This is a genomic window from Myxococcus sp. CA033 (assembly GCF_013336625.1).
GTDB lineage: Bacteria > Myxococcota > Myxococcia > Myxococcales > Myxococcaceae > Myxococcus > Myxococcus llanfairpwllgwyngyllgogerychwyrndrobwllllantysiliogogogochensis.
The window spans coordinates 56858-111481 of the sequence record NZ_JABUMU010000033.1 but is presented as its reverse complement, the minus strand read 5'-3'; the positions used below and the strand labels follow the sequence as shown (position 1 = coordinate 111481).

The window sequence follows — 54624 nt, the reverse complement described above, 5'->3', positions numbered from 1 at the left end:
CTCATGGTGCGGGTACATGCCTACCTCAACGCGCGGAATGCACAGCGCTCTGCCTGTCCATCCCTGCGCCGAGCCGACCTCAGGCGTGCCTCCTGACGTCGTGCGAGAATCGAGATCGTTGGTTTAGATGCTCTCGCAGCCCGTACCAGTGCAGCAGCTCCTGCAACGCGCTGCCCAGCATTCCTATGAGGATGATTTGAATCGCGCTCATGTCGGCCCTCCCGAGGTTCGGTTCCACGAGGCAGGAGTCCGCTCCGTCGCGATGTGACGCGGAGCGACCGGGCTCACGGCCACCCCTTCGTTCGTCCGCGCTGGCGGGCACATCCGATGGCACACCTGGCACACCTGTGCCAGATGCCGACGGCCCCGTGTGACTCAGTCCTTTCGGATGTTTGGCTTTGAGCGACCTGGGCGAAACGCACGGCATTCGCGTTGCACATGCGGTCCTGGGCACCAAGACGGTGCTTCTTGTGAAGAAAAGGACCCGCTGAACATGAAGAAGACCTCGCTTCGCGCGTTGTTCTCCGCGCTGCTGCCCGCGCTCCTGCTGGCCCCCGTGGCCCCGGCCGTCGCCGCCGAGCGCCTGACCTCCGCCTTCGCCTGCTTCCAGAGCACCGAGGACCGGCCCGAGGCCGACTTCGACGCGACGACGCACGGCGTGCGCAACCGCTCGGAGGGCATCAACTGGCAGTGGATCGACCTGCGCTGCCCCGTCGTGGTGGACACGGCGTTTCCGCTGAGCAGCATCTCCCAGGTCAACGTCCATGGATACGACGGCCACAGCGGTCACGACATCTATGCGATGGCCTGCGTCGCCTGGCGCTGGGCCACGGGCGGCCGGTGCGGCGGCGCGGTGCGCAGCGCGAACACGGGCACCTATGACGTGCCGATGTACCACACGGGTGTGGACTCGCTTTACTACTGGAGGACGGCGCATTGGGACTACCCCTATGTCCTCATCCAGCTCCCGGGCCGTGGCGACGCCGGGTTCAGCTCGGCGGTGGGCTACACCCTCTACAAGCCGTGATGTGAGGGACCGGCCATGAAGAATCGCACCGTCCCCTTCCTTTCCGGACGCGTGCTCCTCGCGCTGGCGGCATGTGCCGTCGGCGCGGCGGGAGCCACGCTCACCCTCCGCGCCCCTTCCGCGGTGAGCCTCTCCGACGCGGCACCGCCCGCGGTCCCCGAGGAAGCCACCGTGCGACCTTCTCCGCCGGCCCCGGTGGACCCCGCCGAGGAGCAGCGGCGGGTGCTCGCCGAATACGCGGGCGAGCTTCAGCGCCACGACCAGGAGCCCATTCAACCCGGCTGGGCCGTGCCCACCGAGACGGGACTCCGCGCCGACCTGGACACGTTGCGCACGCGTCGGCCGTTCTCCGTGCTGGGCGTCGATTGCAGGACGCGCACCTGTGTCATGACCCTGGAGTGGCCCGACTACGAGCGGGCCACGGAGACGGCGGACGCCTTGCTGCACCATCGCTACGTCGTGCCGTGCGCTCGCACCGTCTTGATGCCGGAGCCACCTCGGCGGAACCAGCCCTACCGCACGCAGGTCTTGCTCGACTGCATGCGCGGGTGAGGACGGCCAGGGAGTCCGGAGCGAGCTGCACGCACCGGACTCCCTACCGATGCGCGCCAGGTACGAACTCCACCAAGCGTGTCACGCCGTTCCGAGTCGCTCACGCCTTCGTCGGGTTTCGGGCCTGGTACTCCGAGTAGAGCGTCCGCTCCTCGCGAAACGCCTGCGCGATGCTCGGCCGCTCCCGGAGACGCGAGACGTAGGAGACCAACGCGGGCCACTTCTTCAGGTCCACGGGGGTCGCCACGCACCACCCCAGCACCGCGAACAGGTAGGCGTCGGCGACGCTGAATTCCTGCAACAAGAACTCGCGACCGCTCAGGTGCTTCTCCAGCAGGTCCAGCCGTGAGGTCGCCTTCCCCAGGGCATAGGCCTTCGCCCCCTCGGGAGCCGCGGGGTCCAGCAGCGGCGTGAAGACCGCCTTGTGCAACTCCGTGCCGATGAAACACAGCCATTGCTGGAGCCGCTCACGCTCCTTGCGCTCCGTCGGCGCGAGCCTCGCCTCCGGCCAACGCTCCGCCACGTGCTGGAGGATGGCCGCGTTCTCCGAGAGGATGTCTCCGTCATCCGTCCGGATGGTCGGCACGAAGCCCAGCGGGTTGATCTCCCGATAATCCTGGCCGTCCTGCGTGCGCTTCGTCTTCGGGTCCACCTCCACGAACGTGGCCTTCGCGCCAGTCTCGTAGAGTGCGATACGGGTCGCCAGCGAGCAGGCCAGCGGAGAGAAGTAGAGCTGCATGGTCATTCCTCCAGGACGTCGAACACGTTCCCCTCTGGGAACGCCGACGACTCTGGCCCCCGCCGACCTATGCGTCCAACGCATCCTTCGCATAGGCTCGATGCATGAGTGACATCGCCAGCCCCCCCAACACCCGCCTCGACATCAAGGACCTGCGCGTTGTCGTGGCCCTCGCTTCGGCGCGTACGACGGCGCAGGCCGCCTCCGTGCTCCACCTCACGCAGCCCGCGGTCAGCCGCGCCCTGCTGCTCGCGGAGGACAAGCTCGGCACCCGCCTCTTCGACCGCACCCACCGCGGCCTCGTCCCCACCGAAGCAGGGAGACAGCTCGTCGCCGGCGCCTCGCGACTGCTCGTCGAGCTGGGTGACCTGGAGCGCTGTGTCCTCACACCCGCCGCCCCACCCCTCCGCCTGCGCCTCGTGTGCGAGTGCTACACCGCCTACCACTGGCTCCCCTCCCTGCTCGTGGACCTGCGCAGGAGCATGCCGGGGCTGGAGGTCACCCTCGCCGTGGAACACACGCGCGACCCCATCCCGGCCCTCGAAGCGGGAGACATCGACGTCGCGCTCCTCACCCAGGCAACCATCCCTCGCGCCACGCTCGGGGCCCGCAAGCTCTTCTCCGATGAGATTGTCTTCGTCGTGTCCTCATCGCACCCGCTCGCGGGACGAAAGACACTCACGCGGGATGACCTGCGTGAGCACACCCTGCTCACGTCCCAGACACCTCCGGCGGAGTCCCACTGGTTCCTCACCCAGGTCTTCGGCCGGGAGCGCCCCCGCCTCCGCTTCGAGCGACTCCCCCTGACGGAGGCGATGTTCGACCTCGCGCGCGCCGGCCTGGGCGTCGCCGTCATCTCGGAGTGGATCGCCGGACCGCATCTCGGAAAGGGAGACCTGGTCGCGAAGCGGCTCGCCTCGGGGCCGCTGCAGCGCTCCTGGCGCATCGCCTGGAGACGCGAGGCCAGTGAGGCCGCGCACCGCCTGGCGACCGCCCTGGAGGGCCTCGCGCCCCGCCGTCTCGCCGCGGGGTGAGCCACGGCACTGCGCTGAAGCTCAAGCTCACCCTGCTCGAAGTCCTCGTAGCCCGGGCGGTGTTCAATACCGTACTGCTCGCGCAGCGCCTCACGCCTCGTCCGGTCCGAACACCTCCAACCCGGGCGCCCGCACGACAGGCCGCTCGCGGCATTTGAGGGAAGAAATGGGGGGAGTGCCGTTCAGCCAGCGCGGGCCTTGGAATCGCAGTCACCGCCGCGTCGCAACTCCTACCCCTGGACGACCCATGCTTGAAACTCCGCGGTTGACCCTTCTCATCACCGTCGTGACAGCGATGAGTCTCATTGGCTGCCAGAGCGCCGAGCCCCCGGCGGACGAGCGCGTCATCACCTATGGCCACGGCGCCTTCCTCGGGGAGGGCGGCAAGGTCATCACCGCTGACCTTGGAATGGTGCAGCGCACGCAGAAGGACTTCCTGGAGACCCTGCGGCGTCAGTCCCTGGAGAAAGGCGGCCTCGACATCGACGGCCCGCGCAAGGTCATCACCAGTCAGGTGGAGGACGAGGTGCTCGCCAACGCGCTGTACATCGACTGGTTGAACGACACGCTGCGCCCCGAGGACTTCACTCGCATCCGCTCCCTCAACGGCGCTATGCGCATGCACTACCTCAAGCGCCTGAGCACGTCGAAGGTGGGACGAGACGAGCAGCACGAGACGAAGGGCGTGGGCGCCGACGTCGCGAGGAAGCTGGAGGCCCAGGGCATCAAGACCTTCTCCATCACGGAGAACAGCGGCGAAGCCTACATCCGCGAGTGCGCCGCGGCCGGGGTGCCCATTCCTCCGCCCATGTTCTCCGCGGGCTGGGTCAACCGAGGCGTCATCGAAGACGAGTTCATCAGCACCACCGAGAAGGCGGAGTTGATGCACTACACCAGCGACAAGCCGCCGGGTGTCTGCCTCGCCCTGCCCCGCTACCTGCGCGACGACAAGTCCATCGACCTGCTCGGCATCATCTGCCTCGGCACGCTCAGCAACAAGGCGTGCTTCTGGGACAACCCCGCGAGCAAGACCTTCATCCGAGGCGTGCAGGTGGACATCAAGGACTTCGTGGGTGGCTATGCCCTCGAAGCCAACGACCAGGGCACCTGCTCGGACTGCCACGCGGGCGAGAACCCCTTCGTCGTCCACCCGGAGAAGCCCCCCTTCATCGGCTTGGACCTGTTCGGGACGGGCTGGTACGAGCCCATCGTCCATCAGGACTGGCCGCAGAACCCGGGCCCCTCGTATCTGCTGGAGGCCGTGTCCTCCGAGGGTCGCTGCGACAGCTGCCACCGCGCGGGCGGCTCCGGTCGCCGATTCCCCGCGCTCTCCAAGGAGCTGCCCGGCTACTGCGCCATCGTCCTGGAGACCGCCGTCAGCCCTCCGCTGCCTGGAACGATGCCGCCCTACGGCGCGGACCGCTCACAGTTCACCGCGCACGTCGACGCCCTGCGCAAGGCCTGCAAGGCGCCGAAGCCGACGGGGACCACGGTGCCCGGCAACATCCCGGATGACACGGGCTATCTCTCGCCGCCCGTGGTCATCGACCCGCTGTATGGCTGCGCGACGCAGGTCGCGGTGCGCGGCGCGGTGCTCGACGCGAAGGTGACGCTGACCATCAACGGCACCGACGTGGGCTCGCTCATCGCCCGCAGTCCCAACCACGAGGTGTTCAACGTGCCGGCGCTGGTCGCCGGTGACAAGGTCTCCGCCCGGCAGGAGAGTGGTGCGGCGGTGTCCGGCCCTTCACCGGAGATCAAGGTCCGCGACCACAAGGTCGACTTCCCCACGGGACTGCCCGCGCCCGCCATCGACCCGACGCTCATCTACGAGTGCGCGGAGGTCATCTCCGTGCGCCACGTCCCGGGCGCGAAGCTCACCGTCACGGTGAACGGAGGCTCGGCCGTCTCGTCGTCGACCAGCACGGACTGGACGGCCATCCGCCCGGGCAAGACGCCCTTCGTCGTGGGCGACGAGTACAAGGCGGTCATCAGCCTGTGCGGCGACAAGAGCCCGGAGTCCGCGCCCCAGAAGGCCGTGAAGGCGCCCGCGAGCATCCCCGCGCCCTCGTTCGACCCGCCGCAGACCTTCGCGGGTCAGCAGTTGGTCAGCCTGGGCTCGCTGACGAACGGCGCCCGGACGAGCATCGACGTGTTGGGTGTGGGCTCCGCGGGTGGCTTCTCCACGCCCATCTCCTGGTTCCCGGACTACGACTTCGCCACGCCCCTGGGCCGCGCCCTGAACTCCGGAGAGGTCCTGGTCGCCCAGCAGAAGCTGTGTGATGCGGGCCCAACGAACCAGACGCCGCCGGCGGGGAGCTGCAAGGAACTGCCGGCGCCGCGCATCCTCCAGCCGCTCGCGGGCACCAACTTCGTCATCGTGTCGCAGGCTGTCCCCGGCGCACGCATCCGCGTCTATGACAGCACCAACAAGGAGATTGGCGACGGCAGCGGCAACGTCATCCTCTTGAGCCGCGACCTGGTGGCGACGGACATCCTCACGGTGGTCCAGCAGGTCGGCAAGTGCACCAGCGGCACCGCGTACCGCATCAGCGTGCGCGGCGGGTAGCCACGCGCACGTGGGCAGGAGGCTCGGCCGGCGCCAGGCGACTGGCGTGGAGCCGAGCCTCCCTGCGTCCCCGCTGAATGCAGCGGGCAAGACTCCTCTCCCCGGCAGGGCGTTCGTACCCTAGCCAGGACCGGCACGAAGGAGAGAGAGCCAATGAGTGAGCAAGCCCAGGCCAGGGCGGCCGTCGTGTGGAAGAAGGGCGGCCCCTTCCAGCTCGAGGACGTCACCGTCGAAGCCCCTCGGGCGGACGAGGTGCTCGTCCGGATGGTCGCCACGGGCATGTGTCACACCGACATGATTGTCCGCGACCAGTTCTACCCGTTGCCGCTGCCCATCGTCCTGGGGCACGAGGGCGCGGGTGTCGTCGAGCGCGTGGGCGACCGGGTGACGAAGGTAGCCCCGGGCGACCACGTCGTGATGGCCTTCACCTTCTGCGGAAAGTGCGACCTGTGCCAGTCAGGGCATCCTGCGTACTGCCGGGAGTTCTACGCGCGGAACATGGGCGGTGGGCGGATGGACGGGTCCACCGCGATTCAAAAGGAGGGCAAGCCCCTCCATGACCACTTCTTCGGCCAGTCCTCGTTCAGCACCTTCGCCATCGCGACGGAGCGCAACATCGTCAAGGTGCGCAAGGATGTGCCGCTGGAGCTGCTCGGGCCCCTGGGCTGCGGCATCTCCACGGGAGCGGGCGCGGTCCTCAACTCCCTGGGAGTCAAGGCCGGGCGTAGCTTCGCGGCCTTCGGCTCCGGCGCGGTGGGGCTCAGCGCCATCATGGCCGCGCGGCTCGCGGGGGCCACCACCATCATCACCGTGGACACCAAACCCAACCGCCTGCAACTGGCGCAGGAGTTGGGCGCGACGCATGCGGTGAATGGTCAGACCGAGGACGCGGTGGAGTTCATCAAGCGTGTCACCGGAGGCCGGGGCGTGGACTACACCCTCGAGTCCACGGGGAACCCGAAGGTGCTTCGGCAGGCCATCGACTCGCTCGACATCCTGGGGACGTGCGGTGTCGTCGGCGCGCCTCCCGTCGGCACCGAGGCGAGCTTCGACGTGAATGACCTCATGATTCCCGGCAGGAGCGTGCGCGGCATCGTCGAGGGCGACAGCGTCCCGGACGTCTTCATCCCCCAGCTCATCGACCTCTACGCCCAGGGTAGATTCCCGTTCGACAAGCTGGTGAGGTTCTACCCCATGGAGCAGATCAACCAGGCAGCCAAGGACTCGGAGAAGGGTGACACGCTCAAGCCCATCATCCGGATGACGCGGCCCACCTGAGGGCCTCGCTCCCCAGCCACGGAGGAGACGACATGGCGGACACACCGATTGCCGTCACCGGCTGCACGGGTCGCCTCGGGGGACGCATCGCGCGGCGGCTCTCGGCCCAGGGAGTCGCTCAGCGACTCATCGTTCGCGACGCGAAGCGGGCCCCTTCGCTGCCGGGTGCAGAGGTCCACGTCGCGACCTATCGAAATCGCGACGCGCTCGCCCGCGCGCTCGAGGGCGTACGGACCGCGCTCTTCGTGTCCGCGAAGGAGGCGCCGACCCGACTGGAGGAGCACTTCGCGTTCATCGAGACCGCGGCGGCCGTGGGCGTGGAGACGCTCGTCTACACGTCGTTCTACGGCGCGGCCCCGAATGCCACCTTCACCTTCGCGAGGGACCACTGGGCCACCGAGCAGCGCTTGCGGGAGCAGCGCTTCTCCTCGGTGATGTTGCGAGACAACCTCTACCTGGACTTCCTCCCCATGATGGCGGGAGAGGACGGCGTGCTCCGAGGCCCCGCGGGTCATGGACGGGTCGCGGCCGTTGCGCAGGACGACATCGCCGATGTCGCCACCGCCGTGCTGCTGAATCCCCGCGAGCACCGGGGCCGGACGTACTCGCTGACCGGACCGGAGTCGCTGACACTCGACGAGGTCGCCGCCGTGCTCAGTCGGAAGCTGGGGCGTCCCATCCGCTACCAGGCGGAGAGCATCGAAGAGGCGTATCGCTCGCGGGCCCGCTACGGAGCCGAGCAGTGGCAGGTGGACGCGTGGGTGAGCACGTACACTGCCATCGCCGCGGGTGAGCTGGCGGACGTCACGACCGACGTCGAGCGCGTGGCAAGACATGCGCCCATGAGCCTGGAGACCCTGCCCCTGACGTGAGCCTAGGGCGCCGGCTTGTGGGCCTTCAGCACCCTCTTGAGTTCCTCCGCGATGAGGTCGAGCTTCCGCTCCGTGTCGAAGCCGTCGCAGGTCGCGCGGTACTCGGCCTCCTTCGAGTTCCAACTCGGGATGACCCAGAGCTTCTCGCAGTCACACCGCAGCCTGGCGAGCAGCTTGCGACCCTTCTTCGCGCGCAGCTCCGCGACCCAGCAGGAGTCCGCGCAGCCACACGAGCGGTACTCCAGGACCTGCGACTTGTCCTCCCAGGGAATCGTGTAGAGGGGATGTTGCGCCGGCGCGAGCCCTGGCAGCGCGAGCACCGCGACGCCCGCAAGCCACAGCCACGACCTGGCACTCCGCTGCGACATGGTCAGCCCCTCGGCCTTTCAGCGCATACCCAGGAGCGGGCCCGCGCGATGAGGGGAGCATAGCCGCTCGCGCTGTGTCCACTGAGTCCTGGCTGTAGGCTTCACGCACTGCTGAACATGACCGACGCCCAGCGCGAGGACGTGCTGCGCCGGATCGCCACAGTCATCAACACCCAGGCGATGTAGGTCCAGACCTGTGCCTACCCAAAATTCAGTCGCTGCGTCATGAGTGCGTCAAGGCTGCGTCAAAACGCGCGTCATGACGTGAGCGATTCGCATGACGAACCGCTGGGTCCCCCCTTCCGTTTGCCAGAGGTCGGAATTGCGCACGGCTCAGACGCCCAACACCTCTCTCTGCTTGCATGTGGACACTCCCCTCCCTTCCTGCGAACGCAGGTAGGCTGGTGCAGCACGCGCGGGTCTACGAGGGTGTTGTTGGAAGGACCGAGACTCTACCCAGCGCGGCGCTCATATCGGTGGTGGAGCCCGAAGACTTCGCGTAGCTCTATCACCTTGGCACCGCGCTCTGAGCCCTGCACCTCACGCGCCTCGGGCGCATCTTTCCCGAGCGACAGGTGCGTCCGGCTCGCGTTGTAGTAGCGCTGGTACTCGCGCAGCAGGCGCCGAGCGTGGGCTTCGTTCAGGACGACGACATGGTCCAGCAGCTCCCTACGAATCGAGCTGATGACTCTCTCCGCATAGGGATTCTGCCACGGACACCGTGCTGCACTCGGCACCTCGCGAATCCCCAAATGGGAAAGCGTGGCGCGAACGCCCTCGGAGTAGAGCTTGTCCCTATCTCGGAGCACTGGTCCAAGGAAAGGCATCTCGCAACTGACGCTTCGTCCATTCTTCCCTCGGGTGCGCTGTCACATTGAGGTGGAGGAATCGCCTATCTCGGTGACTCACAACCACAAATCCCAACAGCACGCCAAACGTCTCAGTCGGAATGACGAAGAAGTCCATCTCCGCGGACTCCGCCAGATGCAAGCGCAAGAAGGTCCGCCATGTTGGTGACGGTTTCGGCGCTCCCTTTTCCGGTCTGGGCATGTACCGAGCGACCGTTGTCTGACCAACCTCCATCCCCAGCTTTAGTAACTCCCGTGAATGCGCGGAGCACTCCGTGTCGGATTGGCTTCGGCCATGCGCCGAATCAACGCGCGCAGTTCCGGCGTTGCCCGAGGCCGCCCCAGCCGACTCCGGGACTTCCAGCGCAAGAAGAGCCGGAAGCCCATCCGATGCCACTTCACCACTGTCGCCGGCTGCACAAAGCACAGTGGCCTCCACCACCCCTGCAAGAAGCGTTGGAGAACGACCCAGAAGAGGCCGTCGCCCCGAGCAGTTTTCGGGGATGGGCGCTTCTCACCGAAGACTGCGAGTTGCTGGCGAAGAGTCAGGTTCTCCAGCCCCAGCTCCGAACGGCTCCGCAAGGCCGAGCGCAACGTTTGAGCAAGCACCTTTACGATGGCCCGCATCCTGCCATTCTTGCCGGCCGTATTCAGCAAGCCAGAATTCTGCCGTGCCCCATGACGGACCGCGTGGCATCACAGAGGCACCTGCGCACACCCGCCTACCTCCACCTCATCATGCCCCAGCATTCTTCGGGCCCGCATCCCCAGGACTGTGCACGCAATGACGCGCTCGCTGGCGCGCGCTTCTCGCCGGACCCGAATATTCGGTAGCCATAGGGGCAAACCACCCCGACACTCGAACCGGCACATAAGCCCCGCCGCCGCGAATCGCTTGCGAAATTAGGCGATTCGCCAGAACCTGTCTGTCTTCCCTGCCATGGCGAAGAATCCTCCCACGAAGACCACGCGTAAGAAGGTAGCGCTCCGCCAAGCGACGTCACGCTCCATCTCTCGCGCGCGGCGGGCTGTAGTGGTTGAGAACGACTCGCGATTCACGGAGGTCATCGCACACATCGAGGCCGCCCGGCGTCGCGCGTACCAAGCGGTGAACGTAGAGGTGGTCTCGCTCTACTGGCAGCTCGGCGAGTACATCAGCCGAAAGCTCGCGAGCGCCGATTGGGGTGCTGGCGTCGTCGAGGAGGTTGCGTCTTCCCTCGCACGACACTTCCCGAGCCTTCGGGGATTCACCCGTCCGAACCTGTTTCGGATGCGCGAGTTCTACGAAACCTACCGATCAAATCGAAAAGTCTCAGCACTACTGAGACAATTGCCGTGGCCCCACCACCTCATCATCCTCACGGCCAACACTGAGTTCTGGTCCTACCGAGAGTTCGAACGCCAGATTCGCTCCGGCGCAGTCCTTCGTGACGCGCAAGTTGCCAAGAGATTCTCATCAGTGCTGAGACAACTTCAGCCCTACGCCCTCTACGAACTGAAGACTACCTACAACCTTGAGTTCCTCCCCCTTCCCGAGGGGCACTTGGAGGCTGCCATCCACAGTGCTCTGCTCTGCTATCTTGGCCGATTCTTCACTGAACGGTGCCGCGACTTTTGCTTCGTCGCCGCGCAGTCTCCCCGTGCAGGTCGGCAAGCAGGACTTCGTGATGCTCTGCGCCCCCAAGGATGGAAGGCGTCGCCTAGTACGCGCTCACCCGAACGACATCGCCCGCGCTCGTCGCCAAGTACCAGACATTTCTTTCGTGGAAGAAGCCACTACCCGCGAAGCTCCACGAATTCTACCAGCAGTTCACCATCAGGAGGTCGTTGCCACTTCATGAATATTATCTCATTCAATCCCGGACATGACGGCGCTATTGCATACCTTCGAAACGGCCGATTGGCGTTCTCAATAGAGGCTGAGAAAAACTCGAACTACCGATACTCACCGGTGGCTAGCCACGACGTGTTCAACGCTCTCGGTGAACTTGAAGATCGTCCAGACGTCATCTGCACTGGTGGGTGGTGGCCGCGCGAAGCGCAGCCAACCGGCGCACCACTCCATGCAGGATACCGCGGCGTTGCGAAGAGCGAGATCATCGTGACTGAGCGCCGCCTTCTGGGCCAGCCGGTCCGCCATTTTTCTTCCTCACATGAACGGTCTCACCTGTTCTGCGCATTCGGAATGTCGCCTCTACCGAAGGGGACGCCATGCTACGCATTGATCTGGGAAGGCGCGATTGGGGCCTTCTACGAAATCGACTCCGAAATGAACATCACCCTGATTTCCAACGTAATGAACCAGCCGGGAAACCGCTACGCCTCGATCTATGGACTGGCAGATCCGTCATTCCCCAAGAACGCGCCTTTTTCTCGTTTTACGGATGCAGGGAAACTGATGGCGTTGGCTTCTTTCTCCACTCGAAGTACAGCTTCGGCTGAAGAGGAAGAACTGATTTCGCTTCTGTTGTCCACTTTGGATGTCCGACTCGATCTATACGATCGCCTTAAGGCTTCTCGGTACTACAACGTAGGAATAGATGATGCTGAGTTTCGCAATTTCGCAGGAATATTCAGCCACAGAATATTTGACACATTCTATCGCTTCGCAAGCTCGCACATGCGCAAAGGGCTACCGCTGGTCATAGCCGGAGGCTGCGGCCTGAACTGTGATTGGAACACCAAATGGAAAGAGACAGGCCTCTTTCCCCAAGTATTTGTACCACCCGTCGCGAACGACTCCGGGTCCGCCATCGGCACGGCAATCGATGCCCAGTTTTATTTCACACAAGATCCGAAGATCGAATGGGACGTCTACTCCGGATTAGAGTTCCGCGCAGACGGCAAATTCGACTCCGAACGATACAACGTCTACGATACGAATCACAATGAGGTCGCCGACATGCTGGCGAATGACCTCATCCTCGGCTGGGTGAGCGGCAGATACGAGATCGGCCCGCGCGCACTTGGCAACAGGTCGATTCTCGCCGCTCCGTTCCGAGCTAGCACTAGAGTGCGACTAAACGAGATCAAGCAGCGCGAACAGTTCCGTCCAATCGCGCCCATCTGCCTTTTGGATGATGCCAAACAATGGTTCGGCTGCGATCACGAAAGTCCATACATGTTATTCACACATCGCACGACCACAGATGCACTGGCAGCCGTCACACATGTAAACAGCACTGCACGCATACAGACCGTCACTTCTGCAACCAACAGAAACCTGAATGCGCTTCTCGTCGCGTTCAAGGCGCGCACGGGATATGGAGTTCTGTGCAACACCTCGCTGAACTTCAACGGCAAGGGCTTCATTAACAACATTAGCGATCTTGACACCTATGCCGTCAATCACGGCCTAGACGGATTCGTGGTTGAAGGACGGGCATACCTTCTGAAGGATTCCGAGCGTTATCAGGCATACCTGAACACCTGCGACATCTCAGTCGCGCCGCGAGCTTCCCTCAAGACGCTCTAGAAGCGTACGCCTGGAGAAGAGTGTACGACCAAGTGAACAGCCAGCAGGCTAGGCTGCAGCAAGGACCCATCCCAAATGGATGCATACCTACCGGGCTTTGAAGAGAATGATTGCCTACGATCCTCTTTCATCCGCGACCTCACGTTGGAGCAAATTGACCGCACAGCAACTCCGAGTGCCAGCGGACTAACTCAGCTTGAGGTCGTGCCCAGGACACTGATAAGATATTGGCACGACCCGTGCGACATGCCTGATGATGTACGAGCTTGCCTCGATAGCTGGGAATCTCTTCGCAAGGAGGGATTCGAATTCCGGATGTTCGACGACATATCGGCTGCGACGTATATCGCCGAGAGGTACGGCAAATTGGAGTGTGCTGCCTTTGCGCGCTGCCGACACCCGGCGATGCGTAGCGACTATCTGAGGATGTGTTTCGTGCTTGCGGAAGGGGGACTTTACGTCGATGCTGACGACGTGCTGCTGGGCAACGGATGGGAAGACATCTTTCGGAGCGGCGGACTGAAGGTGCAGCCACTTTGCTACGACATCCGGACAGGAGGGATGGTGCCAGCGGCCGAGATCTGGCGAACCGACCTGCCGACAGATGGACGGATTTTTTATGTCAATAATGATCCGATTGCGGCACCAGCCGGCCATCCTGTTTTGCGACGAGCGCTCGCTCGCGCGACCGAGAGACTGCTCGGCAAAGATCCGTTCCCTGAGATTCAGTCGACGACTGGCCCTGGCAATTTCACCGCTGCCTTGGCTGCACACGCGCAAGCCTCGAAGGTTGCCGGCATTCCCCTCGATTTCGAACTACTGCACGATTGGGAGGCCATCGCCGAAACGCGCTGGGAACTCTCTTACCGCAACGACGCCCGAAACTGGCGCAACATGGATCCTGGCTAAGTCCGCAAACCGGAGTGGTGGAACGGTTCAATGAATCTACGAGAAGCATCAGGCTCGCTGCGCAACCTTGTATTTCGCCTCGTGCGTGCCATAGCGAGTATTTTCCCCGGCGGTCGGATATCGGCCTTCGGCGCGGGCGACAACATGATTGGGTCGATCTTGGTCGTAAACCTCGACCGACAACCGCGGCGATGGCGCCGCGTGCTCCGAGAACTCAGTCGCTTCCGAACGTCCGAAGGAACTCCGCTGACGTTGATCGCGCGGCGACTGGCCGCAGTGGACGCTCGTGACGGTCGTGCTGTGGCGGCGACGGCCGACGTAGACTCGACGTATTGCATAGGTGACCAACTATACGTCCAGCCAGATGCGAGGCTTGCAGAGTGCTTCGGCGTCAACGAGCCGATTAGAATGACTCGACAGGAAGTGGCGGTCGCGAGGTCGCATGTAGAGGTCTGGAAGACCGTGGCGACCGGAACTGACGACCACGTGCTCGTACTTGAGGACGACGTCTGGTTCAGACGCGGAGCAGCAGCAGCGATAGACCATGGCTGGACCGCTGCGCTCCGACGCTGCCGCAATGATGGCGGACCTCATCTACTCTACCTCTCCTACGAGGACGCCGGTGCAGAACGCATAGATGTCTGCGACGCATTGTTCCGACCGGTGCGAGGACTCTGGTTCCTCTCCGGCTACGTGCTGTCGCGCAAGGGCGCGGCAACGCTCCTCCGAGCAATGCCCGTGATCGGCCCCGTCGACATGTGGATCAACTATCGCCTCAAGGAACTCGGCGCGCTCGCACTCACCTCACCGGCGATTCTGCAGAGACAGGACGGCATCTCCGACAACTCCTATTCCATCCTGCCGTTCTTAGCGCGAGCCGGAATCGTCGATGCAGGGTCGCGACCAAAGCCGCCTGACCGAACCCGCGTCGGGCCGATCATGGCATGGACCGCAAGGGGGGAGCGGGAAAGCCTCGCTATGGCCCTGTCGATGCTGGGACTTCGCGTCCGTGTGTTCGACGCAGACGAGCAGGCGATCCAGGCAACCGCCCTCCGAGACCTTTTCGAAGTGTTCGACGCTCTCGTCGACGCCCCGCTTGCGTCGGGCGCGTTATCGTCAGCGATTGCGATGCCGGACACCAAGTTTCTACTCGAGGCGAACGCCCTACTCCGCTCCGACACAGAGTCGGAGCGCCTGCCGCCCTCACGGACCTCAGTTCTACCAGAGGCCAGACCGGAAACTGGAGCGTGGCAACCGCTTTGTGCCGTTCTCGGCCTCTCCGAACCCGTTCAAAGCTATCCCTTGGGAGCTCCGCGACGCATGCGACTCTTCCGGGATGATCGCCCGGACGTATCGAGTCGGTCTGCCGTCCTCTCTCTACGGAAGGCTTATCCGTTGGACGACTCCCCCTGGGTCCTGCCGCCATGGAGTGGTTGGCAGCCGATGCCGCCTACAGGTCGACCTGTGCCGTTCGCAGGAGAACGCCTCGTCCACGCGGCGATGACAACGGCAACGCCCTTGTTCCCTCGGCTCGTCGAGACCTTTCCCGGTAATCTGTCATCGTTCGCGCAAGAAGGCCTCGTGCACGACAAGGACGGCGCACATCTCGTCCTTAGCAAGGCTGGGGCTACTGCTAGGCCGTACCGTTCAGGTGCCTTCGCGTCCGTGCGCTCGTTCGAGTACGGACGCTTCGAGGCAGAGATCAGGGCAGCGTCAGGTTCTGGACTCATCACAGGCTTCTTCCTCCACCGCGATGCACCACGGCAAGAGATCGATGTTGAACTAGCTGGCAACGCCCCGCGATATATGCTGATCAACGTCTACTTCAACCCTGGAGACGACGGGGCAGCAATAGGCTTTGGCTATCGGGGCTCCCCCTGTCGTATCGACCTTGGATTCGACTCAACCTTAGACTTCCATCTCTACACGATTGACTGGAGACCAGGCCGCATTGCGTGGTTGGTGGACGGGAAGACTATCCACGAACGTGTGAATTGGGACCCCACTCCACTTCCGCATCTTCCCATGCGCCTGCACGCAAACCTGTGGGCTCCTCGCTCCGAAGAACTCGTCGGACGAATCGAGGACAATGCATTGCCAGCAACCGCCACCTTCAGGAATGTATCGGTTTGGGCGTGATCCGATTCAGTGGCTCTCCCGCACTTCGTGTGGTTCCCCTCTGGGGAGTAGGCAGACGCGGCAAGCTGCCAGCGGGGCGAATACACCCTAGGAATGGAAACGCTGTACCGATTTCCTGGGTGTCAAGTGGACCGGGTGGGCCACGGTAGCGCGGCGGGTGTCGTCCTCGGGGTGCGCATGGAGGGAACGGGAGCACGATGTCCCTCCTGCCAGACGCCCAGTACCGCGGCGCATGGCAGCTACGTCCGACGCCCGGCGGACCTGCCCGCAGCAGGGCGCGTCGTGCAACTCGAGCTGCGTGTGCGGCGCTTCTGCTGCCGAAACCCGGAATGCTCCCGCCGCACGTTCGCGGAGCGGCCGGTGCGCCTGCTGGCCGCACAGGCTCGGCGGACACGGCGGCTGGCCACCGCGCAGTGTGCCGTTGCAATCACAGCCGGAGCAAAGGCTGGGGCAGGCTGCTCAAGCCCTTGGCCATGCCCACCAGTCCCGATACCCTCCTGCCGCTGATTCGCCGCGCTCCGCTGCCTCCTCCCAGCCCCGCTCGCGTCCTGGGCCTCGACGACTGGGCGCTGCGCAAGGGACGCACCTACGGCTCCATCCTCGTCGACCCGGAAGCGCACTGCGTGCGGGACGTGTTGCCAGACCGCTCGACTCCCACGGTGAGCGTATGGCTGCGCCAGCACCCCGGCGTGGAAGTCATCGCCAGAGACCGGTCGACCGAGTACGCACGAGCGGCGGTGCTGGGCGATCCAGAAGCCCAGCAGGTGGCGAACCGCTGGCACTTGCTGCTGAATGGACGGCAAATGATGGAACGATGGATGATCAGCGATCACCCCCGCCTTCGAGCGCTACCATCCGTTTCGAGCGGAGACACTCCTCCTGCACACCGGCACACCAGCTTCTCGCGAACTCACGCCGAAGCTCACGGCCGGGAGGAGAGCCGCTCCCGACGTGTCGCTGCATACGAAGCCGTAGGGCGGCGTCATGGCCGCTACCCTATTCGACGTGCGCAACCACTGCGACAACGTCGGGTGGGACACTCCCACCTGCCGCGCCAGTGTCGAGGTATTCACCGCGCTCGGGCCCATCATCCGCTTCACCATCTGCACATTGAAAGCGTCTGCGTACGGCACTTCAACCACCTGCACTCGCCCCCATCGGGTGGTCAGCTCGGCACGTCAGCCGAGGCGACTTCTTCCCTGACACAGGGGGCTACCCTCAACAGGGCCCCATGCGTCCTTCTGTGAAGCGGCGCACCGAGTCGAGCACCTGCGTGTGTCCGTTTACGTCGTCTTGCGGCAACACGTCGCCCTGGCCTCCGCGGGCGCACCTGCGCGCGGAGCTGGACACGCTGATGCGGGTGAAGTGGCCGCGCTGAGTCCTCGCTCCCGGGCGGGTTCGGTCGTAACCTCCGTGGCCGCACCCCAGGCCACGTGCCACCGGAGGGCTCATGCATTCGACCGAAGGTCGCGCGGGCAGGGCAACTCGTTTCGACCTGATGCTTGCGTACGGACAATGGCAGGGTTCGGGTCGCCACCGGAATCTGCCGCGCGGCGCGGCGGCGGCGGCGGAGATCTGCGCGCGCTACGCGCCGCGCGTGGACGTTCCGCTCAGCGACGCGACGGGCGATGACTTCGATGTGATCGCCTGGCCCGCATTGTTCGAGCAGTTCCGTTCGGCGCGCGAACTCCTGCGGCGGCACGCTCCCGAGCGCGTGCTCACAGCAGGCGGCGATTGCGCGGTGGACATCGCGGTGATCGGCTATCTGGCACAGCGGCACCCCGGGCTCACCGTCGTCTGGATCGACGCGCATTACGACGCCAACACGCCCGAGACGTCGCCGAGCAGGAACCTGCACGGCATGCCGGTCAGCGCCATCATGGGCTACGCGCCCGGCCCGATGAGGGAGCTGCTGACGGCCCCCATCTCCGCGGACCGGTTCTTCTATTACGGCGTGCGAGTGGGGGACGAGGGCGACCTGGAATTCCAGAGGCAGCATGGACTCGCGCTGCTCGACGAAGCACGCGTGTCCGGCCGGAAACTCCACATCCATTTCGACCTGGACGTCCTGGATCCAGACGAATTCCCCCACCTCGCCTACCGCGAGCCCGGCGGGCCTTCAGTGGCCGATGCGGTGTCGCTGGTCGAACGGCTGGCCGCCACCAACGATGTCGTCGGCCTGACGATCACCGAGTTCGCGCCCGACAGCGACGTCGCCGCCGCGAATGGGGGCATGGTCATCGCGCGCCTGTGCGATGCCGCGCTGAAGGGGACGGAGCGGGCGCGCGGTTCGGGAGGCGGTGCCTAGCCGTTCGTACCGGTCGACGGCTCGAAGCCGTCCGTCCGCCCGCCGTCAGCGCCGCCCTGCAGCGGGCGGAAAACCGTGGCGCTTCGCCCCCCAGGCGACGAGCAGCGTCGGCACCAGCAGGATGACGAGCATCCACGGGAAGGAAACGACTCCCAGCGTCTCGAGGAGCACGCCGCCCGCGATGCCGCCCCCCGCGATGGCGATGTTCCAGGCCGTGACAATCATCGACTGGGCGACGTCCGCCGCCTCTCCCGCCGCCTTCGCGGATGCCGTCTGGAAGAGCGTGGCGGCTCCGCCATAGGCCAGCCCCCAGACCGCGACGCCCGCGTAGACGACAGCGGGAACACTCCCCCACAGACCGAGCGCGAACGACACCAACACGAGGAGCGCCGTGCTGACGAGCACCAGCTCTCGCAGCCAGCGATCAATCAAGACGCCGATGACCCAGATGGAGACGAGCGCGAAGACACCAAAGACAAGCAGGACGATGTCGATGTTCTTCGCCATGCCCGCCGGAGCGAGGAAGGGCGCGATGTACGTATAGAGAACGTTGTGCGAGAGCACGAAGGCGAGCGTGACGAACAACACGGACCGGATCCCCGGCAGCATGAACACCTTCCGGATGGACATGCGACGGTCCCCCGTCTGGCCCGGGAAGTCTGGGAGCCTGACGAACACCCAGCCGACCAGGATGACGGTGAGGATGCTCATGATGCCAAAGGTGACGCGCCAGCCGACGGCGGCACCCAGGAAGGTCCCGGCAGGGATTCCGAGCGAGAGCGCGAGCGGGATGCCCACCATGGCGATGGCCATCGCCCTGCCCTGCTGGTGCTCCGGCACCATGCGCGCCGCGTAGCCGGCGACAAGCGCCCACAACAATCCCGCGAACACCCCGGCGAAGAACCGCGCGCCGAGCGTCAGCACGAAGTTCGTCGACACCGCCGTCACCGTGTTGACGACAACGAAGCCCAGGAGGGCGAGGATCAACAACGGGCGACGTCGCCAGCCCTGCGTCGCGGCCGTCAGGGGAATCGCCGTCACCAGCGTGCCGATGGCGTAGAGCGTGACCAGTTGGCCGACCAGTGCCTCGGAGACACCAAGGTCCGCGCTCATCCGAGGCAGCAGCCCCGCGGGCAGCGCCTCGGTCAGCACGGTGATGAACGCGGCCATGGCCAGGGCAAGCAGCCCGGCGATGGGAAGCCGCTCCTCCCGCTCGGCCGTGCCGTCAGCGTGTCGGAGTCCGGGAGCAGGCGCGGCCTGGGCGCGGGGCGTGGTCGTCGAAGTCATGGTGTCGCCAGTCAGAGGAGAGGGAGGACGTCGGCCGACGGCGAAGCCACCACCCACGGGGCGAGGCGACCTCCGTCGACGTCGATGGCTGAAACAATAGATTCGAGGTGCGGTCACGACCACCGCGCTACAGTTCCGAGCACATCGGACAGAAATGTCCGCAATCGAGGTTTGGCGCATGGACAGTCTCGGCTCACTCAATGCCTTCGTGCAGGCCGCGGATGCGCGCAGCTTCACGCTCGCCGGACGGCAGTTGGGGGTGTCGTCATCGGCCATCGGCAAGGCCGTGGCTCGACTGGAGGAACGGCTAGGCGTGCGGCTCTTCCACCGCTCCACCCGCACCATCACCCTGACGCCAGAGGGTGCGCTCTTCCTCGAGCGCTGCCGCCGCATCTTCTGCGAGGTTGAAGCCGCGGAGCTGGAGCTCGCGCAGACGCAGGGTGCGCCGCGCGGCAAACTGCGCGTCAGCATGCCCCTGGCCGGCATGTTGATGATGCCGACGCTGAGCGCATTCATGCGCGCGTATCCCGAAATCGAGCTCGACCTCGACTTCTCAGACCGGCTCGTCGACGTGATTGATGAAGGCTTCGACGGGGTGGTGCGCGCGGGCGAGGTGAGCGACTCCCGGTTGATGACGCGGGTGCTGGGCACCTTCCGCCTCACGCTCGTCGCCTCGCCCGACTATCTCTCGCGAAGAGGGACGCCCCGGAAGCCCGAGGACCTCAAGTCCCATGCGTGCCTGCATCACCGCTTCGCGACCAACGGCAAGCTGGAGCGCTGGCCCCTGCGACGCGGGCGCAAGGAGCTGGAGCTGCCGACGACGGCGGTCGTGAGCACCATCGAACCGCTCATCTTCATGGCCGAGCAGGGCCTCGGCATCACCTGCCTGCCGGACTTCGCCATCCGCCGCCAGCTCGCGGACGGCACCCTGGCGACGGTGCTCGAACACCACACGCAGCACGAAGGCACGTTCCGGATGCTGTGGCCGTCCAGCCGCTACCTGTCTCCCAAGCTGCGCGTCTTCGTGGACTTCATGGCGAAGCACCTCTTCAGCCAGAGTCGCTAGACTGGCGCGACACCATGACCGCCCTGCTCACTGAAGGGACCGTGCTGCGGCAGCTCCGCCATCGACTCCAGTCGAGCACCTGGCGCCACATCGTGGTGCTCACGGGCGCGGGCATCTCCGTGGCCTCGGGCCTGCCCACCTACCGTGGTCCCGGTGGACTGTGGACGCGTCCTGGCATGGAAGAGGTCCCAGACGTGGAGCTCCTCGCACGCGACCCCTCTCGCGTCTGGAAGCTCTTCGGCTCGCTGCGAGGACTGGTGGGGGACGCCCAGCCGAACGCGGCGCACCTCGCACTCGCGGAATGGGCGGGGCGGCTCGGGAAGGGCTCGACCTTCACCCTCCTGACGCAGAACGTGGATGGGCTCCACACCCGCGCGGGCAGCCCGGAGGTCGTCGAGTTGCACGGCTCCCTGCTGCGCACCTGCTGCTCCAATCCAGCGTGTACGCAGAGCCCCTTCGCGGACACTTCACAGCCCGATGCGGCCCCGACGTGCCCCGCGTGCGGTCACTTCCTCCGCCCCGCCATCACCTTGTTCGGTGAACCCCTCCCCGTGGACGCGGAGTGGGCGGCCAAGAAGGCCCTGCGCGACTGTGACCTCTTCATCGCCATCGGAACGTCCGGGACGGTGGCACCCGCAGCCAACTTCGTCCGGGGCGCGAAGTACGCGGGGGCGTGGACGCTCCTCGTCAATCTCACCCCCATGGAGCCCCGCCATCCGGACTTCGACGTCGAGGTCCTGGGGCCCGCGGAGCAGGTTCTTCCCGTGCTGCTCTCGACGGCGTCGACCTTGGCCTGAAGTGACGCATGTCAGGGATTCCGCCAGGCAATGCACCGCGTCAGGCAATTCCAGGGAGACTGTTCTTTTGGCCCGTTGAGGAAATCAGACATGGGATGCCCCTAGAATGGCAGCCATGAACTGTCTGAGTCTTCGCGCGGCGCTTCCATGGATGGCCACCGCCCTGTTCCTCACCGCTTGTGGCGGTGGCCGGGACGCAACGGGAGAATGTCGAGGCACCTATCTGGGAGAGGCCGTGGTCTGGCCCATCGATGGCGTGGCCTCCCGGTTGATGGACGAGGCCTACGATTCCAACTGGGTGAACTTGACCTATCTCCCGCGCGGTCAGGCGGGACTGACGGGCTTTGGCGTGGACATCCTCCTGGATAAGGACAGGCGCATCGATGAGGGCAGTGGCTCGCGGACGGTGCTGCTCATCAACAAGGAGACCGAGTTCGCCCCGGAGGTGAATCTGCTGGTGCACGGCTGGTATGGCACCCTGAGAAAATCGTCGGGCTCCGGGAGGGGCTACCACGAGGCGTCCGGACTGCCGAGGGGAGGCTCCGTGACGTTCGATGTGGTGGACGACAAGCGCGCCGCGGGTCACTTCATCTACCGCTATGAGAATGGCGACGAGCTGACCTGCACGTTCGACGCGCCGACCCCGGCGGAGGCGGAAGGCATCTTCGGCGGCGCGGGTGACGGCGACGACGATGACGACTGAGCTGTCCTCAAGGACGCGGAGAGCAACCCGCGTGAGCCATGCTTCGACAACCGCGAGTGAGGCCGCCGTCCCCTACCATGCACACACGGGGGCACCTCACCTGGGGCCCTGAGCTCACGTCGAGGCCGCGTCTGGAGTAGATTCACGGATCGTCCATGCTTCCCCTCCTCTTGTCACTCCTTGTCGCCGCTGGGGCCATGCCCTCCCCAGAGATTTCGTCGGCGAATCTCAAGAAGACTTCCGCCTTCCAGGACTGGCGTCGCGGACGATTCCTCGTCGAGGAGCAATGGGTCGAACTCCCAGAGGTCGGACTTCGCGTGGGCTACTTCGTCGTCCCCAGTCCATGGACCCGCGACCGCGTGGAACCGCCCCTCTTCCATGACGCTTTCTTCGTGGTGGACCCACGCACGGGGCAGCCCGTTGCCCCGGCTCTGGTGCGAACGAGCCTGCCGCTCAATGGCTGTCCGACAATGGGCGAGGTGGCGCGGCTCGTCCCCGAGCCCGAGAGTGCGACCTCCGCCGCCATCCGCTTCGGCAATGGTCCTCAGCGATGTCTGGTCCGGCTCCAGCGCAAGCAGAAGGTATGGGGCGTCTCCCACTTCCCGGATGAAGGACGCTCCCCCGAGGAGGCCTTTCCGGAGGCAGCGGTCGCCCTGGAGAAGGCACTGGGTCCCAGGGACGGAGGGGCCCGCGACCTCACGTGGGCCTACCTGCCCAACTCCCGCTGGCTGCTCGCCGCGCCTCGGGATGGGTGCTCCCTGTGGGTCATCGACAGCGTCAGCTCGAAGGTGGATGCCATGGCCAGCGAGGCCATGACACGGAAGATCTGCGCGTGTGTCGAGGAGATCCTCCCCGACGCCGACGAGTCCATCTCCTTGTCCCGCGTCGCGGACAGCTTGAGCTGGTCGGGCGGGGGCACCGCGCTTCCTACCTGTGATTGCACGTTCGCGCAGAAGGGCGAGGCAGACGTCACGTGCGAGGCATACATGGGGCGCACATACTCCCTTCCGCAGGTCGAGGAGATGCAAGAGAGCGGATGGACGACAGAGAGTAGCGCCGACAGAGACCTGAAGGAGTTGGAGGGCCTCCATCGCATCCGCCAAGACCTGCTTGCCGTGAGCGAAAGTGCGCTCACTCAGTGGAGCACGGGGCAGCAAGAGGCGGCGCTCAGTGAGTGGACCACAATCTACCGGACATGGCTCGCGGAAGGCCGGCTCATCGCCGGGGCGCCCCTGGACCTGCGCAATGGATTCCGGGTGGTGAGCGACATCCTGAGGCCACAGGTGGACCAACAGAGGGAGGCGATCATCGACCTCTGGGCCGAGATCCTCAACAACCTCGGCTTCGCGCTGTGGTCCCACAAGGAGTGGTTCCAGGCCCAGGCCGTCCTCGACGACTGCCTGGCGCTGCTCACCGCGACGGGCCACGAGCGCGACGTGCTCTATTTGAATCGGGGAGACCTGTTTCGGGACATGGGGAAGGGACCTGAGGCCATCAATGCCTATCGGTCCTTCCTGTTGCGAAAGAGCACTGCGGCTCAACGCAAGTATGTGGAGAGAGAATTGCGGAAGCTTGAGCAGCGCTCGAAGTGACGGTCTGCCTCAGGGACAGCGGCGCCTGCTGACAGGGCTGCTGCACCGCGGCGGGCGGCAGGGCGTGCCGCAGGGCTCCTGCTGTCTGCTGAAGGGCAGCGCGAGGAGGGTGTCCAGGCCTTGGAGGCTCGTGGGCACCCCGGCCAGCCTTCCCGTCTGACGCCTGCGGCCTGAGCGCTGCTGCTCAAGGACGTGGAGAGCAACCCGCGTGATCAATGCTCCAGCCCGACCTGGCTGTATGACCCACTGGCTTTCGGGGCGTGCATCTCGGCCTGATTTGCCGTGACACAGACGAGGGCGCCTGGCGCGCGGCCCGAGGTCACTCCCACGTCGACATGGGGCCGAGGTTGAGGATCTGCTGGAAGCCCTGCTCCTTCAGCAGCTTCTCGGCGCGAGCGCTGCGTCCACCGCTGCGGCAGTAGATGACCAGGGGCTTCTCCGGCGAGCCGAGCTCCTGGAGTCGCTGGGACAGGTCGTCCACGGGGATGTTCACCGCACCGGGCAGGTGACCGGCGGCGAACTCCTCCGGGGTGCGGACATCCACCAGGGTGGCGCCCGCGTCGACCCAGCGGTGGGCCTCGTCGCGGACCGGCCGTTGCCGGCTGGCACAAGCACCGAGGAGGAGACTCGCGAGCACGGTCGCGACGACGAGAGAGGACTTCATGGTGAGGCTCCGGAGGCAGGCAGGTGCGCCAGCGCACCTTCGATGGAAGACAGGGTGAGCTTGCACGCGGGGACACTGGCGGCAAGCCCTCATGCGCGGGGAGCGGGCCCCTCGTCACTCGACTGTCCACTCCTGCCCCCGCGGGTCGCACTCTGAGGATGAGGGGCCCGAGACCTTTCCCCCTCGAGTCACAGGGACACGAGGCTTCGACATGATCTTCCGCCAGCTCTTCGATTCCGAGTCCTCGACCTACACCTATCTCCTCGGAGATGAGTCGACGGGTCAGGCGGTCCTCATCGACGCCGTGCTGGAGCAGGTCGACCGAGATCTTCAGCTGGTGCGCGAGCTGGACCTCACGCTGACGCATGTCTTCGACACCCACGTACATGCCGACCACGTCACAGCATCTGGTGCCTTGAGGGCGAGGACTCGGTGCACGGTGGTGGGGGGCGTGAGAGGTGCCGCATGCGCCGACGTCCAGGTCCACCACGGGGATCACCTGCGGATTGGCCAGCTCGACTTCCAGGTGCTCGCGACACCGGGCCACACGGACGACAGCGTCAGCTACCTCCTCGGGGACCGTGTCTTCACCGGGGATGCCCTGCTGGTGCGCGGCAACGGGCGCACCGACTTCCAGAACGGGGACGCGAGCCAACTCTACGACAGCGTCACGCGGGTCCTCTTCGGGCTCCCGGACACGACGCTCGTCTACCCCGCGCACGACTACAAGGGCCGCACCGTCACGAGCATCGCCGAGGAGAAGCGGCACAACCCCCGCGTGGCGGGGAAGAGTCGGGAGGAGTTCATCCGCATCATGGAGCACCTCGACCTGCCCAAGCCGAAGAAGCTCGACGTGGCCGTTCCCGCCAACCGGGCGTGCGGACTCACGGCGTCCTCGCCCTCTTCGACACCTGCACACTGATGGCAGGGGATGAGTTGGGCCTCGTGTCAGTTGCGCGGAGTCCGTCGATCTTGGCGTAGACTCTCCGCATCCGAGGATGGAACGTGACGACGCGAAGCCTGGCGATTCCATCCTGGGCTTCAGGAGTCGCATGAGCAGTCTCAGGATGAGCGCCGCGAAGTTCTGGTTGGGCCTCCGAAAGAAGTACCGCTCGGACCCCGAGGCATTCCGGCGGACCGCGAGGACTCGCGCGTATCCCACCGTTCCTGCGCTACCGCGCGCACTGCACGCGCTCACGAACGTGGAGGAACGAAAGGTCGCCGGACGCGCGGTGTTCAAATTGACGCCACGCCAGCGTGCCAGCGGATGGCACCTCATCTACGCGCACGGCGGCGCGTACGTGAACGAGTTCATCCTCCCTCACTGGCGCATCATCGAGTCACTCATCCGGCACACCGGTGCGAGTGTCACCGTCCCCATCTATCCGCTGGCGCCCGAATTCACGCATCGCGACGCCTATCCCTTTCTCACCGAGGTGTACCGGCAGGTCCTCGCCACGACCCCCGCGACACAGGTGGCACTGTGCGGGGACTCCGCGGGCGGTGGACTGGCACTCGGGCAGACGTTTCATTTCCGAGACCTCGGCCTGCCACTCCCGGGACGACTCATCCTGTTCTCGCCCTGGTTGGATCTCGCCATGACGAACCCAGGCATCCCCGCCATCGAGCCACGCGACGTCATGCTGAGCACCGCGCGCCTGCTGGAGGCGGGGCAGTGGTGGGCGGGGGGCGATGACCTCTCGCTTCCCACCCTCAGCCCGATTCACGGCGACCTGCGCGGATTGCCGCCCATCGACGTGTTCCAGGGCACCGATGACTTGTTCATCCTGGACGCCCGCGAGCTCCGCGGGAAAGTGGAGGCCGTGGGCGGAAGCATCCGGCTGTACGAGTACCCCGGCGCATTCCATGTGTTCGTGGGCGCGACCTTCACGCCGGAAGCGCGCGATGCGTTCCGGAAGGTGGCCCACGGACTGGGCTCGTCACATCGGGAATGAACGGAGCCAACCCGGAGTCACGACCGCGCGACTGGTGGCGCCCTTCCGTGTCCGTCTTGCATCAGAGCAAGGCAACTAGAGCGAGACAGGCTGATGGCGAAGTGACTTGCGTCGGCGGGCGCTCATCAGAGCAGGGCGGCATCTGGAGCGACGTGTCGCCCCAGGTGTTCGCCCTCCATGCAACCGCGCCCGGCGAGAAGCGCGCCCGGCGAGAAGCGCGCCCGAGTCACTCAGGCGCCGACGAGGCCCTGTCCACAAACACGCAAGGTATTGCCCGTCACCCCGTATGCCCCGGGACTGGCGAAGAAGGTGATGAGTTCCGCCACGTCGCGCGGCTGGCCGCCCTGTGACAGGGAGTTGAGCCGGCGGCCCACCTCGCGCGTCATGAGAGGCATCTTCGCCACCATGGCCGTCTCGATGAAGCCCGGAGCCACCGCGTTGGCGCAGATGCCACGCGGCGCGAGCGTCGGCGCGAGCGCCGCCACGTAGCCGATGAGAGCGGCCTTCGTCGCCGCGTAGTTCGTCTGCCCGAAGTTGCCCGACACGCCACTGATGGAGGAGAGGTACACGAGGCGCCCTTCGTCCCGCAGCGCACCGGAGGCAAGCAGCGCTTCGTCGGCGGCGATGATGGCGGCGAGGTTGACGGACAGCACCTGGTCCCACGCCTCGGGCGTCATCTTGGCGATCGTGCGGTCACGGGTGATTCCCGCGTTGTGCACCACCACGTCCACGCCGCCGTGGCGCCCTTGCAGCTCCGCCACGAGGCGTGCGGGCGCATCGGGGGCCGTGATGTCGAGCGCCAGGGCCTCTCCGCCCACACGGGCGGCTGTGGCCTCCAGGGCATCCTGGAGCGCGGGCACGTCCAGGAGAACCACACGAGCCCCCTCCTGCGCGAGGCGCTCGGCCGTGGCCGCGCCGATGCCTCGCGCGGCCCCGGTGACCAACGCCACCTTCCCTTTCAGCGCGGCCACCATGGGCGCCGAAACCACGGGGCGCACGGAGGACGTCACTCGGGCCGCCTGTCCGGAGACATAGGTGGCCTGCACCCCGCAGAAGAAGCGCACGGGCCCAGCGAGCCGGTCTTCGGCACCCCGCGCGACGTAAGCGAGGTTGGCCGTGGCACCGCGCCGTCCCACTTCCTTGCCCAGGCTGCGCACAAAGCCCTCGGCACCACGCGCCACGGCGGCCGCCGCGGGCCCCCGGGCCTCCTCGGGAAGCCCCACGAGCACCAGCACACGCGAGTTGCGCGCCAGTCGCGGCACCGTCGCGTGGAAGAAATCGTAGAGGGAGCGCAAGTCAGCCGGGGTGGAGAGCCCCGTGGCGTCGAAGAGCGCCACATCCACACCTCGGCCCTCCTGCTCCGGCAACACGTCCAGCACGCGCGCGCCCCCGCCCGCGAGCGCGCTCCGGGCAGCCTCCGTCGCGAAGCCACCGGGCGCCGTGCCCAGCAACACCACACGGTCCACGAAGGGCTGCGCGACCCAGCCTTCCTTGGCCCGTGCCAGCGGAGGCGGGGTCGGCAGCCCCAGCGCCCTCACGAGCCCTCCCGTCACGGGGTTGTTCGCCAGCGTCATCAGCTTGTCGGCCATGAGGTCGTCGCTCCCTAGGTTTCGAGGATGGCGGTGACGGCCTGACCGCCCGCCGCGCAGATGGAGATGAGGCCCTTCTTGCCGGAGCCCGCCTCGGACAATGCCTTGGCCAGCGTACCCACGATGCGACCGCCCGTGGCGGCGAAGGGATGTCCGGCAGCGATGGAGCTGCCCTTCACGTTGAGCCGGTCACGCTTGATGGCCCCCAAGGCCCCCGGAAGCCCGAGTCGCTCGCGACAGAAGGCGTCCGACTCCCAGGCAGCCAGCGTGCACAGCACCACGGAGGCGAAGGCCTCGTGAATCTCGTAGAAGTCGAAGTCCCCCAGCGCGAGCCCGCGCTTCTGGAGCATGCGGGGGACGGCGTAAGCGCCGCCCATCAAAAGCCCCTCGCGCTCGTCGACGAAGTCGACCGCGGCCACCTCGCCCGCCGACAGATACGCGAGCACGGGCAGTCCGCGCGCACGCGCCCACTCCTCACTGGCGAGCAACACGGCCGAGGCGCCATCGGTCAACGGGGAGGAGTTGGCCGCGGTGATGGTGCCCTTCTCGCGGTCGAAGGCGCCCGGCAGCTTCGCCATCTTCTCCAGGGTGGTGTCCGGCCGCAGGTTGTTGTCGCGCGCGAGGCCCTGGTACTGCATCACCAGGTCGGAGAAAAAGCCCGCGTCGTAGGCACGCGAGAGGTGCTGGTGGCTCGCCAGCGAGAGGGCGTCCTGGGCCTCGCGGGTAATGCCATACCGGTCGGCCGTGCGCTGGGCATGCTGGCCCATGGACATGCCCGTGCGAGGCTCGGCGTTGACGGGAATCTCCGGCACGAACGCGCGCGGGTCGAGCAACTTCAGGGCCGCCGCGATCTTCGCCCCCTGCGTCTTCGCGCCGTTGATGGCCATCAGCGCGCGCTGCATCCGTCGGCTCACCGCGACCGGAGCGTCCGACGTGGTGTCGGTGCCGCAGGCGATGCCCGCGTCGATCTGCCCGAGGGCGATCTTGTTCGCCACGAGGATGCAGGCCTCCAGGCCGGTGCCGCACGCCTGCTGTACGTCATAGGCGGGCGTGGCGGCGTCCAGCCCGCTGGACAGCGTGCACTCCCGCACCAGGTTCCAGTCGCGCGAGTGCTTCATCACCGCGCCGCCGACCACCTCCCCCAGCCGGACGCCGCCCAGGCCCGTGCGCTCCACGAGACCCCGCAGGACGTCCGTCAGCATGTCCTTGTTGGAGAGGCGTGCGTACGCGGTGTTGCTGCGGGCGAAGGGAGTACGGAGGGCCGCGACGATGGCGACCCGGCGGGGAGGACCGTGGTTCATGGGGCGTTCCTATCAGCCGACGCTCGGCGAGGACACACCCGCGCGCAGCCAAGCCACGAGCGAAACCTCGAAATCCAAGAGGGCCGACTGCCTCGCGGCAACCGACCCAGCATGCCTGGCCCGTCCACCAGCGTGGTGGCGCACAGCCCAGGCCCCGTCAGCGATCTCCATCAGCGCCTGCCTCAGCCCCGAGACAGCCTCTCTCCGTCTCATGCGTTTGGAACCGTCTATCGCAGAACACTTTCCACATCCCAGACATCGCGGCGCCGCTCAATGGCGTGCCATATGAGTCCGTGCAAATTCGCACAGAGCATCCGAGACAATGCATGACAGCGAAGACCTTCATTGGTGGCGCACTCATGATGATTGGGACGCTTTGCCTGGGATGCGGAGTCGGCCCTGAAGAGGAGTTGGAAAGCCTCGATCAGGCCGAACAGGCGATAGCGGCCTGCGCGGCTGGCTACACACCCAGCGTCCTTTGGTACTGTGAGCCTGGATGCACCTGGACCGTCAACGTTGGGTATTTGATCTGCACGAGAAACTCCCCACCGTATGACAGCTATGAGGCTGGAGAGACCGCACGACAGTGTGGCGCGTGCTTTTGAGGGAATCATGACCCTGTGAAATAGCAGTACGGGTCGGTCAGTTCCGCCACGCTTCGAGAGGCCCCTCTCATCGGAGTTCATCATCAACCGTCAGAACGACTCGGGCGTTCCGGCCACGCGCTTCGAACGTCTTCACAACAAACACACCCCCCCCTGCCACCTGATTGTGATAAAAATCGGGACAGATACCCTGGAACCGCGCCCTGTTAACAGCGCCTTGACACTTTCAACTCCTGTCACATCGGCATCTGTCTTGACTTCCCTCTCCAAGACGTTGGCACCCGGGCACTGGCGCCAACTCCTTCGGAGGGGTGGAGGCACGCGACTGCACACCGGCGCGCACCTCCTGCCCACTGGACTCCTGAACGAGGGAGCGCCAATAGACTCGCCCCATGACCTCCTACAATGCCGTCAAGCTCTTCAATGAGATTGAGCGCGTCGTGAAGTCGGAGCTCTCCGTCACGGAAGGACTCCTGCGCATCATCCAGTTCTGCGAGACAACACGCACTCATCCGGATTGGTCTGCCCTACGCACCCTCGATGTGGAGAGCGATCTCCGGCGGCTCCAGCAATGGCTCGAAACCATCATGCGGTCCACGCCACCGCCAGCGCCCATCACCGGCCTATGGTTCGGCCTCTTCAACCCGACGGTGCAGGGTCGCGCGACAGCGGACATCCATCTCATCGGGGCCCCCTATGACGCGACCGACCCCGACTGGCTGTTCCGGGAGCGGTGGGGCAATGACACGCCCGACTCGGGCTCCACCGTCCTCGATTCCATCTACCAGCTCGCCTATGGGCACGAAGACGGGCTCGGCAACGACGCCGAATATCCCCTGGCACTGGCGTACGCCGCGCTCGCTGTCCGGCATCTCGCACGGCTCATGGGTCCGACGCTCCTCGGGGATGCCACCCAGCGAGTCCTCAACGTCGGCTTCGATTCCGGCGACTTCCTGTGCATCGGCGCAATCCAGAAGGACGGCCTCATCTTCTCTGAAAGTAGCGAGGTGATGGCCCCCTGGAAGGAAGGATGACCCCGAAAGCAGAAAGGGCCGGTTGCCTCGCGGCAACCGACCCTTTTCACTGCATGGAGCCGACACCCAGGCTTGAACTGGGGACCTACTGATTACGAATCAGTTGCTCTACCACTGAGCTATGTCGGCGGAAGGCGGCGCGCTGAGTACCATCGCGTTCGAAGTGGGGCAAGGAGAAATGATGTGCCCCTTCTTTTTGATTCTGAACACCCTGCTTCGAACACCAACGAACGGCGCTGGCACCGCGACAACGATGACACGGTGCATCCGCCGTGGGTGACACAGCGCGTTGCCATAAGTACCCGTCATCGCTCCGTTTTTCGGGACGGGAGGTGGGCGCCACGGCGGTTGACCCCCTGTGTCGCATATGCGCATAAGGGCCCCGCTATCCCCGCGTCCCCGGCCCCATGTGGCTGGGACCACAAGGAGCCACTTTCATCATGGCCAGCGAAGAGAACTTCATGCGCGCTCCCGCGCCCACGCCGAAGCGCACCGTCTACACCGAGGCGATGGAGATCTTCCATCGGGCGGCGGACCTCATCAAGCTGGACAAGCGCGTCCGCCTGGAGCTGGAAGAGCCCGACTACGAGCACATCTTCTACGTCACGGCGAAGCTGAAGGACCGCCTCGTCCCCCTCATCCCCGAGCGGGCCAAGACGTTCGCCGACCTGCCCGAGACGCAGGTGCGCAACAAGGAAGGCCTGGAGCTGCTCGCCAACGGCAGCATCATCCTCAACGGCCGCGCCCTCCTGGGCTCCGACGTCGCCATCCGCCAGGGCCACCTGCGCCTGCCGGACGGCAAGGTCTACCAGCTGGTCCCCGGTGAGTCCCAGCGCTTCAAGGCCTACCGCGTCCAGCACAACCAGGCCCGTGGCCCCTACAAGGGCGGCCTGCGCTACCACCGCGAGGTGTCCCTGGACCTCTTCAAGGCCCTGGCCGCGGAGATGACCTGGAAGACCGCCATCGCGGAAGTGCCCTTCGGCGGCGGCAAGGGCGGCATCCAGATTGACCCGCGCGAGTACGGCCGCGAGGAGCTGGAGGCCATCACCCTGCGCTTCATGTACCGGCTCAAGAGCCTCATCGGGCCGAACATCGACATCCCCGCCCCGGACGTGGGCACCAACCCGGAGATCATGGCCCTGCTGTACCGCCAGTTCTCCGACGGTGAGCGCGAGCGCCACAACCTGCGCGGCATCGTCACCGGCAAGGACGTCCGCATCGGCGGCTCCGAGGGCCGCGGCAAGGCCACCGGCCAGGGCGTCGCGTTCTGCATCGAGGACTACTACGCCGACCGTGGCGAGAGCGTGAAGGGCAAGACCTTCGTCCTCCAGGGCTTCGGCAACGTGGGCAGCCACGCCGCCATCATCCTGGGCGGCATGGGCGCGCGCCTCCTGGCCGTCAATGACTCCGACGGCACCATCTACAACGGGGACGGCATCGACGTGCAGGCGCTCACCGCCTACGTCCAGGACCCGAAGAACCTCAAGCGCAGCGTGCTGGGCTTCCCCGGCGCCCAGAAGATTGAAAAGAAGGACCTCTGGGAAGTGCAGGCGGACATCCTCCTGCCCGCCGCGCTGGGTGGTGAAATCACCGCCGAAATCGCCGAGCGCCTCAAGGTCAAGCTCATCGCCGAGGGCGCCAACGGCCCCACCACCCCGGAAGCCGACCGCGTCCTCCAGAAGCGCGGCATCGAGATGATCCCGGACATCATCGCCAACGCCGGCGGCGTGACGGTGAGCTACTACGAGTGGATCCAGAACAAGCGCATGGAGCGCTGGAGCGAGGCCGAGGTCGACCAGCGCCTGGAGCGCGCGATGAAGCGCAACTACCGCATCATCCGCGACATCTCCCGCAACCAGCCGCGCAAGACGGACATGCACGACAGCCGCGGCTACTGCGCCGGCGAGGCCGTGGACTCCCGCTGCGCCGCGATGATCCTCGCGCTCAAGCGCATCGAGGCCCACTACCTCCTCGAGGGTTTCTCGCAGTAATCCGGGCGCGCTTTCCGCCCCCCTGAAACACCAAGGGCACGGCTCCTCTCCTCGAGGACCGTGCCCTTGTCATGCGTGGTGGGTGCCTCGGAAGTCGCCCCGTCGTGGCCCCCTGTCACGGGAGCGTCGGGCCACCCGGGCCCTTCCGGGCCCCCACACGTCACCTCAGTGCATCACCCGCTCGCGGTCCACCAGGAGCAGGGGCGCGTCGTCGTGCGTCTCGTACGCCACGATTCGCAGGCCCACGCCGCGGCTGCTGCCCTCGCGCCCGTCCTTGCGGCCAAACGCCAGCGCCACCTGGTAGCGGACCTCGCACAGGCACGTCATCTCCGTGCCGTCCTCGCCGGCGAAGGTGACCTTGAGCTTTTCTCCAAGCCCCACCTGGTCCCGGACTTCCACGAACATGCCGCGAGCGCTGATGTTGCGACCGACGCCCCTCATCATCCCGTCCTGGGTGGTGAGGTAGACGGTGAAGACCTTGTCGAAGCGCAGGTGAGTACGACGCTCTTGCGGACGCTCGAACACTGGGGGTGCCTCCCGGCAACAGGTGGTGACAGGCACACCCTACATGGTAGCCATATGTAGGCAATTTATTTACCTACATCCACCCCTGCCCACCTACGAGAAGGCATCCCCGGGATTTCGCGGGACATGGCACCATTCCCCTCCCCCCAAAGCCCTGGAGTTCTCCGTCTTGAGCCGCCTTCTGGTCGCCGTCGCCGCCCTCCTCCTGCCCACCCTGGCCCTGGCCGACGTGGACGCGCGCTTCGCCAAGCTGCGCGACGAGTCCGAGCCCCTGGGCGGCCTGGGGGCCTTCCTGGAGAAGTACATTGGCGCGTGTGAAGGGGCGCTGGTGGACCCGCAGTGCAAGTCCCAGGCGGAGGCGTTCCGCAAGAAGTACCAGGGCAAGCAGCTGTACATGATTGTGGTGGAGGACGACGCCAGCATGCTGTCGCCGGGCCCGTACTCTCCGGTGACGGGCGAGTACACCATCAACATCACCCCGTTCTTCCCCGGTGGCCGCTACGCGATGACTCACGGCGCCCCGAAGAAGTCGGACGGCAATGGCAATCCCGTGCTGCCCTACCTCACCGTCACCGGCACGCTGCCGGACGGGTGGAACGGACAGATTTTCTCCCGCATGTTCTCCATGCGCGGGGTGCGCGCCCAGGTCGTCTTCACGCCGCAGGGCGTGTGGTCGCTGCCGAAGAAGGGCGGCGGGAAGAACTACGGCGTGACGGCCCGCATCGAGGGGCTCATCGTCACCGAGGGCCGCACCGGCACGCAGCTCGGCCTGTGGCTCAACGGCAAGGACGCCAACGCGAGCCGCTAGGCCCGCGTCACGGACTGACTCCCTCTAGCGGGCGATGGCCACGTACTGGAGGGAGTCGCCCCGCTTCACCCGGAGCAGGATGCTCGCCCCGGAGCTGCCCCTGGACAGCGCCGCGCGCACCCCGGCCGCGTCCTTCACCCGCTTGCGGTTGACCTCCGTTACCACGTCCCCCGCGCGAAGGCCCGCCTCGTCCGCGGGGCTGCGCGGCGTCACCGCCGACACGAGCGCCCCCGCCCAGGCCTCCTGCCCCAGCGGCGCGGCCACGTCCGGCGTCAAATCCCGCAGCGCCAGCCCCAGGTCCTCGTCGCTGGACGTGCGTTGGACCAGCCCCTCCGTGGCCTCCTGGGCGGGGCGCTCCACCAGCCGCACGGTCACCTCCTCCTGCTTCGCCCCCGGGCGCAACAGCGTCAGCCGCGCCTCCGAACCCGGCGCCAGCAGCGCCACCTTGCGAAGCAGTTGGAGATAGGAGCCGATGGTCCGCCCGTTCACCGCGACCAACCTGTCGCCGGAGCGGATGCCCGCGGCGTGAGCGGGACTGCCCCGGAAGACGTCCTTCACCAGGGGCGCGCGCCGCTCGCCGCTCTCCCGGTCATCGTTGACGACCACGCCCAGCCAGCCGCGCTCCAGCTTCCCGTTCTCCCGCAGGTTGGGCAGCAAATCCTTCACCAGGTTGATGGGCACCGCGAAGCCAATGCCCTGCCCCTGGCTGATGATGGCCGTGTTCACCCCCACCACCTCGCCCTTCATGTTGAAGAGCGGCCCGCCGGAGTTGCCCGGGTTGATGAGCGCGTCGGTCTGGATGAAGTCGTCGAACTGGCCCACGCCCAGCACGCGCTCCTTGGCGGAAATCATGCCGTGCGCCACCGAGTGGTCCAGGCCAAAGGGGTTGCCGATGGCCACCACCCAGTCCCCCACCTCCAGCCGGTCCGAGTCTCCCAGGAACAACGCCGGCAAATCCCCCATGTCGGAGCCGCTCAGCCGCAGGAGCGCCACGTCCGTGGACGCATCCCGACCGACGACCTCCGCGGAGAACTCGCGGCCGTCCGACAGGCGCACGGCGATCTTGTTCGCCCCGGACACCACGTGGCTGTTGGTGACGACCAGCCCGTCCGCCGTCAGCACGAAGCCCGAGCCCGTGGAGCGCTTCATCCCCGCGAGCCCGCTCTCCCGGGGGCTCACCGTGGTGATGTTGACGACGCCCGCCTCCACCGCGCGAATCAGCGGCGCCAGCGACGTGGGTGGCACGAAGTTGGGAAGGCCCGGCTCACCGGCCGGGCGCTCGCGCCACAGCCCCATGGCGCCCGCACGGCCCTCGCCATTGCCTTGATAGGTGAACCAGGCGGCGTGCTCACGCACACGCGCCTGGAGCCAGGGCCCCACCGGACCCTCCTCTTCGGCACCCGCCGTCAGAGGAGTCACCGCCAGGACGAGCAGAACGGACAGCAGTCGAGAAGACACGGAGTGGCAGCTTATACGGCGACGCATGGCGAGCGGCGGGAACAACCCACGCCGCCGCCGTCTTCCGCGTTTTTCGAGCAACCGCCCGTCACGCCTGGGCGGGGGCCACGTACTTGGCCACCTTCACCCGGGCGGGGCGGATGACCCTGTCCTTCAGCCGGTAGGCCGCTCGGAACTCCGCCACCACCTTCTGGTCCTCGTCCGGGGAGGTGGTGATTTCCATGTCCGTGGCTTCCGCCACGTTGGGGTCATACGGCTGCCCCACGACAGTGACGCGCTCGATGCCCATCCCCTGGGCCTTGGCCAGGAGCGAGTCGCGGATCATCCGCACCCCCTGGGCCAACGCGGAGGAGTCCTGCGCGCTCATCGAGAGGGCGCGGTCCAGCTCGTCGATGGCCTCCAGCAGCGACACGGCCACGTTGCCGCGCTCCACGTCCATCATCCGCTCACGTTCGCGGGTGAGACGCTGCTTGAACTCCTCGCGGTCCTTGTTCACCGCCTGGTAGGCGCGCGCCAGTTCGTCCACTCGACGGCGGGAGGCTTCCAGGTCCGCTCGCAGACGCTCCTTCTCCGCGTCGGCGGCCTCGGACACGACGTCATCGGCGGGGGCCCGAGCCTCGGCTTCCTCGGAGCGGGCAGCGGCCTCCCCGGCGTCTGGGCCCGGCGGACCTCCGCCGTTGGCGTGCTGGGCTTCCTGGGATGCGTCGGTGTGGGAATTGCCGGACATGTCGAACCTGAAGTCGAGGTGTGAAGGCGCTCGTGCGCGGGTAGGCTTTCCTGGCCGCAACCTAACCGCGCGCGAGGGCGTGTCAACGCGAGGGGGAGCTAGTGCTCCTGGGGCGCGGGCGTCTCGGCCATGAACCCATGGTCGATCTGCCCCGTCACCTCGTCGATGATCTCCACCTGAGCGGCCCGCAGCGAGTAGTAGAGGAGCCAGCGCTCCGCCGCCGTCAACGTCCCGGCTGGCAGTGCCTCCTCGATTTCCTGAACCGTGAGCCGCCCTTCCTTGAGCCCCTTCGCGAAGAGAGCCTTCCGGGCCAGATAGCTCTTGCCGATCCTGTTCTCCACGGCGTCGCCTCCTTTAGGTCTCAAGATAATTTCGCCCCCCGGACACCGCAGGAATGTGCGGTGGCGGGGGGCGTGGGCCAGGCCGGAGGGCAGGCGCCCGGACGTCCGTTACGAGTCCAGGGGCTTCTCCGCGTGCTGCGTGGGCGGAGCCTCCTCGTTGGTGTTCACCGGATGCGCGGAGATGACCTGGCGGGCCTCGGGGTGCAAGAGCCCTCGCTGGGCCAGCACCTTGGGGCCGAGGATGCCCGTCATCGTGTCCTCCTCCACCACCTCCACGGCGAGCAGCCGCGCGGCCAGGGCCTCCACCTTGTCCCGGTGATGGGTGAGCACCTCCCGGGCCCGGTCCAGGGCCTCGCTCACCAGCTTGCGGACCTCCTCGTCGATCATCCGCGCCGTCTGCTCGGAGTACGTGCGCGATTCGGGGATGCCCGCGGAGCGCAGGAAGTTGGGGCCATGGTCGGCGCTCAGGGCCACGGGGCCCAGGGTGCTCATGCCGTAGTCCCGCACCATCAGCCGGGCGACCTCCGTGGCCTGACGGATGTCATTGGAGGCGCCCGTGGAAATCTCTCCGATGAAGATCTCCTCCGAGGCGCGCCCGCCCATCATCCCCGCCATCTTGTCGCGCAGCTCGTCCAGCGACATGAGGTAGCGGTCCTCCAAAGGCAGCGACATCGTGTAGCCGAGCGCCGCGAGCCCGCGTGGAATGATGGAGACCTTCGTCACCCGCTCGGCATGCGGCAGCATCCAACCCACCACCGCGTGGCCCGCCTCGTGGTGCGCGACAATCTCCTTCTCGCGCTCGTTCATCCGGCGGTTCTTCTTCTCCAGGCCCGCGACGACGCGCTCAATCGCTTCCTCGAAGTCCGCTCGCATCACCGCGTCGCGGTTGCGTCGGGCCGCGAGCAGCGCCGCCTCATTCACCACGTTGGCCAAATCCGCGCCGGCGAAGCCTGGCGTGCGCGAGGCGATGGTCCTCAGGTCCACGTCCGGGCCCAGCTTCACGCCGCGGGCGTGGATCTCCAGCACCATCTCCCGGCCGCGCTTGTCCGGACGGTCCACCAGCACCTGCCGGTCGAACCGGCCCGGCCGCATCAGCGCGCTGTCCAGGATCTCCGGACGGTTGGTCGCCGCCAGGATGATGAGGCCGGCGCGGCTGTCGAACCCGTCCATCTCCGCGAGCAACTGGTTGAGCGTCTGCTCGCGTTCGTCATGACCACCCGCGACGCCCGAGTTGCGGCTCTTGCCGATGGCATCCAGCTCGTCGATGAAGATGATGCAGGGCGCCTTGGCGGTGGCCTGGGCGAACAAGTCCCGCACGCGGGCCGCGCCCACGCCCACGAACATCTCCACGAACTCCGAGCCGGAGAGGCTGAAGAAGGGCACGCCCGCTTCACCCGCGACCGCTCGCGCCAGCAGCGTCTTGCCCGTGCCTGGAGGTCCCACCAGCAACACGCCCTTGGGGATGCGCCCACCCAGGCGGCGGAACTTCTCCGGCGTCTTGAGGAACTCGACAATCTCCTTCAGCTCCTCCACCGCTTCGTCCACGCCGGCCACGTCCTTGAAGCCCACGCCGGTGTCCGCCTCGGCCTGCACCTTGGCGCGGGTCTTCCCGAAGCTCATGACGCTCTGCGGGCCCTGACCGATGCCTCCGGCCACCCGCCGCATCATGAAGCTCCAGAAGAGGAAGAACAGGCCCAGGGGCAGGAGCCAGATCCACAGCGCTTCGCCCAGCCCCGACTGAGGCACGGCCTCGAACTGGACACCCTTCTGCTCCAACAGGGGGACGAGCGTCTCGTCACCCTGGACCCGATACGCCATCCACGGCAGCGCGCTGGGCTCGCCTCGCAGCGGGCGCTCACCCTGCGCGGGCGGCGGTGGCTGCGCGGTGTCCTTGAGGAAGCCCTTCACCCATTCGTTGGAAATCTGGACCCGGCTGAAATTGCCGGACTCCACCGCGTCGCGGAACTGGCTGTAGCTCACCCGCCGTACGCCCGCGTCCTGGAAGACGTTCCGGAAGAGTAGGAAGCCCAGGACGAGCAGCAGGATGTAGCCCAGCGGTGAGCCGAACTTGAACCCCTTGCCCGGCGACCCTGGCTTCTCGGACTTCTTTCCCCGCGGGCCCATACCCGGCGGGAGCTCCTGTGGCTTCATCGTCGGCACGCTCGCCCTCCCCCTCCCCGCGCATTCGGGCCCCGTGCCCGGATGGCGTCACACTCAGCCGGGCAAAGATGTTCACCGCCGGCTGACCGTCAACCCGCTGGCTCGGCTTCACGCCACGTACCGACTCAGGAGTCGCGAGATCAGCGACACCCCACCCGCCACAAGGGTTGACCTGTGAACTCCGTGCCCAGGAAATACCCCTGACCGTCCGGCAGATAGGCCACCGCCTCCGCCTGGGCCTGGCTCCCGGCCGGCACCTCGACGAGAGCGCCCTTCAACAGCGACTCGACATCCGTCGCCCCCGACTGTCGCAGCTCCCACACCCGCGAGTAGGTGCGCACCAACAGGCGCTGGCCGGAGGGATGCAACGACGCGGCCGTCGAGAGCCGATCCACGCCCCCGGGGACCTCCAGCGTGCCCAGCTTCGTCGCCTGGATGACGGTGCCGGGTGACAGGCCGTCCAACGCGAAGACGTCGCCCAGCGAGCGGCGCGTCTTGGTCAGGACGACCAGGCGCCCCGAGCGCGCGTCCATCACCAGCGCCTCCGCGTCATGCGAGCCGTCCGGATAGGTGAAGGGCAGCACCTCCACCGGCACGGTGGCGTCGCCGAGCGTCTCCGGCTCTGGCACCCGGAACAGTCGCACCTGCTCCCGCAGCTCGAAGTTGTCGCCGATGTCCGCCAGGAACACGCACGTGCGGGGCTCGCCTGGCGCGCACGGCCCCACCGCCACGTCCTCCACATCCCGAGGCTCGGCGCCGGTGAGCTTCAACCGGGCCCGCACCCGGCCCGCCTCGTCGATGGCGAACACCTCGAAGTCGTTGCCGGAGTCGTTGTGGGCCCAGAACACGCCAGGGTGGCGGACGCTGGCGGCCAGTCCGGACAGCTCTGGCAACTCGTCCGGAACCACGCCCGCCTGCTGGGGGACACCGTAGGCCACGCAACCGGGAACACCGACCGCGGGTGCCTGGGTGCCGGCGTCCTCCTGGACCGCCACCTCGGAAGGAACGGGCTTGGGACGCGAGCAGGCGACCCACCCCACGCTCAACAGCAGGGCCCAGGTCCAGCGGGGCGCCACGTCAGGTGTCCAGGTCCAGCAGCTTCGCCAGTGTCTTCGCGTCCGCGTCGGGGAAGCGGTAGTGCGACATCTCCTCCAACGTCACCCAGCGGTGGTCATGCACGCGCAGGTGGCGGATGTGGTGCTCCGACTCCGCCAACTGGCAGCGGAACACCCGGAAGTCGATGTCATAGGTGGGATACTCGTGGCGGGTGTGCATGACCTGGTCGAGCACCTCCACGGCCACGCCCATCTCCTCCTGGATTTCCCGCGCGAGGGCCGAGGAGTCGCTTTCGCCCTCCTCCACGCGGCCGCCGGGGAACTCCCACAGCAGGGGCAGCGATGCGGTGGGGGGACGCTGGGTGATGAGGTAGCGTCCCTCCTCGTTCTCGAGCATCGCGCCGACGACTCGGACGTGGCGACGGGCCATTCGCTTCTCCTGTCTCCTGGGCAGGCCAACGGGGAGGGGCGGCCTAACACAGGCCCCCGCCCGTCGCCAATGCCACTGGCCCCCCTCCGCCAGCGTGCGCATGGCCCAGGCAGGCGCCCACCCCCACCCCGGGGAGCCCCTGCGTTGGCGGTCGGCGCCAGGTCCCATCCCTCGGGGCCCCATCCAATGTTGGAGGCCATGCTTCGGACCTGGAGCATGTGGTGAATTGGGTGACGAGCGGGCCGGATGGCGTCATGCTCGCGTCCATGAAGACGAGTCGCGCGGAAAGGGCCGAGGTGCTCGGGGCGGCACTGAAGGCCGCCCGCCAGCAGGCGGGGCTCGGCATGGAAGAAGTCGCCGAGCGCCTGGAAATGCCCGTGGAGGTCCTCGCCAGGGTGGAGCGTGGAGTCATGGTACCGACCATCTCCACCCTGACCCGGTTGTGCGTCATCTTGAAGCTGGACCCGGACACCCTGCCGGACCTCCCCGAGATGAGCGACTGAGCCTCGCTCCGGGAGCGCGCCGGGAGGAGGCCTGATGGCCCCACCGACGTCCCCGGAAGCGGTGGCCGTCCCTCTGGGGGAGGCTTCCGTCCGCGCCGCCGAGAGGCGATGCTTCGAGGGGCCCGCACGCACCTCGGACTGAACTCCCCTCGCCGCCGCCATCGATGCGCTGTCCCACCTGCCATCGCCGTGTGGTGGATTGTTGTCCCCTCCACCCCTCCTCCGCGCTTGCGCCCCGAGCGCCTCCCGCCCCTGCGCCCGACGTGCCCGGCTACCAGTTGGGCGCCGCCCTGGGCCGGGGAGGCTTTGGCCGGGTCCACGCCGCGCGCCGCGACGCGGACGGCAGGCAGGTGGCCCTCAAGGTGCTGGAGCCGCTCGCATCCGAGCGACTGACTCGCGAGTTGGAGGCCCTGCGCCGCATCGGCCCGCCCGTCACACCGGAGCTGCTGGGGGAAACGCGCACCTCCGCTGGTGAGCACGTCGTCGCGATGGAGCTCATCGAAGGCGTCACCCTGGCCCGCCGCCTCGCGGAGCTTCCCGGCCAAGGCGCCCTGCCGTGGGACGAAGCGCGAGGGGTGATGGTGGCGCTGGCCCGGGCCCTCTCGGGCGTGCATGCCGCGTCGGTGGTGCACCGGGACCTGAAGCCCGAGAACGTGATGCTCGCCGGCGAACGGCTGGTGCTCGTCGACTTCGGACTCGCCCGCGTCGGCGCCACCCGGGATGAGGCGCCCGCGCCCAGCGTGACGAGGACGGGCCAGCGGCTGGGCACCCACGAATACATGTCGCCCGAGCAGTGTCACGACGCTCGCATCATCGACGCGCGCGCCGACCTCTACAGCCTGGGTGTCGTGTACTTCGAAATGCTGTGCGGCCGGCCGCCCTTCGTTGGAGAGACGGCCTCCGTGCTTCAAGCCCATGTCTCTCGCCGTCCCCCATCGCTCGCACGGCTTTCGCCGTCGCCCGTGCCGGACGCGGTGGAAGCGCTCGTGTCGCGCCTGTTGGCGAAGGCTCCCGAGGAGCGGTGGTCCACGGCCTCGGAGGTCGTCGAGGCACTCGAACGTCTTCCGAGGGGAGCACGGCCCTCCCCTTCCAGCGCGGTGCCTCCTCTCCATGCTGGAAGTCCCGAGGACAGCACGACGTCCGCGCCACGGTCCGTGGCAAGTCCGGGCCCACGGGACATCGCGTTGCTGGGCGTCAGGACGTCATTGCATGTTCCCTCTCTGCGCGCGCAGCTCTCCGGCGTCGGGGCGGAGCTGGCTCGCGTGGAGGTCGGGCTCGCGCTCTTCGCGTTTCCCCATGCCAGTGGCGTGGACGTGGGCTTGCGCACCGCGCACAAGGCCGCGGAGGCGCTCGCGAGTGTGCTGCCCGCCGGCTCGACGCGCGTGGTGCATCGGGCGTCCCTGCGCGTGCGGGAGCGTGGTGGGCGGTGGGTGCTGGGAGGCGCGGCGCTCGAACACGTGGAGCGGTGGTGGCCGCCGTCGGCCGCGCCATCCGACGCCCTGCTGCTGACTCCGGAGGCGAGGGAATGGCTCCGGGAGCCCGAGTCCGGACGCACGCCACCACCCGAGCTGCCCCCTCCGCGTGCCGTCACCCTGCGGGGTCGAGAAGGTGACCTGGGCTGGCTGCGAGAAGGCGTGGCGCGAGTCCGCGAGCACCGCGCGCCCCTGCTCTTGACGCTGCTGGGAGAAGAGGGACTCGGCAAGACGCGACTGCTGGCGGAGTTCCATCGGGAGCTGCTGGGCACCGGCGCGGTTTCCAGCGTGCTGGTGGAAGCGCACCGTGACGAGGCCAGCGCCACCGAGAGTGGCCTGGGCAACCTGCTCACCACCATCCTGGGACTTCCCCCCAACACGCCCTCCGAAGAGGCCGTGAAGCTCCTGCTCCAAGACGCGGGCCTCACGTTGGAATTCGCCACCCTGCACCCGGCGGCGCGGCGGCAGCACATCGCCCGAGCCCTCGCGTCGCGACTGCGGCGGCTCTCCGAGGCACGGCCCCTCGTGCTGCTCGTGGACGACGCGGAGACGTTGGACCCCACCGCGCTCGATGCGCTGGAGCTGGCCACACTCGCGGGAGTCCAGGCGCCACTGTGCATCGTCCTCGCGGGGCGCCATCGCCTGCTGGAGATGCGGCCCTACCTGGGCGAGCGCTCCGCCGACACCGCGAGTAGGGAGCTGGAGCCGTTGGAGGACGGTGCGGCGCTGGAGGTGCTGCGCGAGCTGCTTCATCTGGTGGATGTGCCCGCGGAGGCGACGTTGCGGGAGTTGGCGGAGCGGTGTGGCGGCTCGCCGCTGCGACTGGTGGAGCTGGTTCGAACGCTGAGGGCCGCGGGTGCCATCCGGGCACGCGTCGGGGGTGGCGGCTATCTGGCGGCGGAGGCCCTGGACGCGCGCGCCCTGGACAGTCCGAGTCCGGATGAACGGATGGCGGTGCGCGGTCTCGCGGCGCTTCCGTCAGGACTGCGCTCGCTGCTTCAAGTGGCGGCGGTGCTGGGCGACGACGTGCGCTGGGATGAACTGTCCGCCACGCTCGCGCGGCTGGAGCACGACGCGGCGCTGGACCTCTCGCTGGACCCGGGCGTGGGCCTGGAGCGGCTGGCGCGCATGGGGATGCTGGAGTCACGAGGGCCCCGGCGTTGGCGCTTCGAGCACACCACGCTGCGCGAGGCCTTCGCCGCGCAACTCCCGGGAGCGTTGCGGCGCCGCATCTGCGGTTCCGCGTTGAGCGCCCTTCCCGAAGCTCCCATGCCACGCAGGGCCCGCTGGGCGGAGGCCGCCGGGGAGACGCTCCTGGCGTTGGAGCTCCACCATGCGATGGCGGAGTCCAGTCGCCGAGGCTACCGGCTGCTGGAAGCCGAGCGTCACTACTCAGCCGCGCTGGCGCTGCTGCCTCGCGAGTACGACGTGCTCAGGCTGGAGCTGCTCTCGGGCCGAGGCCGCGTGCGCTATCGGCTCCAGCGCATCGACGACGCGCTGGAAGACCTGCGCGAGGCGCGACGTGTGGCCGTCGCCCGTGGGTCCGTGGTGCGAGAGGCGGACCTGCTCCTGGAGGAAGCCACCGCACTGGACTGGCGGGACGAGACGGAGGACGCCATCGCATTGCAGGAGCAGGCCCTGCGGTTGCTGGGCGAGCCCGTGCCCTCGGACCTGGCGGCACGTCACGCCCTGGCGCGCGCGCGGGTCTTCGTGAGGCGTGAGGACATCGCGGGAGCCATCACTCCGTTGGAGGAAGCGGTGGCCATGGCCCGTTCCACGCGCGACGAGGAGACGGAGGCCATCGCGCTGGCGATGCTCGGCGCGATGCTGGGGTGGACCGGCCAGCTCGAGGACTCCGCGCGACGCTTCGACGAGGCCATCGCCCTGTGCGAGTCCACGGGCGACACGCTGCATCTGGGCGTCGCGCTCAACAATCGGATGGTGCTGCACGTCCAGCGGCGCGACGTGGCGGGCGCGCGAGGAGACCTGGAGCGCGCGGTGAGCCTGGGGCGCGAGCTGGGCAACGTGCAGATCGAACGGACCTCCGCGTTCAACCTCGCGTTGCTCCTGGCGTACCAGGGGCGCGCGGCGGAAGCACTGCCACTGGCGCGACGCGCGGGCGTGCTCAGTCAGCGGTTCTTTCCGCGCTCCATGGCCCAGGATGCGCTGCTCGTGGCGCGCCTCTGCTGCGAGCTGAGTGACCTGGCGGAGGCGGCTCGACAGCTGACGTGGCTGGAGGAGTCGACTTCGCTCGCGAGCATGTCACCGGCGGACCAACTCATGAGCTCCGTGGTGCGACGTGTGGTGGATGAGTCGTCGGGTGAACGGCCCTATACCCGCGCCTTCTGGGAGGAGCGGGTGGACTCCGCCAGGACGCGGATGACACCGGACGAACGGATGGAAGTCCTCATCTGGGCGGCACGCGCGGCCCGGGCGGCAGGCGATGACGAGGCACTGCGCGCGAGAGTCACGGAGGTCGAGGACATCGCGCACGAGGCGCCGCTCTGGACGGAGCGCGTCCGGGGACTCGTGACGGATGGGCTCGGCGGCCGGGAGAAGCCTGGCGCGTGACGAATGACGTCCGGAGACAGGCGGAGCGGGCCCGTGTTCGCAGCGAACGCGCGGGCCACTGGCCGGATGGCTCTCGGCCGGTCGCTCGTGACAAGCAGGGACAGGAGGCGGGAGGAGCCCGGCCCGTGCTAGCAGGAATCGGGGAGCGTGGATGGCCGAGATGAACGAGCGAGACGGCGCGGGGAGTCACGCGCAGGTCTCCCTGTATGGTGACGAGTTGGAGCCGGGAGCCCTCGTCGGTCCGTGGGTGGTGGAGTCCCGGGCCCACTCGGGTGTCACCGCGTCGCTCTATCGCGCCACCCATGTGGACACTCGTGCTCCCGCCGCCGTGAAGGTCGTGCGGGCCCATTTCAACCACGTGAGCGAAGTCCTCAAGCGCTTCAAGCAAGAAGCCGACACGCTCCAGACACTTCAGCATCCACACATCGTGCGCGTGCTCGAATACGGGGAACTGCGCGACGGACGCCCCTGGCTCGCCATGGAGTGGCTGGAAGGCGAGAGCCTGGACCGATGGCTCGCGCGCCGTGGACCCTTCTCGCTCGCGGAAGCCCACACGGTGATGGAGGAACTGGGGAGCGCGCTGGCACATGCCCACGGGCAGGACGTGCTGCACCGCGACCTGAAGGCCCAGAACGTCATGCTCCTGCCGCGCGCGGAGGGCTTCACCGTGAAGCTCGTCGACTTCGGCATCGCCAAGGTGGCACCCGCCGAAGGCAGCGCGGGCCTGACGAGCGCGGGCGCGGTGCTGGGAACCCCGGTGGCCATGGCTCCGGAGCAGATCCTCGGCCAGCCCGTGGACGTGCGCGCGGACCTGTATGCGCTCGGTGTGCTGCTCTATCAACTGCTCACGGGGAAGCTCCCCTTCACCGGAGAGAGCGCGGTCGAAATCGAGGAGCAGCACCTGCACGCGCCTCCACCTCGGCTGAGTGAGAGCGTGCGGGTTCCTCCGGCCCTGGAGGCTCTGGTCCGGCGCTGTCTCGCGAAGCGCCCCGACGAGCGTTGGCCGGATGTCACGACGTTCCTCTCGGCGCTGCGCGCGGCGCTCGCCCCCGTGGACGAAGCGACCTGGGCCGCCGGGCTCTACCTGGACCTTCGTTTCCCGGCGTCACACGAAGACCCCACGGACGATGCGCTGGACGCGAGGGACACGGCCTTGGAATCGAGCCGCGAGCTGCTGGAGTCCGCGGGTTGGACGCTGGCCGTGGAAGGAGGCAATGCCCTCCTCGCCTGGCGCGAGCTTCCCGCGGAGGCACCGGCGCGGACCGTCGAGCGCACCGCGTGTCGGAGGCTGGCACAGCAGATCCTCACGCGAGCGATGGCCCTCGCTGGCGACGCGCTCGAGACACGGCTCTATCTCCATGCCGCGCCCGGCGAGCTTTCAACGAACTCGCAGGGCGGGCGACTCGTGAGCGGCCCCCTGTCCCGATTGGAGGGGTGGGCCACCGGGGGCGCACCCGGCGCGGTGACGGAGCGAGACGCCGACTGATTCGGCTCAGGTCCGCAGGCCGCGTCGACGAAGCAGGCGGTACAGGTACACGCGGTCCATGTCCGCGGCGGTGGCGGCCTGCGACACCTTGCCGCCGTGGAGCTGCATCAGCGCATCCAGGTACTCACGCTCGAAGATTTCGAGCGCCCGGCGACGAGCCTCCGCATAGGGCTGTTTGGGGTCCACCATGCTCCCGAGGACGCCCTGCGCACCAATCTGCTCCGTCGTCGGAGGCATGGCGTCCTGGAACACAAGGCAGCGCTCCAGGTGGTTTCGCAGCTCGCGCACGTTGCCGGGCCATGCGGCGTGCTGGAGCTGGTCGATGAATTCGGGCGTGCTCAGGGCCGCGACATGCTCGGGCTCCGCGCCGAACGCGGCCAGGATGCGCTCGGCGATGAGGGGGATGTCCTCGGGACGCTCCCGCAACGAAGGGATCAGGATGCGCACCACCGCGAGCCGGAAGAACAGGTCCGGACGGAAGCGACCCGCGTTCACCTCCGCGCGCAAGTCTCGATGGGTCGCCGCGATGACCCGCACGTTGACGGGCTGATACGTGTTCGAGCCCAGCCGACGAATCTCGCGCTGCTCCAGCACGCGCAGCAGCTTCGGCTGAAGCTCGGACGGCAGCTCGCCCACTTCGTCGAGGAAGATGGTGCCGCCATCGGCCTCCTCGAAGGCGCCGATGCGCCGCTGGAGCGCGCCCGTGAAGGAGCCCTTCTCGTGGCCAAACAGCTCGCTCTCCAGCAGGTTGCCGGGGATGGCGCCGCAGTCGACGGTGAGGAACGGGCCGGACGCACGGGCTCCCGCGCGATGGATGGCCAGGGCCGCGCGGCTCTTCCCCGTCCCTGTCTCTCCTTCGAGCAGCACCGTCGCGTCACTGGCGGACGCGCGCTCCATGAGCGCGAAGCTCGCGCGGGAGACGACGGAGGTGCCCACCAGTTCGCCGAAGAAGCTGCGCTCGGAAATCTGGAGGCGATTGCTCTCCGGGCTGAAGTCGAAGCGCACGCTGACGCGGCCCAGGCGAAGTACGCTGCCACCGCGCAGGTACGCCTCGCGCACGTGGACGCCGTCGAGCACCGTGCCGTTGAGACTGTCCAGGTCCCTCACGCGCGCGCCATCGCGGTCGACCCGCACCTCGCAGTGGAAGCGCGAGACGGTGGGCTCCTCGATGACGAAGTCATTGAGGGCGTGCGAGCCGATGGAGAAGGTGTCGGCGTTGGAGTCCTTGGACTGCCCGGGCTGCGGGCCCTCCAGGACGGTGAAGCGGAAGCGACGGACGGCACCGGTGAAACCAGGGCGACCGGAGCCGGTGGGCCGAGTCTGCTGGGCGTCCTCGCCCTTCGAGGGGGTGCGGTCCGCCCCGGGGGGCCGCTCGGAGATGCTCATGGGCGCCCCACGCTAGCACGGTAGGATGCGCCCATGGCCTCCCTCCATTTTCTCGGCGCCGCCGGAACCGTGACGGGCTCGAAGTTCCTCCTCGAGCATGATGGCAAGCAGGTCCTCGTCGACTGCGGGCTCTTCCAAGGCCAGAAGGAACTGCGTCAACGCAACTGGGAGCCACTGCCCCTGCCCGCGCGGGAGATCGACGCCATTGTCCTCACGCATGCCCACATCGACCACACCGGTGGGCTCCCCCGGGTGGTTCGAGAGGGCTACGACGGCCCCATCTACACCACGCCGGGCACGCGCGATTTGACGGCCCTGTTGCTGCCGGACTCCGCGCACCTGCACGAGGAGGAGGCCCGCTATGCGAACAAGGAGGGCTACTCCAAGCACCGCCCCGCCCTGCCCCTCTACACGGTGCCCGACGCCGAGCGCGCGGTGGAGATGATGGAGACCTTCGGCTACGAGCGGCCGAAGGAAATCCTCCCCGGTATCACCCTCACCTTCTACCGGGCGGGCCACATCCTGGGCTCGGCGGTGTGCGTGTTCGATTTGAAGAGCACGCGTCAGCGCGTGGTCTTCAGTGGGGACCTGGGGCGCTACAACGCGCCCATTCTCAGAGACCCGCAGAGCGTGGACTCGGCCACGACGCTGGTGGTCGAGAGCACCTATGGAGACAGGCAACACCGCGACACGAAGCCCGTGGATGCGCTGTGCGAAGCGGTGACGGGCGCCTTTGAGCGGGGTGGAGTGGTGGTGATTCCCGCGTTCGCGGTGGGACGCACGCAGGAGATACTCTTCCACCTGCGCAATCTGGAAGAGGCGAAGCGCATTCCAGAAGTGGATGTGTTCGTCGACTCGCCCATGGCGTGTGACGCGACGCCGCTGTACCTGATGCATCCCGAGGAACATGACCTGGTGATGAAGTCGATAGTGGAGCGCGGGGCGTCTCCGCTGGCGACTCGGAGGACTCGGTTCGTCACGTCCGCGAAGGAGAGCAAGCAACTGAACCAGCACCAGGGGCCCGCGGTCATCATCTCCGCGTCCGGCATGGCCACGGGTGGACGGGTGCTGCACCACCTGAAGCACCGGCTGCCGGACCCGCGCAACACGGTGCTCTTCGTGGGCTATCAGTCCGTGGGTTCGCGAGGTCGGCGGCTGCTCGATGGCGAGAAGGAGACCCTCATCCACGGGCAGCGTGTGCCGGTGGCCGCGGAGATCCACACGGTGAGCGGCTTCTCGGCGCATGCCGACTGGACGGAGACGATGCGCTGGATGGAGGGCTTCGATTCTCCGCCGCGCCAGACGCTGCTGGTCCACGGTGAGCCGGAGGCACTGGAGGCACTCCGGCGGCGTGTGCAGGCCAAGAGCTGGAACGCCTACGTGCCTGGGTACATGGAGAAGGTGGAGCTGGAGTTGGCGGTCTGAGCCGTCGGCTAGGACTTCTCGGTGCGGGCGCCTGTCCGCACCGACCAGCGGACGATGAAGGCCGGTCCGTCCTTGGCGTGACCGGATACGTGCGCCAGCAAAGCGGGCCGAGCGTCACCGGTCCAGAGGCTCACGAAGTCGCCCATCCACCAGTGGGCCAGGGAGCGCGCGGCGCGAGCCACCGTCTCCCGTGACACTTCGGACAGCGAGCGCTGGTCTTCCATCAGCTCGCGCACGAGACGAGCGGGCAGCAGCCAGCACTCGGCGCGAGGGATGGGCGGAACGAGGAAGAGACAAAAGGCGGCGTCGGTCCGCGAGAGCATTCCATCGAGTTGCTCACGTCCGAGCTTGAAGTGAGGCAGCCACTGCCCTTCACCACGTTGCTCCAGCTTCACCACCTGCACGAGCACCGCGCGTTCGGTGCGCACGAAGCCGTCGACGTCCGCATCGAGGACGAAGGCGACCTCGGGTCCGGAGGTGGGCCGAGAGGTGGCGCCCTTCGCGGCTCGCTTTCTCTTCGGCGCTCGTGGACGAGGTGAAGCCTCCGTCGGCGTTGCCTCCTCGACCCACCGCGATTCGGCGGCGGAGGTCGTCACCGGAGCGAGCAACGGGGGCAGTGGTTCCGTGCCGTCGGGTGGATTCTCGGCAGGTGCGGCGGACTCCGGAGGAACGTCGTGTCCGGGCGAGACGAATACCTGAGCATCGTCGGCTCCTGCGACCTCCGTAAGTTCGCCGGAGTGCTCGCCAGGAGTCACTGCCTCGGAAGCAGTGGCCTCGGCGGGCTGTTCTCCCCACTGCGCTGCGTCCATTCCATCGACTTCGTGCGCACCGTGCGGCCTCTCATCGGACACGAGCGCTGCGTCCTGGCCTGCGACAGAACGAGCCCCCAGAGCCCCTTCGTCCGAAGCAGCCACATCGTCACGCGTATCCGCCGAAGGCGCTTCAGCCAAGACACTCAACGCACGCCCAGCTGAAGTGGCTTCGTCGGAAGCAACCCCGTCGCCCTGCGTGTCGGCCAAAGGAGATTCGGCCAAGACGCTCATCGCACGCCCAGCTGAAGCAGCTTCGTCGCCCTGCGTGTCCGCCAACGGAGATTCGACCTCAGCCGTCGGCGTGAGCTCGATTGGCCCGGCTTCGTCAGAACCACCAACGTCAGCCAGCGTCTCTGACAGCGGTACTTCGGCCTGGAGAACCAAGGCGCTCACATCACCCGGTCTGCCATCAGCCTCAGAAACATCCGCGGGCGCATCGGTCAGAAGTTCGGCGCGGTCATTGCTCTCCGGGCTCGCGCCCAGCGTCTCTTCGTCGGGAACAACAACATCCGGAGGCGCATCTAGCGCGCTCGAATCCTCCGGCCCTTCGCCGGCGAGAGCGCCATCCGCGAACGGTCGCACGGTCTCTGTCCCTGCCAGGTCCCCGCGATGAGCGTCCTCGTCGCTCGCGACATCGACCGCCACCTCTGTGACGGTTCCCTCAACCTCGGCAGTGGGGGCCTGCGCGTCCGCACTCGTCAGCGCGCTGGCCTCACCGCCAACCTGTCCCTCCGTCGAAGGAAGCGGTTCCTCGGGCATGATGTCCGCCACGCGGCGAACCGTCAGCTCGAAGTCCAGCGGCGGCGGCTGCCCTTGCGCCAGCAAGGTCAACAGGTCCGCCTTCACACGGCCCATCTCCCCACTCAGGCCCTCCAGCAGCGAGGCAACCAGTTCCTCCGTGTCCTCACGAAACCGCTCCGGGTAACGCGTGGCGAAGTCCGTCTCCACCCGAGTCACCGCGCCCAGCAGCAGTTCCTCCAGGTCGCGATCTCTCAGCCACGTCCGCCCAGCCAGCGGCACCGCGCGAGTCACATGCAGGTGCCGCAGTGCCTCCGTCAGCGAAGCCGGAGCGACCGCGCCCGTGGGCTTCACGCCGGGCCCTTCCTTGCCCGTGCCCTGAAGCCACCGCTGCAACGTGCGCACCCGCAACCGCACTCGCGACGACGGGTGGTCCTTCAGCTTTCGCACCTGCCGTCGGTCCGTCTCCGTGCGCAGGAGCGACAACACCGTCAGCTCCGCCTCGGACGACGCCGCATCCGGCGCGCACCACAGGAAGAACTCGATGGCCGCCTTGCGCAGCATGGGCTTACGCCCCACCCGTTCCGCCACGTCCTCGCGCCACGCCGCCAGCTCATCCATGCCCGGACGCGCATCCACCGCCACCAGGCGAGGCCAAAGGTCCGCGCACTCCTCCGCCAACCAGCACAGCTGCACGAAGCCGGGCGCCAGGGGCTCGAGCTTCGCCCGCGTCCGCTTGCGCCGCTCGAATGCATCCGTCAGGCCCTTGCGTACCGACGCACGGAACAGCCGTTCCTCCAACCACACCAGGGCCAGCACGAGCCCGGGCTCACCCTTGCGCAGCGTGGCCTGGCAGTGGTCCAGCACGAAGCGCACGGGCTCCAGGCTCGCGGCCACCTCGAAGTCGCTCCCCACCAGCGCGCCCATCGCCCCGCGCAGCCCATCCACCGGCGGCGCATCGAAGCGCGCGAGCAGCTCGCACAGGTTCTCCACCACGGACGTCGGCCCGCCGACTTCCAGGGTCCGCGCCAGCAACAAGCCCGCGCGAGCACACCACTCCGGCTCCTTGCGGCCATTCGGATAACACGCCAGGAAGCCGCGCATCGCACCGCGGCCGTCAGGCGAAGTCGCCAGGGCGAACAGCCGCTCCGCCAGTACCTCCGACGCCTCCTGCCAGGGAATGCGCGAGGCCCGAGTCCGGATGAAGTCCGCGAGCCTGTCCCGTCCCGCCTCGGCGGTCGCCGGCAGGAGCGCGCGAAGCTGCTCCAACATCCCGATGGCCTTCGCTCCCGTGGCCATCACCCGCTTGAGGTCCACCTCCACGCTGTCCTGGAACCGCAACGCCCGCCCATCGAACGAGCACGAGACGTCTCCCACCAGGGTCGCCAGCGAGTCCGGGTGCCGCTTGAGGTAGCGCGTCAGCACCGTCGACACGGAGGCTTCGGTCTCCCGTCGCACCCGCCCCGTGATTTCCGCGTCTCCCGCCGCTCCAAGCACGTCCAGCATCTGGGCCTGTCGCGACAGCAGGCGCTCCAGCAATCCCGGCGGCGGCGCCGCATACGGCCACAGCAGTTCGCTGCACGAGCCCACCAGGAACAACAACTCCGCGAGCCCCCGCGCGCCCGCGGCCACGCGCTCCCACGCTGCGAGCTGCGCCTGGTTGCGCTCGTCCAGCGAAGCTCCACGCACCCACTGCGCGAAGGACTCCGTCCATTGCGCGGACGCCGACACCGCCTCGGCATCGGGCGTGCGCGAGACTCCCTCATAAAGCGGCCGGAGCGACTCCGGCCACGCGGCCTCACCGGACGGCTGCATGCGCGCTCACGGACCTCATGAAGTCGAACCCTCGACCAGGGCCGGCGCGTCCACGGACGGCGCCACGGTGATGACCACGGACTTCGAAGCAGGCGTGCGACTCTTCTCAGCGAAGCTGTCCACCGGCACCAGCACGTTCGTCTCGGGGAAGTACGTCGCCGCGCACCGACGCGGGATGTTGTACGGCACCACCACGAACCTCCGGGCCACGCGAGTCTCTCCCTGGAAGTGGCTCGTCAAGTCCACCACCTGGCCCTCGGAGAGGCTTCGCTCCTGGATATCCTTCGGGTTCATCAGCACCACGCGCCGACCTCCCCGAATGCCACGGTAGCGGTCATCCAATCCATACACCGTGGTGTTGAACTGGTCATGTGTCCGCAGCGTCATCATCAGCAACTGCCCGGGCTCCAGCTCCTCGCGAGGCATGGAGTGCACCGTGAAGTGCGCCTTGCCGCTCGCGGTGGTGAAACGTCCCTCGCGAGGCCCATTCGGCAGGAAGAACCCTCCGGGCTCGCGCACACGACGATTGAAGTCACCAAAGCCCGGGATGACTCGAGCGATCATGTCCCGGACACGGTCGTAGTCCTCCACCATCGACCGCCACGGCACCTTCGAGCGCGAGCCCAGCACCGCCTCGGCCAGCCGCGCGACGATGTCCGGCTCACTGAGCAGGTGCTCTGACGCCGGAGCCACCGCGCCGCGCGTGGCATGCACCACGCCCATCGAGTTCTCCACCGTGACGAACTGCGCCCCACCCGCCTGCACGTCCCACTCGGTACGCCCCAGGCACGGGAGGATGAGCGCCCTGCGCCCATGCACCAGATGCGCGCGGTTGAGCTTGGTGGAGACATGCACGGTGAGCCGGGTGCGCCGCAAGGCCCGCGCCGTGAGTTCCGTGTCCGGCGTGGCCGACAGGAAGTTGCCGCCCATCGCGAAGAACACCCGGACCCGGCCCTCGTGCATGCCGTGGATGGTGTCCACCACGTCCAGGCCATGGTGGCGCGGAGGCTCAAAGTCGAGTTCCCGGGCCAGCGCGTCCAGGAACTCGGCCTTCGGCCGCTCCCAGATGCCCATGGTGCGGTCCCCCTGCACGTTGCTGTGGCCGCGCACCGGGCAGACACCCGCGCCGGGCTTGCCAATGCTGCCCCGCAGCAACGTGAGGTTGACGATCTCCTGGATGTTGGCGACCGCGTTGCGGTGCTGGGTGAGCCCCATGGCCCAGCAGAAGATGATGCGCTCGGAGCGGGCGAGCAGCTCCGCCGCGTCGAGAATCCGCGCGCGCGGCACACCGCTGCGCTCCACCACGTCGGCCCAGCTCACTTCAGCGAGGTGGGCCGCGTACGCCTCGAACCCGAGCGTCCTGTCCTCGATGAACGAGCGCGCCAACACCGTGCCGGGCTTCAGCGCCTCCAAATCCAACAGCGCCTTGCCCAGTCCCTGAAGCAGCGCCACATCCCCGTTGATGCGGACCTGGAGGAACTGGGTGTTGAGCGCCGTACCCGGACCGAGGAGCTGGAACACCTCCTGCGGGTGCTTGAAGCGATTGAGCCCCGTCTCCGGCAGCGGGTTGATGCTGACGATTTCGCAGCCCCGGCGCGCGGCGGCCTGGAGCGTGGTGAGCATGCGCGGGTGGTTGGTGCCCGGGTTCTGCCCGATGACGAAGATGGCCTGCGCCTGGTCGAAGTCCTCCAGCGTGACGGTGCCCTTGCCAATGCCGAGCGTCTCGCTGAGCGCCGTGCCACTCGACTCGTGACACATGTTCGAGCAGTCCGGCAGGTTGTTCGTGCCGAACTGCCTCACGAACAGCTGGTACAGGAACGCGGCCTCGTTGCTGGTGCGCCCCGACGTGTAGAAACACGCGGCGTCCGGCGTCTCCAGCGCGTGGAGCTCCTCGGCGACGAGCGCGAAGGCGTCCTCCCACGAGATGGGCGTGTAGTGCGTGGCCCCCTCGCGCAGCATCATCGGGTGCGTGAGTCGTCCCTGCTTGCCCAGCCAGAAATCGGACTGGGCACACAGCTCCGCCACGCTCCACTGCCGGAAGAAGTCGGGCGTCACGCGCTCCGTCGTGCCCTCTTCCGCCACCGCCTTGGCGCCGTTCTCACAGAACTCCGCCACGGAGCGATGTCCCGGGTCCGGCCACGCGCACCCCGGACAGTCGAAGCCGTCCTTCTGGTTGACCTTGAGCAGCAGGCGCGTGCCACGCACGGCCC

General features: G+C 67.2%; 43 protein-coding genes, 1 tRNA gene and 1 pseudogene (1 of these 45 running past the window's edge). 27 read left to right on the top strand and 18 right to left on the bottom strand.

Features of this window, described 5'->3' with window-relative positions; genetic code table 11:
- Positions 1-493 precede the first annotated feature (493 nt).
- Together HUA78_RS42595 and HUA78_RS42590 are read left to right on the top strand one after the other, a co-directional pair.
- Complete coding sequence (locus HUA78_RS42595; RefSeq protein ID WP_141647013.1) at positions 494-1027, top strand: hypothetical protein; 534 nt, start codon at positions 494-496, stop codon at positions 1025-1027.
- 15 nt (positions 1028-1042) lie between these two features.
- Complete coding sequence (locus HUA78_RS42590; RefSeq protein WP_174467933.1) at positions 1043-1579, top strand: hypothetical protein; 537 nt, start codon at positions 1043-1045, stop codon at positions 1577-1579.
- 100 nt (positions 1580-1679) lie between these two features.
- Here the strand turns inward: HUA78_RS42590 and HUA78_RS42585 are convergent, their stop codons facing one another.
- The gene (locus HUA78_RS42585) at positions 1680-2318 is read right to left on the bottom strand and encodes a glutathione binding-like protein (RefSeq protein ID WP_174462468.1); all 639 of its coding nucleotides are present in this window, start codon (positions 2316-2318) and stop codon (positions 1680-1682) included.
- 104 nt (positions 2319-2422) lie between these two features.
- Between HUA78_RS42585 and HUA78_RS42580 the strand changes: the two genes are divergently transcribed.
- From HUA78_RS42580 to HUA78_RS42565, 4 genes are all read left to right on the top strand, one after another.
- Entirely contained in the window at positions 2423-3352 is a 930-nt protein-coding gene (locus HUA78_RS42580; RefSeq protein ID WP_174478826.1) for a LysR family transcriptional regulator, read from the top strand.
- A gap of 247 nt (positions 3353-3599) precedes the next feature.
- Complete coding sequence (locus HUA78_RS42575; protein WP_174478825.1) at positions 3600-5921, top strand: hypothetical protein; 2322 nt, start codon at positions 3600-3602, stop codon at positions 5919-5921.
- Positions 5922-6074: 153 nt separating this feature from the next.
- Positions 6075-7199, top strand: a complete 1125-nt coding sequence (locus tag HUA78_RS42570; protein ID WP_174478824.1) for an NAD(P)-dependent alcohol dehydrogenase — start codon at positions 6075-6077, stop codon at positions 7197-7199.
- A 32-nt stretch (positions 7200-7231) separates the two neighbouring features.
- A complete protein-coding gene (locus HUA78_RS42565; RefSeq protein ID WP_174478823.1) occupies positions 7232-8071 on the top strand; it encodes an SDR family oxidoreductase in 840 nt (279 codons plus the stop codon).
- 2 nt (positions 8072-8073) lie between these two features.
- Here HUA78_RS42565 and HUA78_RS42560 read toward each other — a convergent pair whose 3' ends face one another.
- The gene (locus HUA78_RS42560; protein ID WP_174478822.1) at positions 8074-8439 is read right to left on the bottom strand and encodes a hypothetical protein; all 366 of its coding nucleotides are present in this window, start codon (positions 8437-8439) and stop codon (positions 8074-8076) included.
- A gap of 452 nt (positions 8440-8891) precedes the next feature.
- Entirely contained in the window at positions 8892-9248 is a 357-nt protein-coding gene (locus tag HUA78_RS42555) for an integrase core domain-containing protein (protein WP_371745797.1), read from the bottom strand.
- A 979-nt stretch (positions 9249-10227) separates the two neighbouring features.
- Here HUA78_RS42555 and HUA78_RS47035 point away from each other — a divergent pair.
- From HUA78_RS47035 to HUA78_RS42520, 8 genes and pseudogenes are all read left to right on the top strand, one after another.
- Positions 10228-10599 (top strand): annotated as a pseudogene (locus HUA78_RS47035) (DUF1016 N-terminal domain-containing protein); the annotation flags it as partial.
- Positions 10600-11124: 525 nt separating this feature from the next.
- Entirely contained in the window at positions 11125-12762 is a 1638-nt protein-coding gene (locus tag HUA78_RS42545) for a carbamoyltransferase C-terminal domain-containing protein (RefSeq protein ID WP_174478821.1), read from the top strand.
- 75 nt (positions 12763-12837) lie between these two features.
- Positions 12838-13671 carry a glycosyltransferase gene (locus tag HUA78_RS42540; RefSeq protein ID WP_174478820.1) on the top strand — a complete coding sequence of 278 codons (834 nt, stop codon included), beginning with the start codon at positions 12838-12840 and terminating at the stop codon, positions 13669-13671.
- A 252-nt stretch (positions 13672-13923) separates the two neighbouring features.
- The gene (locus HUA78_RS42535; protein ID WP_217442815.1) at positions 13924-15810 is read left to right on the top strand and encodes a family 16 glycosylhydrolase; all 1887 of its coding nucleotides are present in this window, start codon (positions 13924-13926) and stop codon (positions 15808-15810) included.
- Positions 15811-15903: 93 nt separating this feature from the next.
- Positions 15904-16317, top strand: coding sequence for a transposase family protein (locus tag HUA78_RS47030; RefSeq protein WP_371745796.1), 414 nt, complete (start codon positions 15904-15906; stop codon positions 16315-16317).
- Positions 16284-17057, top strand: coding sequence for a transposase (locus HUA78_RS42530; protein WP_174478818.1), 774 nt, complete (start codon positions 16284-16286; stop codon positions 17055-17057). Before HUA78_RS47030 ends, HUA78_RS42530 begins: the two co-directional genes overlap by 34 nt.
- Positions 17042-17188, top strand: a complete 147-nt coding sequence (locus HUA78_RS42525; protein ID WP_174478817.1) for a hypothetical protein — start codon at positions 17042-17044, stop codon at positions 17186-17188. The genes HUA78_RS42530 and HUA78_RS42525 overlap by 16 nt, the downstream gene beginning before the upstream one ends.
- 72 nt (positions 17189-17260) lie before the next feature.
- Complete coding sequence (locus tag HUA78_RS42520) at positions 17261-18118, top strand: arginase family protein (protein WP_174478816.1); 858 nt, start codon at positions 17261-17263, stop codon at positions 18116-18118.
- Positions 18119-18163: 45 nt separating this feature from the next.
- Here the strand turns inward: HUA78_RS42520 and HUA78_RS42515 are convergent, their stop codons facing one another.
- Positions 18164-19405 carry an MFS transporter gene (locus tag HUA78_RS42515; protein WP_174456774.1) on the bottom strand — a complete coding sequence of 414 codons (1242 nt, stop codon included), beginning with the start codon at positions 19403-19405 and terminating at the stop codon, positions 18164-18166.
- Positions 19406-19583: 178 nt separating this feature from the next.
- On the opposite strand from HUA78_RS42515, the gene HUA78_RS42510 reads away from it, so the two are divergent.
- The 4 genes from HUA78_RS42510 (at position 19584) to HUA78_RS42495 (ending at position 23563) form a co-directional block, all read left to right on the top strand.
- The gene (locus tag HUA78_RS42510; RefSeq protein WP_174462470.1) at positions 19584-20471 is read left to right on the top strand and encodes a LysR family transcriptional regulator; all 888 of its coding nucleotides are present in this window, start codon (positions 19584-19586) and stop codon (positions 20469-20471) included.
- Positions 20472-20485: 14 nt separating this feature from the next.
- Complete coding sequence (locus HUA78_RS42505; RefSeq protein ID WP_174478815.1) at positions 20486-21268, top strand: Sir2 family NAD-dependent protein deacetylase; 783 nt, start codon at positions 20486-20488, stop codon at positions 21266-21268.
- A gap of 115 nt (positions 21269-21383) precedes the next feature.
- The gene (locus HUA78_RS42500; RefSeq protein ID WP_174456776.1) at positions 21384-21971 is read left to right on the top strand and encodes a hypothetical protein; all 588 of its coding nucleotides are present in this window, start codon (positions 21384-21386) and stop codon (positions 21969-21971) included.
- Positions 21972-22126: 155 nt separating this feature from the next.
- The gene (locus HUA78_RS42495) at positions 22127-23563 is read left to right on the top strand and encodes a tetratricopeptide repeat protein (protein ID WP_174478814.1); all 1437 of its coding nucleotides are present in this window, start codon (positions 22127-22129) and stop codon (positions 23561-23563) included.
- 319 nt (positions 23564-23882) lie between these two features.
- On the opposite strand, the gene HUA78_RS42490 is transcribed toward HUA78_RS42495, so the two are convergent.
- Positions 23883-24227 (bottom strand): rhodanese-like domain-containing protein, encoded by a 345-nt coding sequence (locus HUA78_RS42490; RefSeq protein WP_174456778.1) that lies wholly within the window; start codon positions 24225-24227, stop codon positions 23883-23885.
- A gap of 211 nt (positions 24228-24438) precedes the next feature.
- Between HUA78_RS42490 and HUA78_RS42485 the strand changes: the two genes are divergently transcribed.
- A complete protein-coding gene (locus HUA78_RS42485; protein WP_174456779.1) occupies positions 24439-25149 on the top strand; it encodes an MBL fold metallo-hydrolase in 711 nt (236 codons plus the stop codon).
- Positions 25150-25279: 130 nt separating this feature from the next.
- Entirely contained in the window at positions 25280-26182 is a 903-nt protein-coding gene (locus HUA78_RS42480) for an alpha/beta hydrolase (protein WP_174478813.1), read from the top strand.
- Between the two features lie 230 nt (positions 26183-26412).
- Here the strand turns inward: HUA78_RS42480 and HUA78_RS42475 are convergent, their stop codons facing one another.
- Both HUA78_RS42475 and HUA78_RS42470 read right to left on the bottom strand, forming a co-directional pair.
- A complete protein-coding gene (locus HUA78_RS42475; RefSeq protein ID WP_174478812.1) occupies positions 26413-27771 on the bottom strand; it encodes a 3-oxoacyl-ACP reductase in 1359 nt (452 codons plus the stop codon).
- A 14-nt stretch (positions 27772-27785) separates the two neighbouring features.
- Positions 27786-29072 (bottom strand): acetyl-CoA C-acetyltransferase, encoded by a 1287-nt coding sequence (locus HUA78_RS42470; RefSeq protein ID WP_174478811.1) that lies wholly within the window; start codon positions 29070-29072, stop codon positions 27786-27788.
- A 997-nt stretch (positions 29073-30069) separates the two neighbouring features.
- Here HUA78_RS42470 and HUA78_RS42465 point away from each other — a divergent pair.
- Positions 30070-30711, top strand: coding sequence for a hypothetical protein (locus tag HUA78_RS42465; protein ID WP_174478810.1), 642 nt, complete (start codon positions 30070-30072; stop codon positions 30709-30711).
- A 54-nt stretch (positions 30712-30765) separates the two neighbouring features.
- On the opposite strand, the gene HUA78_RS42460 is transcribed toward HUA78_RS42465, so the two are convergent.
- Positions 30766-30840 (bottom strand) — tRNA-Thr (locus HUA78_RS42460).
- Between the two features lie 311 nt (positions 30841-31151).
- Here HUA78_RS42460 and HUA78_RS42455 point away from each other — a divergent pair.
- Complete coding sequence (locus tag HUA78_RS42455; protein ID WP_174466356.1) at positions 31152-32702, top strand: Glu/Leu/Phe/Val dehydrogenase; 1551 nt, start codon at positions 31152-31154, stop codon at positions 32700-32702.
- 165 nt (positions 32703-32867) lie between these two features.
- On the opposite strand, the gene HUA78_RS42450 is transcribed toward HUA78_RS42455, so the two are convergent.
- Positions 32868-33227, bottom strand: coding sequence for a PilZ domain-containing protein (locus HUA78_RS42450; protein WP_141643206.1), 360 nt, complete (start codon positions 33225-33227; stop codon positions 32868-32870).
- Positions 33228-33396: 169 nt separating this feature from the next.
- Between HUA78_RS42450 and HUA78_RS42445 the strand changes: the two genes are divergently transcribed.
- A complete protein-coding gene (locus HUA78_RS42445) occupies positions 33397-34035 on the top strand; it encodes a DUF6066 family protein (RefSeq protein ID WP_141643205.1) in 639 nt (212 codons plus the stop codon).
- Positions 34036-34059: 24 nt separating this feature from the next.
- Here the strand turns inward: HUA78_RS42445 and HUA78_RS42440 are convergent, their stop codons facing one another.
- The 6 genes from HUA78_RS42440 to HUA78_RS42415 form a co-directional block, all read right to left on the bottom strand.
- Complete coding sequence (locus HUA78_RS42440) at positions 34060-35520, bottom strand: trypsin-like peptidase domain-containing protein (protein WP_174478809.1); 1461 nt, start codon at positions 35518-35520, stop codon at positions 34060-34062.
- A gap of 61 nt (positions 35521-35581) precedes the next feature.
- Positions 35582-36220 (bottom strand): nucleotide exchange factor GrpE, encoded by a 639-nt coding sequence (locus HUA78_RS42435; protein WP_141643203.1) that lies wholly within the window; start codon positions 36218-36220, stop codon positions 35582-35584.
- A 98-nt stretch (positions 36221-36318) separates the two neighbouring features.
- Complete coding sequence (locus HUA78_RS42430) at positions 36319-36561, bottom strand: RNA polymerase sigma factor region1.1 domain-containing protein (protein WP_174456787.1); 243 nt, start codon at positions 36559-36561, stop codon at positions 36319-36321.
- Positions 36562-36669: 108 nt separating this feature from the next.
- Positions 36670-38685 carry an ATP-dependent zinc metalloprotease FtsH gene (gene ftsH, locus HUA78_RS42425; protein ID WP_174456788.1) on the bottom strand — a complete coding sequence of 672 codons (2016 nt, stop codon included), beginning with the start codon at positions 38683-38685 and terminating at the stop codon, positions 36670-36672.
- A gap of 176 nt (positions 38686-38861) precedes the next feature.
- Entirely contained in the window at positions 38862-39797 is a 936-nt protein-coding gene (locus HUA78_RS42420) for a hypothetical protein (RefSeq protein WP_174456789.1), read from the bottom strand.
- A 1-nt stretch (position 39798) separates the two neighbouring features.
- The gene (locus tag HUA78_RS42415) at positions 39799-40206 is read right to left on the bottom strand and encodes a (deoxy)nucleoside triphosphate pyrophosphohydrolase (RefSeq protein ID WP_141643200.1); all 408 of its coding nucleotides are present in this window, start codon (positions 40204-40206) and stop codon (positions 39799-39801) included.
- A gap of 266 nt (positions 40207-40472) precedes the next feature.
- On the opposite strand from HUA78_RS42415, the gene HUA78_RS42410 reads away from it, so the two are divergent.
- The 3 genes from HUA78_RS42410 to HUA78_RS42400 all read left to right on the top strand — a co-directional run bounded on the left by HUA78_RS42410 (position 40473) and on the right by HUA78_RS42400 (position 46238).
- On the top strand, positions 40473-40709 hold the full coding sequence (locus HUA78_RS42410; protein WP_044900586.1) for a helix-turn-helix transcriptional regulator: 237 nt from the start codon (positions 40473-40475) through the stop codon (positions 40707-40709).
- 263 nt (positions 40710-40972) lie between these two features.
- The gene (locus tag HUA78_RS42405; RefSeq protein WP_371745794.1) at positions 40973-44752 is read left to right on the top strand and encodes a protein kinase; all 3780 of its coding nucleotides are present in this window, start codon (positions 40973-40975) and stop codon (positions 44750-44752) included.
- A 151-nt stretch (positions 44753-44903) separates the two neighbouring features.
- Positions 44904-46238: a serine/threonine-protein kinase gene (locus HUA78_RS42400; RefSeq protein ID WP_254624212.1), complete on the top strand. Its 1335-nt coding sequence runs from the start codon at positions 44904-44906 to the stop codon at positions 46236-46238.
- 6 nt (positions 46239-46244) lie between these two features.
- On the opposite strand, the gene HUA78_RS42395 is transcribed toward HUA78_RS42400, so the two are convergent.
- Complete coding sequence (locus HUA78_RS42395) at positions 46245-47624, bottom strand: sigma 54-interacting transcriptional regulator (protein WP_141646185.1); 1380 nt, start codon at positions 47622-47624, stop codon at positions 46245-46247.
- 33 nt (positions 47625-47657) lie between these two features.
- Here HUA78_RS42395 and HUA78_RS42390 point away from each other — a divergent pair, with 33 nt between their 5' ends.
- Entirely contained in the window at positions 47658-49049 is a 1392-nt protein-coding gene (locus HUA78_RS42390) for an MBL fold metallo-hydrolase RNA specificity domain-containing protein (protein ID WP_174462477.1), read from the top strand.
- Between the two features lie 8 nt (positions 49050-49057).
- Here HUA78_RS42390 and HUA78_RS47025 read toward each other — a convergent pair whose 3' ends face one another.
- Together HUA78_RS47025 and HUA78_RS42380 are read right to left on the bottom strand one after the other, a co-directional pair.
- A complete protein-coding gene (locus HUA78_RS47025; RefSeq protein WP_254624211.1) occupies positions 49058-52414 on the bottom strand; it encodes a hypothetical protein in 3357 nt (1118 codons plus the stop codon).
- 15 nt (positions 52415-52429) lie between these two features.
- Positions 52430-54624 carry the 3' portion of an FdhF/YdeP family oxidoreductase gene (locus HUA78_RS42380; protein WP_174478807.1) on the bottom strand. The gene runs 184 nt beyond the window's last position, so the window shows 2195 of its 2379 coding nt (coding positions 185-2379); its start codon lies off the right edge, out of view — the gene reads right to left on this strand; its stop codon occupies positions 52430-52432.

Excerpts from the sequence above, each read along its gene's own strand:
- HUA78_RS42595 (WP_141647013.1), top strand. The coding sequence starts at position 494 with ATGAAGAAGACCTCGCTTCGCGCGTTGTTCTCCGCGCTGCTGCCCGCG.
- HUA78_RS42590 (WP_174467933.1), top strand. The coding sequence starts at position 1,043 with ATGAAGAATCGCACCGTCCCCTTCCTTTCCGGACGCGTGCTCCTCGCG.
- HUA78_RS42585 (WP_174462468.1), bottom strand. The coding sequence starts at position 2,318 with ATGCAGCTCTACTTCTCTCCGCTGGCCTGCTCGCTGGCGACCCGTATC.
- HUA78_RS42580 (WP_174478826.1), top strand. The coding sequence starts at position 2,423 with ATGAGTGACATCGCCAGCCCCCCCAACACCCGCCTCGACATCAAGGAC.
- HUA78_RS42575 (WP_174478825.1), top strand. The coding sequence starts at position 3,600 with ATGCTTGAAACTCCGCGGTTGACCCTTCTCATCACCGTCGTGACAGCG.
- HUA78_RS42570 (WP_174478824.1), top strand. The coding sequence starts at position 6,075 with ATGAGTGAGCAAGCCCAGGCCAGGGCGGCCGTCGTGTGGAAGAAGGGC.
- HUA78_RS42565 (WP_174478823.1), top strand. The coding sequence starts at position 7,232 with ATGGCGGACACACCGATTGCCGTCACCGGCTGCACGGGTCGCCTCGGG.
- HUA78_RS42560 (WP_174478822.1), bottom strand. The coding sequence starts at position 8,439 with ATGTCGCAGCGGAGTGCCAGGTCGTGGCTGTGGCTTGCGGGCGTCGCG.
- HUA78_RS42545 (WP_174478821.1), top strand. The coding sequence starts at position 11,125 with ATGAATATTATCTCATTCAATCCCGGACATGACGGCGCTATTGCATAC.
- HUA78_RS42540 (WP_174478820.1), top strand. The coding sequence starts at position 12,838 with ATGGATGCATACCTACCGGGCTTTGAAGAGAATGATTGCCTACGATCC.
- HUA78_RS47030 (WP_371745796.1), top strand. The coding sequence starts at position 15,904 with ATGGAAACGCTGTACCGATTTCCTGGGTGTCAAGTGGACCGGGTGGGC.
- HUA78_RS42530 (WP_174478818.1), top strand. The coding sequence starts at position 16,284 with ATGCCCACCAGTCCCGATACCCTCCTGCCGCTGATTCGCCGCGCTCCG.
- HUA78_RS42525 (WP_174478817.1), top strand. The coding sequence starts at position 17,042 with ATGCGTCCTTCTGTGAAGCGGCGCACCGAGTCGAGCACCTGCGTGTGT.
- HUA78_RS42520 (WP_174478816.1), top strand. The coding sequence starts at position 17,261 with ATGCATTCGACCGAAGGTCGCGCGGGCAGGGCAACTCGTTTCGACCTG.
- HUA78_RS42515 (WP_174456774.1), bottom strand. The coding sequence starts at position 19,405 with ATGACTTCGACGACCACGCCCCGCGCCCAGGCCGCGCCTGCTCCCGGA.
- HUA78_RS42510 (WP_174462470.1), top strand. The coding sequence starts at position 19,584 with ATGGACAGTCTCGGCTCACTCAATGCCTTCGTGCAGGCCGCGGATGCG.
- HUA78_RS42505 (WP_174478815.1), top strand. The coding sequence starts at position 20,486 with ATGACCGCCCTGCTCACTGAAGGGACCGTGCTGCGGCAGCTCCGCCAT.
- HUA78_RS42500 (WP_174456776.1), top strand. The coding sequence starts at position 21,384 with ATGAACTGTCTGAGTCTTCGCGCGGCGCTTCCATGGATGGCCACCGCC.
- HUA78_RS42495 (WP_174478814.1), top strand. The coding sequence starts at position 22,127 with ATGCTTCCCCTCCTCTTGTCACTCCTTGTCGCCGCTGGGGCCATGCCC.
- HUA78_RS42490 (WP_174456778.1), bottom strand. The coding sequence starts at position 24,227 with ATGAAGTCCTCTCTCGTCGTCGCGACCGTGCTCGCGAGTCTCCTCCTC.
- HUA78_RS42485 (WP_174456779.1), top strand. The coding sequence starts at position 24,439 with ATGATCTTCCGCCAGCTCTTCGATTCCGAGTCCTCGACCTACACCTAT.
- HUA78_RS42480 (WP_174478813.1), top strand. The coding sequence starts at position 25,280 with ATGAGCAGTCTCAGGATGAGCGCCGCGAAGTTCTGGTTGGGCCTCCGA.
- HUA78_RS42475 (WP_174478812.1), bottom strand. The coding sequence starts at position 27,771 with ATGGCCGACAAGCTGATGACGCTGGCGAACAACCCCGTGACGGGAGGG.
- HUA78_RS42470 (WP_174478811.1), bottom strand. The coding sequence starts at position 29,072 with ATGAACCACGGTCCTCCCCGCCGGGTCGCCATCGTCGCGGCCCTCCGT.
- HUA78_RS42465 (WP_174478810.1), top strand. The coding sequence starts at position 30,070 with ATGACCTCCTACAATGCCGTCAAGCTCTTCAATGAGATTGAGCGCGTC.
- HUA78_RS42455 (WP_174466356.1), top strand. The coding sequence starts at position 31,152 with ATGGCCAGCGAAGAGAACTTCATGCGCGCTCCCGCGCCCACGCCGAAG.
- HUA78_RS42440 (WP_174478809.1), bottom strand. The coding sequence starts at position 35,520 with ATGCGTCGCCGTATAAGCTGCCACTCCGTGTCTTCTCGACTGCTGTCC.
- HUA78_RS42435 (WP_141643203.1), bottom strand. The coding sequence starts at position 36,220 with ATGTCCGGCAATTCCCACACCGACGCATCCCAGGAAGCCCAGCACGCC.
- ftsH (WP_174456788.1), bottom strand. The coding sequence starts at position 38,685 with ATGGGCCCGCGGGGAAAGAAGTCCGAGAAGCCAGGGTCGCCGGGCAAG.
- HUA78_RS42415 (WP_141643200.1), bottom strand. The coding sequence starts at position 40,206 with ATGGCCCGTCGCCACGTCCGAGTCGTCGGCGCGATGCTCGAGAACGAG.
- HUA78_RS42410 (WP_044900586.1), top strand. The coding sequence starts at position 40,473 with ATGAAGACGAGTCGCGCGGAAAGGGCCGAGGTGCTCGGGGCGGCACTG.
- HUA78_RS42400 (WP_254624212.1), top strand. The coding sequence starts at position 44,904 with ATGGCCGAGATGAACGAGCGAGACGGCGCGGGGAGTCACGCGCAGGTC.
- HUA78_RS42395 (WP_141646185.1), bottom strand. The coding sequence starts at position 47,624 with ATGAGCATCTCCGAGCGGCCCCCCGGGGCGGACCGCACCCCCTCGAAG.
- HUA78_RS42390 (WP_174462477.1), top strand. The coding sequence starts at position 47,658 with ATGGCCTCCCTCCATTTTCTCGGCGCCGCCGGAACCGTGACGGGCTCG.
- HUA78_RS47025 (WP_254624211.1), bottom strand. The coding sequence starts at position 52,414 with ATGCAGCCGTCCGGTGAGGCCGCGTGGCCGGAGTCGCTCCGGCCGCTT.